This is a genomic window from Chitinophaga sp. Ak27, assembly GCF_012726295.1.
Classification (GTDB): Bacteria; Bacteroidota; Bacteroidia; order Chitinophagales; family Chitinophagaceae; genus Chitinophaga.
The window spans coordinates 115,343-173,013 of sequence record NZ_JABAOB010000010.1 but is presented as its reverse complement, the minus strand read 5'-3'; the positions used below and the strand labels follow the sequence as shown (position 1 = coordinate 173,013).

The 57,671-nt window shown below is 44.3% G+C and carries 46 protein-coding genes and 2 tRNA genes (2 of these 48 running past the window's edge); 29 read left to right on the top strand and 19 right to left on the bottom strand.

Translation table 11 applies throughout. The features are described from left to right. The 3 genes from HGH90_RS27515 to HGH90_RS32025 form a co-directional block, all read right to left on the bottom strand. Positions 1 to 378: the 5' end (the start) of an acyltransferase family protein gene (locus HGH90_RS27515; RefSeq protein ID WP_248277078.1), read on the bottom strand. 819 nt of this gene lie to the left of the window's left edge; 378 of the gene's 1,197 nt are visible here — the first part of the coding sequence; it begins with the start codon at positions 376 to 378; its stop codon lies beyond the left edge, outside the window. 62 nt (positions 379 to 440) lie between these two features. Continuing rightward, entirely contained in the window at positions 441 to 1,178 is a 738-nt protein-coding gene (locus HGH90_RS27510; protein ID WP_169192378.1) for a LytR/AlgR family response regulator transcription factor, read from the bottom strand. 10 nt (positions 1,179 to 1,188) lie between these two features. Then, on the bottom strand, positions 1,189 to 3,099 hold the full coding sequence (locus HGH90_RS32025; RefSeq protein WP_169192377.1) for a histidine kinase: 1,911 nt from the start codon (positions 3,097 to 3,099) through the stop codon (positions 1,189 to 1,191). Between the two features lie 271 nt (positions 3,100 to 3,370). Between HGH90_RS32025 and HGH90_RS27500 the strand changes: the two genes are divergently transcribed. From HGH90_RS27500 to HGH90_RS27470, 7 genes are all read left to right on the top strand, one after another. Continuing rightward, the gene (locus HGH90_RS27500) at positions 3,371 to 3,958 is read left to right on the top strand and encodes an RNA polymerase sigma-70 factor (protein ID WP_168767241.1); all 588 of its coding nucleotides are present in this window, start codon (positions 3,371 to 3,373) and stop codon (positions 3,956 to 3,958) included. An 80-nt stretch (positions 3,959 to 4,038) separates the two neighbouring features. Continuing rightward, positions 4,039 to 5,169, top strand: coding sequence for a FecR family protein (locus HGH90_RS27495; protein WP_169192376.1), 1,131 nt, complete (start codon positions 4,039 to 4,041; stop codon positions 5,167 to 5,169). 112 nt (positions 5,170 to 5,281) lie between these two features. After that, on the top strand, positions 5,282 to 8,611 hold the full coding sequence (locus HGH90_RS27490; RefSeq protein WP_169192375.1) for a SusC/RagA family TonB-linked outer membrane protein: 3,330 nt from the start codon (positions 5,282 to 5,284) through the stop codon (positions 8,609 to 8,611). Between the two features lie 11 nt (positions 8,612 to 8,622). Then, on the top strand, positions 8,623 to 10,050 hold the full coding sequence (locus HGH90_RS27485) for a RagB/SusD family nutrient uptake outer membrane protein (protein WP_169192374.1): 1,428 nt from the start codon (positions 8,623 to 8,625) through the stop codon (positions 10,048 to 10,050). A gap of 25 nt (positions 10,051 to 10,075) precedes the next feature. After that, complete coding sequence (locus HGH90_RS27480) at positions 10,076 to 11,542, top strand: TlpA disulfide reductase family protein (protein ID WP_169192373.1); 1,467 nt, start codon at positions 10,076 to 10,078, stop codon at positions 11,540 to 11,542. A 268-nt stretch (positions 11,543 to 11,810) separates the two neighbouring features. Next, positions 11,811 to 12,392, top strand: coding sequence for a Crp/Fnr family transcriptional regulator (locus HGH90_RS27475; protein ID WP_168767339.1), 582 nt, complete (start codon positions 11,811 to 11,813; stop codon positions 12,390 to 12,392). A 71-nt stretch (positions 12,393 to 12,463) separates the two neighbouring features. After that, entirely contained in the window at positions 12,464 to 13,399 is a 936-nt protein-coding gene (locus tag HGH90_RS27470; protein WP_169192372.1) for an ester cyclase, read from the top strand. 5 nt (positions 13,400 to 13,404) lie between these two features. Here HGH90_RS27470 and HGH90_RS27465 read toward each other — a convergent pair whose 3' ends face one another. Next, on the bottom strand, positions 13,405 to 14,382 hold the full coding sequence (locus HGH90_RS27465) for a GlxA family transcriptional regulator (RefSeq protein ID WP_169192371.1): 978 nt from the start codon (positions 14,380 to 14,382) through the stop codon (positions 13,405 to 13,407). A 114-nt stretch (positions 14,383 to 14,496) separates the two neighbouring features. On the opposite strand from HGH90_RS27465, the gene HGH90_RS27460 reads away from it, so the two are divergent. Continuing rightward, positions 14,497 to 14,928 carry a VOC family protein gene (locus HGH90_RS27460; RefSeq protein ID WP_169192370.1) on the top strand — a complete coding sequence of 144 codons (432 nt, stop codon included), beginning with the start codon at positions 14,497 to 14,499 and terminating at the stop codon, positions 14,926 to 14,928. A 57-nt stretch (positions 14,929 to 14,985) separates the two neighbouring features. On the opposite strand, the gene HGH90_RS27455 is transcribed toward HGH90_RS27460, so the two are convergent. The 6 genes from HGH90_RS27455 to HGH90_RS27430 all read right to left on the bottom strand — a co-directional run bounded on the left by HGH90_RS27455 (position 14,986) and on the right by HGH90_RS27430 (position 20,646). Beyond that, positions 14,986 to 15,936, bottom strand: coding sequence for an amidohydrolase family protein (locus HGH90_RS27455; RefSeq protein ID WP_169192369.1), 951 nt, complete (start codon positions 15,934 to 15,936; stop codon positions 14,986 to 14,988). Between the two features lie 71 nt (positions 15,937 to 16,007). Further along, a complete protein-coding gene (locus HGH90_RS27450; protein ID WP_168767224.1) occupies positions 16,008 to 16,577 on the bottom strand; it encodes a Crp/Fnr family transcriptional regulator in 570 nt (189 codons plus the stop codon). Between the two features lie 383 nt (positions 16,578 to 16,960). Next, the gene (locus HGH90_RS27445; RefSeq protein WP_169192368.1) at positions 16,961 to 17,809 is read right to left on the bottom strand and encodes an SMP-30/gluconolactonase/LRE family protein; all 849 of its coding nucleotides are present in this window, start codon (positions 17,807 to 17,809) and stop codon (positions 16,961 to 16,963) included. A 298-nt stretch (positions 17,810 to 18,107) separates the two neighbouring features. After that, complete coding sequence (locus HGH90_RS27440; RefSeq protein ID WP_169192367.1) at positions 18,108 to 19,109, bottom strand: aldo/keto reductase; 1,002 nt, start codon at positions 19,107 to 19,109, stop codon at positions 18,108 to 18,110. Between the two features lie 81 nt (positions 19,110 to 19,190). Further along, a complete protein-coding gene (locus HGH90_RS27435) occupies positions 19,191 to 20,099 on the bottom strand; it encodes a helix-turn-helix domain-containing protein (protein WP_169192366.1) in 909 nt (302 codons plus the stop codon). An 85-nt stretch (positions 20,100 to 20,184) separates the two neighbouring features. Continuing rightward, positions 20,185 to 20,646 (bottom strand): hypothetical protein, encoded by a 462-nt coding sequence (locus HGH90_RS27430; RefSeq protein ID WP_211172694.1) that lies wholly within the window; start codon positions 20,644 to 20,646, stop codon positions 20,185 to 20,187. A gap of 581 nt (positions 20,647 to 21,227) precedes the next feature. Between HGH90_RS27430 and HGH90_RS27425 the strand changes: the two genes are divergently transcribed. The 12 genes from HGH90_RS27425 (at position 21,228) to HGH90_RS27370 (ending at position 37,083) form a co-directional block, all read left to right on the top strand. After that, a complete protein-coding gene (locus HGH90_RS27425; protein ID WP_169192365.1) occupies positions 21,228 to 21,650 on the top strand; it encodes a DoxX family protein in 423 nt (140 codons plus the stop codon). A 457-nt stretch (positions 21,651 to 22,107) separates the two neighbouring features. Beyond that, a complete protein-coding gene (locus HGH90_RS27420) occupies positions 22,108 to 22,812 on the top strand; it encodes an RNA polymerase sigma factor (RefSeq protein WP_169192364.1) in 705 nt (234 codons plus the stop codon). A gap of 180 nt (positions 22,813 to 22,992) precedes the next feature. Continuing rightward, the gene (locus tag HGH90_RS27415) at positions 22,993 to 24,186 is read left to right on the top strand and encodes a FecR family protein (RefSeq protein WP_169192363.1); all 1,194 of its coding nucleotides are present in this window, start codon (positions 22,993 to 22,995) and stop codon (positions 24,184 to 24,186) included. 126 nt (positions 24,187 to 24,312) lie between these two features. After that, positions 24,313 to 27,960, top strand: coding sequence for a SusC/RagA family TonB-linked outer membrane protein (locus HGH90_RS27410; protein WP_169192362.1), 3,648 nt, complete (start codon positions 24,313 to 24,315; stop codon positions 27,958 to 27,960). Between the two features lie 10 nt (positions 27,961 to 27,970). Beyond that, positions 27,971 to 29,434 (top strand): RagB/SusD family nutrient uptake outer membrane protein, encoded by a 1,464-nt coding sequence (locus HGH90_RS27405; protein WP_169192361.1) that lies wholly within the window; start codon positions 27,971 to 27,973, stop codon positions 29,432 to 29,434. 9 nt (positions 29,435 to 29,443) lie between these two features. After that, on the top strand, positions 29,444 to 30,499 hold the full coding sequence (locus HGH90_RS27400) for a TlpA disulfide reductase family protein (protein ID WP_169192360.1): 1,056 nt from the start codon (positions 29,444 to 29,446) through the stop codon (positions 30,497 to 30,499). Positions 30,500 to 30,555: 56 nt separating this feature from the next. Then, positions 30,556 to 31,695, top strand: a complete 1,140-nt coding sequence (locus tag HGH90_RS27395; RefSeq protein ID WP_169192359.1) for a TlpA family protein disulfide reductase — start codon at positions 30,556 to 30,558, stop codon at positions 31,693 to 31,695. Between the two features lie 157 nt (positions 31,696 to 31,852). Continuing rightward, on the top strand, positions 31,853 to 33,157 hold the full coding sequence (locus HGH90_RS27390) for a TlpA family protein disulfide reductase (protein ID WP_169192358.1): 1,305 nt from the start codon (positions 31,853 to 31,855) through the stop codon (positions 33,155 to 33,157). A gap of 89 nt (positions 33,158 to 33,246) precedes the next feature. After that, positions 33,247 to 34,164, top strand: a complete 918-nt coding sequence (locus HGH90_RS27385) for a TlpA family protein disulfide reductase (RefSeq protein ID WP_169192357.1) — start codon at positions 33,247 to 33,249, stop codon at positions 34,162 to 34,164. A gap of 230 nt (positions 34,165 to 34,394) precedes the next feature. After that, positions 34,395 to 36,065, top strand: a complete 1,671-nt coding sequence (locus HGH90_RS27380; protein WP_169192356.1) for a serine protease — start codon at positions 34,395 to 34,397, stop codon at positions 36,063 to 36,065. Positions 36,066 to 36,166: 101 nt separating this feature from the next. Continuing rightward, positions 36,167 to 36,478 (top strand): DoxX family protein, encoded by a 312-nt coding sequence (locus tag HGH90_RS27375; RefSeq protein ID WP_169192355.1) that lies wholly within the window; start codon positions 36,167 to 36,169, stop codon positions 36,476 to 36,478. Between the two features lie 71 nt (positions 36,479 to 36,549). After that, complete coding sequence (locus HGH90_RS27370; RefSeq protein ID WP_169192354.1) at positions 36,550 to 37,083, top strand: GNAT family N-acetyltransferase; 534 nt, start codon at positions 36,550 to 36,552, stop codon at positions 37,081 to 37,083. 72 nt (positions 37,084 to 37,155) lie between these two features. On the opposite strand, the gene HGH90_RS27365 is transcribed toward HGH90_RS27370, so the two are convergent. Beyond that, on the bottom strand, positions 37,156 to 37,863 hold the full coding sequence (locus tag HGH90_RS27365) for a LytR/AlgR family response regulator transcription factor (RefSeq protein ID WP_169192353.1): 708 nt from the start codon (positions 37,861 to 37,863) through the stop codon (positions 37,156 to 37,158). Beyond that, the gene (locus tag HGH90_RS27360; RefSeq protein ID WP_169192352.1) at positions 37,860 to 38,891 is read right to left on the bottom strand and encodes a sensor histidine kinase; all 1,032 of its coding nucleotides are present in this window, start codon (positions 38,889 to 38,891) and stop codon (positions 37,860 to 37,862) included. Before HGH90_RS27360 ends, HGH90_RS27365 begins: the two co-directional genes overlap by 4 nt. Before the next feature lie 192 nt (positions 38,892 to 39,083). Between HGH90_RS27360 and HGH90_RS27355 the strand changes: the two genes are divergently transcribed. The 3 genes from HGH90_RS27355 (at position 39,084) to HGH90_RS27345 (ending at position 43,458) form a co-directional block, all read left to right on the top strand. Further along, positions 39,084 to 41,519, top strand: a complete 2,436-nt coding sequence (locus HGH90_RS27355) for a TonB-dependent receptor domain-containing protein (RefSeq protein WP_211172693.1) — start codon at positions 39,084 to 39,086, stop codon at positions 41,517 to 41,519. Positions 41,520 to 41,983: 464 nt separating this feature from the next. Continuing rightward, positions 41,984 to 42,301, top strand: a complete 318-nt coding sequence (locus HGH90_RS32320) for a recombinase family protein (RefSeq protein WP_169192351.1) — start codon at positions 41,984 to 41,986, stop codon at positions 42,299 to 42,301. A 470-nt stretch (positions 42,302 to 42,771) separates the two neighbouring features. Then, entirely contained in the window at positions 42,772 to 43,458 is a 687-nt protein-coding gene (locus HGH90_RS27345) for a hypothetical protein (RefSeq protein WP_169192350.1), read from the top strand. Between the two features lie 103 nt (positions 43,459 to 43,561). Here HGH90_RS27345 and HGH90_RS27340 read toward each other — a convergent pair. The 3 genes from HGH90_RS27340 to HGH90_RS27330 all read right to left on the bottom strand — a co-directional run bounded on the left by HGH90_RS27340 (position 43,562) and on the right by HGH90_RS27330 (position 44,728). After that, positions 43,562 to 43,647: transfer RNA gene (locus HGH90_RS27340), tRNA-Leu, on the bottom strand. Between the two features lie 20 nt (positions 43,648 to 43,667). Next, positions 43,668 to 43,740, bottom strand: a tRNA-Gly gene (locus tag HGH90_RS27335). A gap of 139 nt (positions 43,741 to 43,879) precedes the next feature. Then, complete coding sequence (locus tag HGH90_RS27330) at positions 43,880 to 44,728, bottom strand: hypothetical protein (RefSeq protein WP_168767220.1); 849 nt, start codon at positions 44,726 to 44,728, stop codon at positions 43,880 to 43,882. A gap of 137 nt (positions 44,729 to 44,865) precedes the next feature. Between HGH90_RS27330 and HGH90_RS27325 the strand changes: the two genes are divergently transcribed. The 3 genes from HGH90_RS27325 to HGH90_RS27315 all read left to right on the top strand — a co-directional run bounded on the left by HGH90_RS27325 (position 44,866) and on the right by HGH90_RS27315 (position 47,325). After that, the gene (locus HGH90_RS27325; RefSeq protein ID WP_169192349.1) at positions 44,866 to 45,873 is read left to right on the top strand and encodes a DUF3667 domain-containing protein; all 1,008 of its coding nucleotides are present in this window, start codon (positions 44,866 to 44,868) and stop codon (positions 45,871 to 45,873) included. An 8-nt stretch (positions 45,874 to 45,881) separates the two neighbouring features. Then, positions 45,882 to 46,661, top strand: a complete 780-nt coding sequence (locus tag HGH90_RS27320) for an enoyl-CoA hydratase-related protein (RefSeq protein WP_169192348.1) — start codon at positions 45,882 to 45,884, stop codon at positions 46,659 to 46,661. A gap of 139 nt (positions 46,662 to 46,800) precedes the next feature. Then, positions 46,801 to 47,325, top strand: a complete 525-nt coding sequence (locus tag HGH90_RS27315; protein ID WP_169192347.1) for a hypothetical protein — start codon at positions 46,801 to 46,803, stop codon at positions 47,323 to 47,325. Positions 47,326 to 47,449: 124 nt separating this feature from the next. On the opposite strand, the gene HGH90_RS27310 is transcribed toward HGH90_RS27315, so the two are convergent. Then, entirely contained in the window at positions 47,450 to 49,726 is a 2,277-nt protein-coding gene (locus HGH90_RS27310; RefSeq protein WP_168767216.1) for a Tex family protein, read from the bottom strand. Between the two features lie 241 nt (positions 49,727 to 49,967). Between HGH90_RS27310 and mazG the strand changes: the two genes are divergently transcribed. After that, complete coding sequence (mazG, locus tag HGH90_RS27305; protein ID WP_169192346.1) at positions 49,968 to 50,738, top strand: nucleoside triphosphate pyrophosphohydrolase; 771 nt, start codon at positions 49,968 to 49,970, stop codon at positions 50,736 to 50,738. 5 nt (positions 50,739 to 50,743) lie between these two features. Next, the gene (locus tag HGH90_RS27300; RefSeq protein WP_169192345.1) at positions 50,744 to 54,565 is read left to right on the top strand and encodes a sensor histidine kinase; all 3,822 of its coding nucleotides are present in this window, start codon (positions 50,744 to 50,746) and stop codon (positions 54,563 to 54,565) included. Between the two features lie 76 nt (positions 54,566 to 54,641). On the opposite strand, the gene plsX is transcribed toward HGH90_RS27300, so the two are convergent. The 3 genes from plsX to HGH90_RS27285 are packed head-to-tail and all read right to left on the bottom strand — an operon-like array spanning position 54,642 to position 56,393. After that, the gene (plsX, locus tag HGH90_RS27295; RefSeq protein WP_169192344.1) at positions 54,642 to 55,595 is read right to left on the bottom strand and encodes a phosphate acyltransferase PlsX; all 954 of its coding nucleotides are present in this window, start codon (positions 55,593 to 55,595) and stop codon (positions 54,642 to 54,644) included. A 48-nt stretch (positions 55,596 to 55,643) separates the two neighbouring features. Then, positions 55,644 to 55,838, bottom strand: coding sequence for a 50S ribosomal protein L32 (gene rpmF, locus HGH90_RS27290; protein WP_079473289.1), 195 nt, complete (start codon positions 55,836 to 55,838; stop codon positions 55,644 to 55,646). 12 nt (positions 55,839 to 55,850) lie between these two features. Beyond that, on the bottom strand, positions 55,851 to 56,393 hold the full coding sequence (locus HGH90_RS27285) for a YceD family protein (protein WP_168767212.1): 543 nt from the start codon (positions 56,391 to 56,393) through the stop codon (positions 55,851 to 55,853). 243 nt (positions 56,394 to 56,636) lie between these two features. Here HGH90_RS27285 and HGH90_RS27280 point away from each other — a divergent pair, with 243 nt between their 5' ends. After that, positions 56,637 to 57,671: the beginning of a PAS domain S-box protein gene (locus HGH90_RS27280; RefSeq protein ID WP_169192343.1), read on the top strand. It continues 1,401 nt past the right edge of the window; 1,035 of the gene's 2,436 nt are visible here — the first part of the coding sequence; the start codon lies at positions 56,637 to 56,639; its stop codon lies off the right edge, out of view.

Sequence of the window (57,671 nt, the reverse complement as noted above, 5' to 3'; positions counted from 1 at the left end):
GATAAGCCTCGATTTAAAAAATTCTTTTAATCCCATTTTGTCAATGCGGCCATCATAAGCATAGGCGATCACGAAGCCCGAGAGGCAAAAGAAGAAGTCGACTGCCAGGAACCCATGTCCCGCAAAATTCTTACTGTAATCGCTGTATACACATTCAAGGAAATGAAATATCACCACTACCAAAGCGGCTACTCCCCGCAGCCCGTCCAGCACCTGGTAGTGTTGCCTGGTTTTTAATAAATCCGGTTGGATGCTGATTTTAGTCACTGTTCCTGTTTCCATACGATGTCCCGCCCATTGGATATCATCAGGGCAACTGACAAGATAAGCAGTAGGAGGGGGATTTGCAAGGTGGAAGGTCAATTTTTTACGCAGCATGGCAATGGAATAACAATGGTGTGCATATCTTCACGTCTTTGTTACTTTGCTGCCTTACGTGATTACAATCGCTCTATAAACTCCTGTACAATATCCCGCTTACGATCAGATACCGGTACTTTATCGCCGGTCAACATCTCCAGGTAACCGTCTTTAAAGTACTTGCTGATATAATTGCCATTCACCAGGTAAGATTGATGGCAACGGATAAAAGTATCGGTGGGCAGCAAAGGTTCGTAATCCTTCAGGATTTTAGACACCAATACTGAAGTGCCATCCTTTAGCAGGAAGGTGGTGTAACCTTTGTCGCTCTTGCAATAAAGGATATCTTCTATGGGTACTATCTGGGTGAACTTGAAGTTTTTTAACGCAATTTTACGGGGCCTGGTATCTCCCTTGTAATAGTTGGAAGAAAGTTCCATCTGCTGCCGGTTAAATTTATGCTCTTCTGTTTTTTTGAAGCAGCGGTCGACCGTTTCGTTGAAAATATTGGTTTCAATGGGTTTGAGCAGGTAGGCAAATGCGCCCAGGTTCAGTGCCTGGATAGCGTATTGGTCGTAGGCGGTGATGAAAATAATCTGGCTCGCCTCCACGTTAATTTTGTTGAAAAGACTAAAGCTGTTCCCGTCTTTGAGTTGTATGTCGGCCAATATCAACTCGGGTTGCAGCTGGGGAATTTCCGTAGTCGCCTTTGCCACGTCGGCCGAATATCCCACCACCTGGAGATAAGGGATGTTACTCACCAAAGCCATGATATGTTTAAGAATATTCTTTTCGTCTTCGAGGATATATATAGTCATCTGATATCGTTTATGCTATTTGTATGGGAAGGTAAATGACGGTGAAAAAGCCGGTTCCTTCCATTTTGGGTCCTGATTCAAACCACGCCTGGCGACTTTGTTGGTTAAACAGTACATTCAACCGCTCCTGCGTAATGATACGGGAAAGCGATTTTTTGCCGGTAGGGTTTTGTACCACTGCTTTTGCACCGCTCCCATTGTCTTCGATGGTAATCACCAAACGGGTGGGTTCTTCCCGGAAGCGGATTACCAGCCTGCCTTTGTAGTCAATGGCTTTAAATCCATGTTCGATGGAGTTTTCTACGAAAGGCTGAATCAGCATGGGAGGGATCAGTAGTTCTGAGCTATCCAGGTCGCCGTCCTCAATTTCATACTCAAATGCATTTTCATAACGCATTTGCTGGAGTTCAATATAGTTTTTGAGGGAACGTGCTTCATCTTCCAGGGTAACGAGGTCATTCCGGTTCAATTCCAGGATGTCGCGCATGAGTTTGGAGAAGGCCACCAGGTAGGCGTTGGCTTCATATTTTTTGTCATCGCTGATCAGGCCCTGCAGATTGGCGATGGCGTTGTAGATAAAGTGCGGGTTTAACTGCATTTGCCTGGTTTTTTGTTCCAGGATCAGTCGTTTGTTTTCGGTGGCCAGCCTTTCGTTTTTTTCTTTGAGCAACTTCTGACGGTAGGCAACATAACCGTAGGAGGCTACAGCTATCAGTAAGCAACAGATGGTCACAAATATCCAGCGTTGCTGGTTAATAATTTTTCTGTTGAGATTATTGGTAGTTTGGAGGGAGGCAATGGCCTGGTCTTTTTTCTCGGTCTGATATTGTGTATGCAGCTCCTCTATTTTGGCGGCTTCAATGTTTTCTTTATTGGCGCCATAGATATTAAAAGCTTGGTGCAAGGCAGCCAGCGCCTCTTTATAGTCTCCCTTTTTCTTGTATGATTCATGTAATCCTTCGTAGACAGGTTGCAGGTTTACGTTGGAGGTTTGTTGATTAGCCCATTCGATACACAGCTGGTAGTAGTGAATCGCTGAATCGGGCTGGTTATTGCGGGTAAAGGCAGTAGCCAGGTTATTAAAAGCTATTTTATTCAACTGGCCATGTTGTGCCAGGTAGTTAAAATACTTCCGCTGGCTTTCCACGGCTTTATCGGACTCCTGTTCTATGGAATACACCTGGGATTCATAGTCATACGTGCGGGCCAGGGCCAGGCTGTCATTGATCAGGCGGGCAAAGGCGCGGGCGCTGTCGAGGTAGGCCTGCATTTTCCCTGGATTCGCCTGCTGGGCAGCCAGCAAGAAGCAGATATCAAAGTAACGCTGCCGGATGGCCGGATGATCTTTGAAGGGGTGATGCGCATAGTACTTTTGGGTATAGTCGATAGACTTGTTGATATTGGCGTTGTTGTAATAGGCTTTGGCCAGCAGGTCGTATAACCGGTATGCGAATACGCTGTTGTTTTTCTCTGCCCTTTCTACTGCAGTTATAATCTGGCTCACCAGCTCTGCTTTGGCAATGTTGAAATTACTGATGGCATTGTTAAATAGTACATAATCTTTCAGTGCCAACAAGTCCGTTTGCCCGGGGGAGGGGTTCATGAGATGGTAGAACTGCGCGCTGCTGTCCGCACTTTTACGGAGGTCGTACTGGTATGCTTTGAAATAGTTGTACCAGGGATTGCTATCCCGCTGCGGTGTTTGCGGGATACTGGCCAGCATCTGGTTTATTTTCTCCGCCCGCCTTTGCTGGGAAGAGGTATCGAAAGACAGCACCGTGGCTATATAGAGCGAATCATTACCGTATTGCGGGCTAACGGGCGCCGTTTTTTGCTGATCGTTTACCTGGCAGGAGGTAACAAAACAAAACAGGTAAAACAGCCCAAAGGCTTTGATGGTCTGACGGAAGATTGTGCTCACAGTAAGTTTAATTGCGCTTTAGATAACGAAAAATTGTTTCAATATATATTATTTCTGTTTAAATCCCCTTGCAGGTAAATAGAATGACTGCTTTTTCAAAATTAGGGGTACAACCAATATCCGGCTGTAAAGATTAATAACTGCCGGGAATAAACAGATGTCCGGGGAGAGTAGAGGAATATTCGCGGAGCACTTACATGTAGATTATGCTATATGTATGGGGAATTTTGGCGTCTTTCTTTATTTTAGCGGTAGAAATGTAGATAATTTGATGCCGGAAAGTTCCCATAGTGACCTGGAGTTGATAAGCATGCTGAAGAGAGGTGATGTGATAGCATTTGATATGCTATATTCCCGCCACTGGTCGCGTATGTACCAGGCTGCCTTTCATTTGCTACGGGACCAGGATGTATGTATGGACATTGTACAGGACATTTTTGCCTGGTTATGGGAAAAGCGTGAACAACTCGACATCCAGGCCGTTCCGGCCTACCTGCGCAGCGCGGTGCGGTTTAAAGTGGCCAACTATATCCGTTCCGGCAAGGTGCGGGCAGATTTCTATACAGAGCTGGCTGGCTTATCTTTCCCCCAAACGCCCGGCCCACAGGACTACCTGGAATTAAACGACCTGAAAGCTATTATCCAGCAGGTAATTAATCATCTTCCCGAAAAGTGCCGGGAAATATTTCTCCTGAGCAGGGATGGGCAGCTGACCAATCAACAGATAGCAGACTTATTGAATATATCTATCAAAACTGTGGAAGCGCAGAAAACAATTGCGCTAAAACGCATCCGGGCAGCGGTAGATCCTTACCTGCTCGCCATGTTACTCCTTCCTGTGCTAACCCAATACAAGTAAAACTATCATTTCAAAAAAAAATTGAAATGAGTTTAAGGGTATGTCCTTTTACAACTGCCTATGTATAAGAACGGCTACGTATGACAAAAGAGGAAGTAATACTATTGGCGGAAAAAGTGGTATCTGGTACAGCTACTGATGCAGAGCTGTTGCAGTATAACCAATTGTTCAATGCTTTTCAGCAGCAGGGCGATTGGAACGAACAACTGTTGGGTGATCAGCAGCAGCTGGAGGCCGCTATCCGTGAGCGCCTGCAGCCAGTATTACGTCGTCGTTCAGGAAAGATCATCCACTGGAGCCGTTGGGCGGCAGCCGCTGCAGTAGCGTTGGTGCTCGGTACCGGTTATTATTTCTACCAACGCCAGCCGGCGCCATTGGCGCCACAAGCCGAGCGTTTCCGCAACGATATTCCTGCACCAGCCGGCAACCATGCCGTGCTTACGTTGGGTAATGGACAACGTATCCTGCTTGACAGTGCCGGCAACGGTACCCTCGTGGTACAGGGACAGGTCAGCGTTTCAAAAAATGCCAACGGGCAAATCACTTATGCCGGCGCTGATACGGCCAGCAGCCTGAATACCATCCAGGTGCCCAATGGTAGTAAGCCATTGGCCATTGTGCTGGGCGATGGTACCAAAGTATGGATAGATGCAGGTTCTACCCTCACATATCCTGCCTCCTTCCATGGTAACCAAAGAGAAGTGGCGGCTACGGGTCAGGCCTATTTTGAAGTGAAACCAAACGCCCACCAACCCTTCCTGGTTACGTCTGCCAGCCCAAAAACTACTATTGAAGTACTAGGAACCGCTTTCAATTTCCGGGCCTTCGGCGATGAAAGAAAAATGCAGGTAACCCTGGTCAATGGCGCAGTGAAGGTGAATGCACCAAATGCGTCACAGGTGCTGCACCCGGGCGAAGCGGCGGCTACTGCTTCAGGCGGCGCATTGCAGCTGATAAAAAATGTGGATCTGCAACAGGCAACAGCCTGGAAAGACGGACTGTTTTACTTCGATGGCGCTGATATTACCACCATCATGTCAACATTACAACGATATTATAATATAGACGTCGTATATCAAACCGATGTTAAAGACCTTTTTGTCGCTAAAATTCCGAGGGACGTCCCCGTATCTCAATTATTAAATCTGTTGGAGATGACTAATCTCGTGCATTTCAAAATTGAAGGGCGGAAAATTACCGTGATAAAATAAAGCATACACCAGCCAATTTTTCAAATCTGTAAGGATGGCCACTTTACAGACGTGAGAAGGATTGTCACCATGCCGATTGACGTATTTATTCATCAAAAATCAACCAGAAGCTATGCTTGTAAGAAAGCTAACGAGTGCACTATGCCTACCAGGAAGGAAAAATAGTAAATGGAGCGCTAACTACTTCGGGACTTTACTGTTGCTAAGCTGCCTGTTAATAGCCGGTCAAACCTTTGCACAGAAAGTATCTATGAATATTAAATCCGGTTCGCTGGAAAAAGCATTTAAGGAAATAGAAAAACAAACCGGGTACAGTTTTATCTATGGAAAGAATCAAATGAGCCAGGCGGCGCCGGTCAACATTTCCGTAGAAAATGCTGAACTCGATGCCGTGTTAAAATTACTTTTCAATAACCAACCATTTACTTACCACCTGTCGGGCAAGTTTATTGCCATACGGCTGAAAATCACGGGGGGGAATAACCTGGCACCCACACGGGTATCTATTACTATCCAGGGACGAATCACCGATGTACAGGGATCTCCTATTCCCGCAGTATCGGTGGTGATCCCTGGCACCCCCTTTGGTGCTATGACCAACGATAATGGAGATTACGTGCTGAAGGATGTACCTTCCGATGCGGTACTGATCGTCTCTTATCTCTCCTATGAAACACAGCGGATAATGGCCAATGGCCGTACTACCATTAATGTAGTATTGGAGCAACAAACGAGGGCATTGGAAGAAGCGGTGATCATCGGTTATGGTACCACTACTAAAAGAATGAATACCGGCTCTGTAAGCAGTATTACGGCAAAGGAAATCAGCAAACAACCTATTTCCAACCCATTGGCCGCTCTGCCCGGCCGCATTCCCGGTGTGCAAATCACCCAGCAGAATGGCTTGCCAGGTAGTGCCGCCGTTGTACAGATCCGGGGACAAGGTTCTATGAACTCGGGCAATATACCGTTGTACGTGGTGGATGGCGTGCCCTTCACCAACTTCAACGGTTCTTATCCGCCTACAGATAACCTCAACGCGTTGGGTACCTCCGCTACCAATGGCGGTATCAGCCCTTTCAGCATGATTAATCCCGATGATATTGAACGGATGGACATCTTGAAAGATGCAGATGCCACTGCTATATACGGCGCCAGGGGTGCCAACGGCGTCATCCTCATCACCACTAAAAAAGGAAAGTCCGGTAAAACAAGAGTTAACGTAAACGCCTATACGGGATCAGGAAAGGTGGGCCACTTTATTCCAATGATGAATACAAAGGAATATCTCGATCTGAGAAGAGAAGCATTTAAGAACGACGGACTCACTCCTAATACCGCTAATGCCCCAGAGTTAACTGTTTGGGACCAAAATGCGTATACCAACTGGCAAAAACTCCTGGTAGGCGGAACAGCAAGGACCACTGATGCACAGGCATCTATCTCCGGCGGAGATACTAAAACACATTTTATGTTTAGCGGTGGCTATCATAAAGAAACTACCGTGTATCCCGGTAACTTTAACAGCCAGCGCTTCACCGGCCGCCTTTCTGCCGATCATACTTCCTCCAATAACAAGTTTTACGCTGCCTTCACCGCTAACTATTCTAACGATAAAACTGTTTTACCAGGATCAGATGTGATCTCGATGTACAACCTGCCACCTAATATGCCCCTATATGACAGTACCGGGAAATTGGCCTGGGTAAGTGGTTTCACCAACCCCTTGGCCGTGTTGCAACGCCGGAATACTAATTCCACCGGCAACCTGATGACCAACGCCAACCTGCGTTATACCATCATCAAAAACCTAGACTTTAAAGTGAATATGGGTTTTACCAACACTACGCTGGACCAGGCGAATCCAGTGCCGGCATCTACGCAGAACCCAATTAACAATCCGCAGTCATTTGCAACTTTCGCTAACACTAAATCACAGAACTACATTGTAGAACCTACCCTTAATTATACGATAGAAAGAAAACAGGACAGGCTGGGTCTCATGGTGGGCGGTACTTATCAGCGTAGCCTCTCTACAGGCCAGAATTTAAATGCGCAGAACTATAGCAGCGAGGCGTTGATGAGCTCCATTGTAGGGGCTGGTACTGTTACCGGTTCGGCTTCCTATTTCGATTATCGCTTTGCCTCTTTGTTTGGCCGGGTGAATTATGATTACAAACAAAAGTACCTGCTCAATCTCACCTTCCGTCGCGATGCATCTTCCAGGTTCGGTCCGGATAACATCTATGGTGACTTTGGCGCAGTAGGTGCGGCCTGGTTGTTTTCCCAGGAAGACTTTGTACAGGAAGCTATGCCATGGCTCAGCCTGGGTAAGCTGAGAGCCAGCTATGGATCAACAGGTAATGACCAGATCAGCAATTATATTTACCTGCCATTATTATCCTCTGCCGGAAGTTACCAGGGAGCTTCTTCCCTTATCCGGTCTACATTGCCCAACCCTGGTATCAAATGGGAAACTACCCGCAAGATGGAATTTGGCCTGGAGCTAGGTTTCCTGAACGACAGGATTTCATTTACCGGTAATTACTATCGCAACCGTTCTGCCGATCAGCTGCTTTCTGCCGCATTGGCTCTACAATCGGGATACAACAGTTATACGGTTAACATGTCGGCACTGGTGCAAAACAGCGGCGTGGAACTGGAACTGACAAGCCTCAATGTGAAGAGACATGATTTCGGATGGACTTCCTCGCTGAATGTGACTTTCTACCGGAATAAACTGGTAAGCTTCCCCGGTATAGAAAAATCTTTTTATGCCAGCAGCTACCTGGTGGGCCAGCCGATTGACCTGGTGCGGAGATTTATCTATACAGGATACGATCCTAACACAGGTATTCCTCAATACCAGGATCTGAATAAAGATGGGGCGATTGATTTTAACAACGACCGCCAAATCATTAAGCCCGGCCTTCCGTTCTTTGGGGGATTGAATAACACCGTTAATTACAGGAACTGGGATCTCAGCTTCTTCCTGCAATTCAATCACCGTAAAGGTGCTACGAATAATTTCAGCACCCCTATCGGTAGCAGTAGAAGTAACCAGAATACCTCTGTGCTCGACAGGTGGCGGCAACCGGGAGATAACGCTGCCTATCCGGCCGCGACCTCTACTTCCGGCACACCTATCTATCTCGGCTATACGCAGTACGGCAGCTCCACCGCCCTATGGGGAGATGCAAGCTACCTGAAACTGAGATCGGCAGCGATTTCCTACTCTTTCCCGCAGCGATGGCTGACAAACGCCAAAATCAGTGGCCTGAAAGTGTATGCAGAAGGACAAAACCTGTTTACCTGGACAAAGAACAAATACATCTATGATCCTGAAACCAGCGTGCCAGGAGGCCCTCCGGGATTGGGTACCGGCATGATCGCCATGCCGCCGCTGAGAACCATCGTATTGGGTGTTAATTGTTCATTCTAAAATCTAAATTCATGTTTCCTTTCACTATAAATAAAAAAGTAATCGCCTTGGTGTTGTTGGCTGGTACTACATTTTCTTCCTGTAGAAAACTGGTGGAAATAGGGCCGCCTACCACACAAGTGGGGCTCGACCAAGCCTTTGCCTCCGACGCCACTGCTACCAGTGCGGTATTGGGGATTTACAACGCATCAGCTACACGCGATGCCTTATTTCCACTCAGCGAAATGCCGGGACTTTCTGCCAATGAGCTGCAGAACAACGTTTCCAGTCCCGCGTTTGATGAGTTCAAAACCAATAGTATAACCATTACCAATAGTGTTGTGCAACAGGCGCTTTGGGGCTACCCTTATTCCACACTCAACCAGGCCAATACTATGTTGAACGGGATAACCCGGAGTACTACTTTATCATCTTCCGTAAAAAATCAGTTAACGGGAGAAATAAAAGTATGGAGAGCTTTTACGCTTTTCTACCTGGTAAACATGTTCGGGGATGTGCCATTACCTATTACCGACGATCCGATAAAAAATGCTACCCTGGCGCGTGCCCCTGCTACTGAAGTGTGGGTGCAGATCATCAAAGACCTCACAGAAGCACAAACGGTATTAACAGATGCTTACCCGGCGGCGTTGAGGACCCGGATCAACCGGCAAACTGCCAACGCTTTGCTGGCAAGGGTTTATCTCTATCAAAAGCAATGGGCCAATGCGGAAGCTGCGGCTAATGCGGTAATAAATTCAGGTCTTTATAGTTTGAATAAAAATCTAAATACCACCTTCAGCAATTCCAGCAATGAAGTAATATGGCAGCTGGCTACGCTCAACGGCATATCCACCTACATGAACAACCGGGATGCCAACGGAGGAAGTTATACCGCTACGCCTGGCTCTGTGCCGGCAGTAACGTTAACGGATACACTGTATAACTCAATGGAACCGGGCGATCTGCGTAAAGCCAACTGGGTAGCGGCCACCGATATCGGCGGTAAAAATTACAAGGTAATCACCAAGTATAAAATTACTTCGCTGCCAGCGGGGGCTTCTACCGGTAACGAGTTTAACGTCATGCTGCGCCTCGCGGAGCAATACCTCGTAAGGGCCGAGGCCAGGGCACAGCAGGGCAACCTCGCCGGAGCTATCGCCGATGTAGACACCATCCGCTCAAGAGCAGGATTGCCGATGCTCGATAATAGTGTTACCCAGCCTAACCTGCTGCTCGCCGTAGAACAGGAAAGAAAGGCTGAACTGTTTGGCGAGTGGGGCAACCGTTGGTTCGACCTGAAGCGTACACCCAGCACCAGCGGTGGCGGTAAAACACGTGCAGACGATGTAATAGGAGGCATGCGTCCCGCTACCTGGGCCAGCACCGACATTCTGTATCCGATTCCGGATGCACAGCGTGTAGCTAACCCGGCTTTAACACAAAATCAAGGATACTAATTAATCTTAAACCACCATCTGTTATATGAAAAAAGTACTCCCCATCCTGCTCAGTGGCAGCTTACTGGCGGTGGCCGCCAACTCCAACGGGCAGGCCAAAATCAGCCAGGACTCGCTGATGCGGTATTATAATCGCCTCGCCAAAGGCAGCGACGCAGAAAAAGACCTGCTGTCAGATAAAATGTATGCATTAACCAAAAGCAAAAAAGAAACAGACTGGCTTACCGCCGCCCAATACTTCTACCGGCTGAAGAAAAATAATGTGGGTGATTCTATCCAGGCTGCAGCAGAAAAGAAATTCCCTGCTGGTATTGTTGTCAGGAATAAATCGGTAGAGACTATCTATAACGAAAACGACCCGGCAAAGAAAGAAGCTTTATATAAAGCCTGGGTGAAAAAATTTCCCGAAGGAAAGCTGAACGTTGACCGGATTATTTACGACTACGCCCGCAACAGCGTAGGCACCGCCTATGCCATTGCCGACAACCTGCCTAAAGCGCTGGAGTATGCCAACAGCATCGTATCGCCCTTCTGGAAAGGCCAGGGATGGGTGGGAACAGCTGAGCGTATTGCTAAAAATGGGCACACTGCAGAGGCGAAAGTGCTGTTGAAAAAAGCGATCGACAATGCATGGGAGTTTAAGACCACCCGCAAAAATGAAGAAGGGGCCGGATTTGCAGCCATCGGCTATCCCGGCTACCTGAGTAGCTATGCCCAGTTACTGTACAACGATAAAGAATACGATTCCGCCCTGGTATACCTGAAACGCGCCGAGCAGGCCGAAACACCTGTCAGGCCGCAGGTAAACGAGATGTATGCAAAAGTGCTGATGGCAAAGGGTGAGTATCCCGAAGTATTTGCCCGCATGAGCGAGATCGCCGCCCAGGGTAAACTAAACAGCAATAACAAAGATTTACTGGCAGCTGCCTACGCCAAAGTGCGCAACGACAACAAGCTGGAAAGCTATATCGATTCCCTGAAAAGTGGCCTGAACAAAAAAATGCAGGAAGAATTTGCCAAACAGATCATCCAGGAACCGGCGCCCGGCTTTACGTTAAAGGATGTAGACGGCAATACCGTATCTCTTTCAGACTACAAAGGCAAAATCATTGTGCTCGACTTCTGGGCTACCTGGTGCGGCCCTTGCAAGGCCTCTTTTCCCGCGATGAAAAAAGCTATGGAAAAGTATAAGAACGATCCGAATGTAAAATTCCTCTTCGTACATACCTGGGAAAAAGAAGCTGATGCTCCAGCCAACGCCAAGAAATTTATTACCAGCAACAACTATCCGTTCGAAGTGCTGATGGACCTGAAAGATCCGGCTACCGGCGTTAACAAGGTAGTAGACAGCTATAAAGTGCAAGGCATTCCCACTAAGTTTGTGATCGATGGAAAAGGCAATATTCGTTTTCGTTTCACCGGTTTCAGTGGCGGAGATGATGCTGCCGTGGCAGAGGTGTCTGCTATGATTACGCTGGCAAATCAGCAATAGGTAAGCTGATAAGAGTAATGAATAACAGCAATAGCGGCGCGGAATGCGCCGCTATTGCCGCTTAAAGGAATAATACAGCATGTTATTCTTTGAAAAGTCTATATTTTTTATTAAATTAATTACGCCGCTGTTGTCATCAATGCCAGCCGGGATGCCAGCGGATATGGTAACAGTATAACTATCCTAAACGGAATGATGTTATTATCTTCATAAAAGATTAACATTGTTACTTCATAATCAAGATAAAAGCACCAAAGCCAACGGCTATATGAAAGATGACCTAATCCTGGAAAACATCGAACGTTATATTCATCTTGAAAAAGAAGAAGTCAACCTGTTATATTCGCTGTTAACACCCCGTGTCCTCAAAAAGAAATCATTCCTGCTCAGGCAGGGCGAAGTCTGTAAAACGGAGAACTTTATTACCAAAGGTTGCCTGAGAATGTACTCTATCGATGAAAGTGGTTTTGAACACATCGTTATGTTGGGCGTGGAAGGCTGGTGGGTAAGCGATCTTTTTAGCTTCTTTACGGGGGCTGCTTCAGAATATTATATAGATGCGCTGGAAGACACCGAACTATTACAGATTTCAAAGCCGGATCTTGAACGGTTATATGAGCAGGTGCCTAAGTTTGAGCGCTTTTTCAGGATACTGTTGCAGAACGCTTTTGTAGCGCAGCAGCGCCGTATTAATCAAAACCTTTCCTTTACAGCCGAACAGCGCTACCTGGATTTCATAAAAACATATCCCCAGCTGGAACAGCGTATCCCTCAAAAACAGGTGGCGGCTTATTTAGGCTTTACGCCTGTATTTCTCAGTATGCTCAGGAAAAAGCTAAGCCAGCAATAATTTCTTCAACCAGTTTAATTTTTTAGATTTTCCTGCGTCGTTTATTTGGGGTTCTAAATACATACTAATAGATGAAGCAGCAAATTTTTGGTACACGCAATGACTGGACAGGCCTGATCTTGCGTCTCACGCTTGGCCTGATATTATTTCCCCATGGCGCACAGAAAGTCCTCGGGTGGTTTGGCGGCCCCGGGTTCAGTAATGAAATGGCCTTTTTTACAGATACCCTGCATTTACCCTGGCTGATCGCGTTCCTCGTGATCATCATCGAGTTCTTCGGCGCACTTTCCCTGATCATTGGCTTTGCCTCCCGGACATGGTCGGTGGCTATTATTAGCCTGTTTATTGGTATCATTTTCACCGCGCATGTGGAGAACGGCTTTTTTATGAACTGGTTCGGCACACAAAAAGGAGAGGGGTATGAGTATCATCTGTTGATAATAGGCGTGTCGCTTGCCTTGCTGGTAAATGGCAGCGGCAAATATGCGGTCGATAATATTATGGTTAAGCCTGTGAAGGTACCGCTATCTGCCTTGGCAGTATCGGGCGCGTTGCTCCTTTTATTTACGGCTTGTAATCAGGCAGGGCCGGCAGTGGAGCAAAAAAATAAACAGTTGGTGGAACGATATTTCAATGAAGTCTGGAATAAAGGGCATGTGGAAGTACTGGATGAATTATTGAGCCAGGATTATATCAATCATACACCATCTATGCCTAATCCGCCAAAGGGTCCGGGTGGTTTGAAACCCATTGTAAATGCAATCCGGAAAGCTTTTCCGGATTTGCATTATACCCTTAAGGACGTTATTGCCACCAACAATAGGGTGGTGGCCCGGGTGATAATGACCGGTACACAAACGGATACTTTATTTGATATACCACCCACCGGCAAACAAGTGAGTGTTAACCAGATCAATATCGAAGAAATAGTGAATGGTAAAATAGCAGCACACTGGCGGGTTACCGATGAGCTAATGATGATGAAGCAGCTGGGAGTAATAGAATAATTGCTTTAGCCCAGCATCTTCCTCGAGTACTTGTTTTTGTATTCCACCGGAGTCATGCCCGTATTGCGCCTGAAAACATCCCGAAAGGTCTGTGTATCTGTATACCCAACATTGAGCATTACCTCTTGTATAGATTTTCTACCTATTTCCAGTTGTTTTTTAGCCCCTTCAATTTTAACCCGCTGTATATATTCGGCAACGGTGTTCCGGGTAGCTTTTTTAAAGCGTCGCTCAAAAGACCGCCGGCTCATGTTAAAGTGTTTCGCCAGTTCGTCAACGGTGAGTTTGTTTTTGTAATGCTTTTCGATATACAACTGCACATCTTTGATGTTGTCGTCGTGATGATCTTTCAAGCCATGGAACACGATGAAGGGGGATTGTATACTTTTATCGAGATCAATGACAAAGTATTTGGCTGCATAGATGGCAATTTCCCGGCCTGCATATTTTTCTACCAGGTGTAACAGTAAATTCCAATAAGCATTTCCTCCTCCGCAGGAATACAAACCATGCTGGTCGGTGATCATACGTTCATCTGCTACATCGATAGAAGGATGGTAGTACTTCAGCTCATTGGCATAGTTCCAATGGGTAGTGCATTGCCTGCCTTGAAGAAGACCGGAGAAGGCGAGCAGAAAAACGCCGGAACTTAAACAGGCGATTTCCACGCCCTCTTTGTATTGTTCAGCTGCCCATAGCGAATAGGGCGTATTGAGCATAACAGCAGTACTCATATCGCCGGTTAGGGCAGGAATAACAATAAGGTCTGCGGCTTGTATGTCTGCCAGCCGCACATCAGGGGTTACTTTAAAAAGACCGCCATTATATTTTACTTCGTCGGTAATGCCAGCCAGCCGTACATCAAACAATGGCTTTTTCCCCTTATCGGTTAGGAAGGTGTTTACCATGGTAAAAACATGCTGGCAGTCGGCAATCGAAGCCACCGCGGCATTTCTTACGGTGAGGATGAATATCTGGATCATAATCACCAAATATAGATCAAATGAATGACGCAAATACCCACCATAAGTTGCCGTATTTACCATTTATGATAACTGCTTTCTGTCTTTACCTTTGTTTCCATTAAATAAATCATCATGCAAGCAATCACCACCTATTTCAATTTCCTAGGCAATACCGAAGAGGCCATGAATTTCTATAAGTCTGTTTTTGGAGGAGAGTTTACTTCGTTTGCCCGTTTCAAAGACGCACCCGGCAGCGAAAATATGCCACCTCACGAGCGGGATAAGATTATGAATATTATACTGACCACAAAAAGCGGTGCCGTTCTTATGGCGACTGACTTTCTTGAATCCATGGAACAAAAAGTGGTATTAGGGAATAATATACATCTGGTAATTCATGCCGATTCAGAAGAGGAAGTAGATACCCTGTTTAAAACGCTTTCCGCTGGAGGAAAAGTAGAAATGCCGGTGAATAAAACTTTTTGGGGAGCCTATTTCGGCATGTGCGAAGATAAGTTTGGGATTAAGTGGATGCTGAGTTATACATATCCTGCCGCTAGTTAATGAGAGAAATTTCAAAGGATGACGGAGAGGCTGTGTCAACGCAGTCTCTCCATCATCTTACAAGCCTAACAACCTCTCCGCATTTCCGCCTGCTATCCTCGCTACATCTTCGGGAGGCAATGGAATACGCTCCAGCAACTGCTTTCCCACTTCATTTGTGCTAAAGGGGTAATCTACCGAAAACATAACATTATCAATCCCGAAAGTTCCCAATGCAGCCATCAGTGGCGGTAAGGTGAAAATCCCACTCGTGGTAATGTGTACCTGGTCGCGCAGGGTTTGGCTAACTGTACGCTGGTGATACCCTATACCGGAAACACTGAATTTTTCATCCAGCCGCGACATCATCATCGGTATCATTTCGCCCATATGCCCAATGATGATCTTTAATCGGGGATACCGGTCTAATGTTCCGGTAATGATCAAACGGAGTACGTGTAGGGCTGTTTCTGCATGCCAGCCCCAACCGCCGCAAGCCAACATTACACCCGTTGATCCAGGCAGATCGTTGTAATAGGCTTGGGCTACCGCCTCAGGCGGCAGGCCGGGATGCAGATAAAGGGGCATTTCTAATTGTTCTGCTTTTTGCAGTAGTGGCCTGAATTCCGGAAGATCCAGGAATTTACCATTGGTAAGGCCGTTGATCAGGGCTCCGCAAAAACGATGTTCTTCTTTTGCTCTTTCCAGCTCATTCGCCGCGGCCTCGGGAGAACACATAGGCAAATGTGCGAATGCCTTAAATCGGGTGGGATGTGCGGCAATTTTTGCAGCAAGCAGATCATTATATCTCATGGCAAATGACAGGGCTTCCCGGGGAGGTAAACTTTCTGCGCCCCTTCCCACTACAGATAATACCTGCACATCAATGCCATTATCGTCCATTGATTTTAAGCGGGTGTCACTGATATCAGCGAGTTTCTCAACTGCCTGCGGAGGCAAAGGCCATTGCTGTATCTCATGGCTAAATTCAGGTAGGGCAATGTGTTCTTCTAATGTTATAATACGCATAGCTGATTGAATTGGATAAGCTGCAAAAGTCCAGCTCTTCAATAGCTATATTATTGATCCGGATCAAATAATCAGGATCCGGATTTTATCCTGCTGAGTGCTTCCTGGGTGATATTAAGATAATTGGCTATTAACTTGTTAGGTAAACGGAGTACCATTTCCGGGTTTTCCTTCAGTAGCAGTTGATAACGCTCGCGTGGATTTAGCGTAATAAAATCTTCCAGCCTGCTGGTGTTAATAATATAGGCCTGTTCCAGAAAACCACGATAGAATTTTTCCCAACTGGGAATAGTGTTCAACAGGGAATAAAAATCCTCACGGTGGATATAAAGCAATTCCGATGACTCAACAGTCTGTGTATCTTCTTTGAGCAAGGTACCATCGATAAAAGATGTTAAAGACGTAGAAAAAGAATTTTCGAAAGCAAACCGGCGTGTAGCTTCTCTCCCATCTGGCTTTATGTAATATACCCGTAAACACCCTTTGTTGACGAAAAACATTCGTCTCGATAGTTCCCCCGTTCTGCCAATTATCTCATTCTTTTTTGCAATCAGGAGATGAAAACAAGAAAGCACTTGCTGTAAATCAGCTTCACTTAATTGAATCCTGTCTGTAATAAATTTAGTCAGCTGTTCATGCATGCTAATTGATTGTAGTAGCAATAATAAACAAAAGAAGCGGCATCTTAAACTTCGTATCTCGCAACGTTAAAGTCCGCATTTGCTTAGTTAGCGGGGCACAGTGAAAATTTCCTTAATTGGTGGAACCCTGCGGAAGGGTGAATAGAATAAGCGAAGATAGAGAATATCAGATCTATCTCCGGTTAAAGCAGAAGTTTGAAAGTTAGCGACTGAAGCGCTGGAATGAAATGGCATTAATTATAAACCAAAAAGACACCGCTCTCGCGATGCCTTTAAAGCCACTTCAGTCCGCCTGCACAAAGGTTGTTTTTTGATTTTCTAGGTACCAAGGTCAACCTCCAGGTATTGCGAAAAACCGAAGGACTTTTTATCATAAAATGTTTTCATCTCGTTGATTTCGTTTTTAAATTCTTGTAACATGCTATTTTGTTAGTAAGAGAGCTCCCTACCCAAATTTCGTCCCCAACGGCGATTGCCACTGTTCCCCATCCAAAGTCCCGGCTGCCTCCATCAATTAGATAATTAGCAGTAAACGTTACCGGATTAATTTCGGCCACTGAAAATTGATTGCCGCCTACTAAATGTTGAAGCGAATGTGCCTTAAAAAGAATAGCGGGATTTGCTTTTTGACCGGTTAGGAGTAGATTTCCTTTTTCCGTCCAGCGTAAATTGTCGGTGAGAAAATCCAACTGGATATAGGAATCAACAACGGCTTTATTCAGTGAAAACTTCCATAATCGGCGCTTTGCCCATTCGGAAACATACAGAATTTGCCCATCTCTGGATATTTCAATGCCATTGGACCCTGATAGCAATTTGTCATTAAGAGTTTGCCATCCCTGGGTAGAGGTCCATTTCCAAACCTGTCCGGTAGGCTCGCCTTTTTCGAACTCGTCAATGAATTTTTTATCTGCAGGGTCATACATACTGGTTACGAAAACCGTTTCGTCGGGAGATACTACAATTCCATTGGCCCATACAGTTGTTGGAAGCCCTATACTCTTGCTCCAGGTAATCTGTAGGTCCTGGGACCGTAAATCAATATCAAAAACCTCAATTGTCTCTTTGCTTCCATGGTTTATAACAAATAGCCGGTACTGATTGATGCCGGTTTGAAGACAATTTATTCCATGCGGTCTAAACAGTGTATTGAGATTATTGCTTTTTAAAGGTGCCTGGCCTGGGAAAATTACTAGTGGTGGGATACCCTGTTTCTCCAGATCAATAGCCATAAGCTTCCCGGATTTAGCCGTCGATGGACTGTAGCAGCTGACAATGATCCAATGAGATCCTGGTAACTGGAGCAGGTCCTCTGGTCTTTGTACGCCGGTTAGAAATCGCTCTGGTGGATCTTGTGCCATAAGTTTTTGCAAGGAATCCAGCGCTAACAAGAGGGCCGTCACTAGCAGCCCCCTTGTGATATATCTTTTTGTCATTAATTAATGTATTAATTTTCTGGTAGGTCGCCCTGTGCTTTTCAGAATTTAAGAACTGCAAGCCCCGGCTCATTTGCAAAACCAGCTTAGGTTATCAGTGATCAATCATGGCCATAGCACCTTCGCTGTAACGGGCGCCAATATTCGGATATTTCGCAACTATGGTATCAATCAATGCCAGTTCCTGATCGGTCAATTGAATCTCAACTGCACCGGCATTTTCTTCGAGATATTTTCTCCTTTTGGTTCCGGGGATAGGGATCACATCGTTGCCTTGGGCCAGTACCCAGGCTAACGCCAACTGGGCGGGAGTACAGTTCTTATCTTTTGCCAATAGGGCGAAATCGGCAACAAGCCTGGCATTATTTTCAGCATGCTCGCCATGAGAGCGTGGCAATGTTCGTCTGAAATCGTCTTCGGCGAGACTATTAAGATCGAGCCCATTGGAAAATAACCCTCTGGCCAGGGGAGCATAGGGAACCAGGCTGATTTGTAGCTCCCTGATAGTTTTCAGGACGTCGCCTTCCACATCACGGGCCATTAATGAATATTCGCTTTGCAAGGCGGTAATTGGATGGATCTTATTAGCCTTTATGATGGAAGCGGCTGATGCTTCGCTCAAGCCGATATAACGGACCTTGCCTTCTTTCACGAGATCGGCCATCGCGCCGACTGTTTCTTCAATTGGTACATTCGGATCAACCCGGTGAGCATAGTACAAATCTATGGTATCAATTTTCAGGCGTTTCAGGCTTTGCTCCACAGCAATTTTAATCCAGGCAGGGGAACCATCGAAAAAGGTATTTGCAGTTCCGCTAGGCCCTGCAATGCCATCTTTAAACCGGAAGCCAAACTTTGTCGCGATAAATATCTTCTCCCGGTTAGGAACCAACACCTTTGAAATAAGCTCCTCATTCGCTCCATTGCCGTACATGTCAGCCGTATCCCAAAAGTTAATGCCCAGATCTAATGCCTTTTCAAGTGTGGCTATATTTTCCTTCTCATCTGCCGGGCCATAGGCAAAGCTCATACCCATGCAGCCAAGGCCGATAGCTGATAGTCGTTCATTGGTTTTTCCCAGATTTCTATATTGCATAGTCATTAAATTTTATTCTATGCAAAGGTAGAAATGGGGAAAAACGCCTGTTTATAATAATCAAACGGATGCTTATACTATTCAAACAGCTATATTACGAAGCTGGTTGGGCGACATGCCGGTGTGTTTCTTGAAGAAATTGGTAAAATAGGAGGGGTACTCGAACCCAAGACTATATGCAATGTCCGCAATATTCCAGTCTGTATGTTGCAGGAGGGCGCTTGCCTCTTTGGCTATCCGGGCAGCGATCTGTTCAGAAGTCGTTTTTCCCGTGGTTTCCTTTACAGAACGGTTCAAATGATTAACATGCACCGACAGCGCATGAGCATAATCAGCAGGAGTTTTCAGTGACAGACTTGCTAATGGGGAGTCTATGGGAAACTGACGCTCCAGCAGCTCCAGGAATAGCCCCGAAACCCGCGCCGAGGCGTTGACATAAGTTCCAAAACTGTTAGCTGGATTGGATTTCATTGACTCATGGATCAGCAGGTGCAAATAACTACGCAGCACATCATATTTCTGAGCATAGGTGGAAGCCATTTCCACCATCATCTTTTGAAAGATGGCAGAAATTTCCTGCAGCTGTGCTTCTCTGGGAAAGAAAATGGGATTGCTCCCTATTTTAAAGAGTGGGGAATCTTTTAGGCTTTCTACGCGTTCAGTGTGCTGGATAAAGCCTTCAGTAAACAGGCAGTACCATCCGGATTGGTTTTCGGACTCCGGTTCCCAGGAATAAGGGACTACCGGATTGGAAAAAAGCATTGCAGGGCGGTCTATCTGTACCCACTTATCTGCATAATACAGCTTACCCGTCCCTATGATCAGAGATGCCTTATAAAAGTCCCTGCGGCTATAAGGTGAAACAACGGAATAAGACTCCCTGCTGAATACATTAAAATGACCTATCCCCGCATTATTTGTTGACTGCGGCGAAACAACGTCCTTGGGAAGTCGTTTGTAAAAATCCTCAACACTTTCTGTCGTTTTCATAATATGAAATTATAAAAATCAAACATGATTCCAAAGGAAGAAATAACGATACCTGGTAAAACGCATGGAATGGCCCGGAGGATCTTTATTTGCCAGGATTCAGCACGGCCCGACTTAACATCATTACAAAAGGCAATGCTGCACTATAATTTAGCTCATCATATTCTTGTCTAAGTAGTCTTATATTGTTATAATATTCGTGATGATGCAAATAATAATACTTTTCAGATTGTACAAACCATGCCTGGGGTCCTAAATGTTGTGCAAGAAACCATTTTTCCAGTAAAATCGTCAATTTTCTTTGTATAGTCCGGCTGGAATTCAATCCCGAATCTTTATGTTTTATGTAAGAATCCAGCTCAATAGGTTCTCCTTCAATTTTACTGGAATAAACGGATGCTACTGAAGTATAAAAACTGAAATTTTCATTGGATAATGCTGCATCTTCTAATGCAGCAAATTTAGTGGTCAGAACATTTGCATCAACTTTATCCTTGAATTGCCGTAGCAGATCATCTTTTACTATTTGAAGCGGATAAGTGCTCATGATGCAAAGAATGAAATAAATGGCGAAATGTAATGGTAGAAATATAACGATTCTCTTACAAAACAAAAAAGGCACCGTTCACGCGATGCCTTTTTAAAATCTTCAGAACGCCAGTTCTGATTATGTACCGGGAATGAAGACTTGTTAGAACCGCTTTTTCATGCAGCTGATTTTGTTTTACAGCTTTATGAAGAACAAGATATTTTATAGAAGCTTTATTCTAATAAATCCTATGTCTCCGTTACTCTTGCTAAAGACTTGCGAAAATTTCTATTTTCCTGTAAATAAATATTTTATACAAAAATATTTGCAATAATTTATAAATAACTGATCGATAGATAAATGCGGAAAACTTTGCTGTTGACCTGATAAAACATTGGGGGAATTTTTTAACTGGCACATATAGTTATTGTGATGAATAAGCACTCTTTTAATGCGATGAGAGATTATAGATAGCTATACTTCGATGGGCTTTTCGGTCGCTTTAGCAGTAATTTTCTCCGGTTGAATCTGATTTATCGCATCTTCTGGCAGATACCTGTTTACTTTTATGACAATAAACAATCTAAATAATCTAGAATATGACAGCTTATATTAAGCAGCTTAACAATGACCTGGGAATACTGCTTATTCGTATTGCCACAGGGGGACTCCTGGTATTCCATGGTATTGCAAAATTCCAACATGGACACGACTTTGTCCGGGAAATGCTGGCCGAAAGAGGTCTGCCAAAATTCCTGTGGCTTGGGGTACCGCTGGGGGAATGCATCGCACCTTTATTTCTCATTCTCGGTGTGTTTACCCGCCTTTCAGGAATGATGGTGGCCCTGGTCATGCTTTTCGCGCTTATCCTCGCACATGGCGGCTCTACGTTCAACATCGGTGAAACCGGAGGGCTCGAAGGAGAGCTGGCAATGCTGTTTATGCTCTCAGGTATAGCGTTGTTTTTTACTGGTGGGGGAAGTTATGCTCTGCTGAGACCTAAAAACGATTGGTTGAAATAACCCCTGGACTGGCAAGCACGAATTATCAATATTGGACGAGGTATTGCCCGCTTGCAACATAAAACTATTGTTATTCCATTTCTGCTGGTGCCTTTGGCTTATAAATTCTGACTGGCACACCTACTTTTACCTGGATATCTACAACGGCCTGCCTTCGGGATAGGCCGTTTTTGCTTGCCCTCCCCTTATTCCGGCTACCAGGATGCTTAGGAAGGAAATATAGGAGCGGGTTCCCCGTTCCTTACCATTTCAATATCAAATCACCACCCCTCTTGCTGGTGAAGGCTTCACAAAAGTTAATGGCGCTTTGTGAGCGCAGCTTTGCGGTGCCGTTCATGATGGAATTTAGTTTACTTCGTTTTCGTGTGGCCTGACTAATTTGATGGAATTTACTCGTTAGAGCAAACATGAGATAGATAACATAGGTGAATTTCTCTTAACTGAAGCAAAAAAATTATTGAACGATGATATATATTTGAGGGGCGACCAATTAACCAGGACTTTATTTAAAGTTCGGGAAGCACCTGATATCAGCAAGACTACTAAGAATGCATTTAAAATAAATTATATATTGAGTATTGATCCAATATACGAGGACAAGATTCTGCTGTTGAAAATTGCGGAAGGGGATGAAACTGCGTTTCGCCTTTTTTATGACCGCCATTGGAACAGGATTTATACAATGGCATTAATGTATCTCAAAGATGTTCTGGAAGCGCAGGATGCTGTCCAGGAAGTGTTTGGGAAGCTTTGGTCTGTTCGGTATTCTTTAGAAAAGGTTGATAATCCGGCAGCATACTTGTATGTATTAGGGAGAAACTATATTCTTTCCTCCCTACGGAAAAAAACGAATGTTGTAGTTTATGGAGATGCCTTAAATAGCATTGATTCTGAGAGCGACATGCCTGCCGATGGCTTGGTCAGCTTCAAAGAGGTCTCTATATTGTTAAACAGGGCGGTTGAGGAACTTTCTCCCCAACAGAAAAATGTTTACCGGCTGGCTAAAGAGGAGGCTATGCCGCTTAAAGAAGTGGCAGAAAGGCTTGGAATATCCTATTCTACGGCAAGAGAGTATATGAGTTTGGCCTTAAAGTCAATAAGAAAATTCCTGTCAGAACACTTAAAAGAGCTGCCTGTAGTGGTAGCGATTTTCTTTTTATAGAAAAAATTCCTGGAATTTTTTTTTGATCCCCCCACAACGATGATAATTCTGCGTCAATAGTTATATAAACAGGCTTTGATTTAAAATTAGCAGATGAACTCAGAGACTTTCAGCCATTTACAGCACAATTATAAAAATGGGACAGCTACAGATGCTGAGAGGGAGTTGTTTTTCAAATTGTTGAAAGACAATGAACAGAAATTTATTGCCAACCTGGATGCTGATTTTCTGGAACCTAACTCAATACAATTGGGAAGCCCGGAAGTAGGCGAGTTTATTTATCAATGTATTGCTGAAAAAATTGAAAGAGAACCTGTAATGCCGACTATGTCTGAAACTGCGGGTCAGGCCCCCCGGGAAATTTACGCAGCTGGTGAGCAGGTAGTACATCCGTTAGGGCCTGTAAGACATGATGATCAGGGAAAACACCCGACTTTTGTTGATCGCATTCGCGCTATGCGTCGCTGGGTCCAAGCTGCGGCCGTAACATTGATCATACTGGCAGCAGGTAGCTTTTTCTGGTTACAACGGTCTTCAAAGCAGGTCATGGTTCAGGAACATCCGATTACTGATATTGCGCCAGGCTACAACAAGGCTATACTAACCTTGTCAGATGGTTCTACAAAAACACTGGACGCTACCGGCAAACAGGTTATTCAACAAGGGCAAACGGCAGTAAGCCAGAATGGTAAAAGCCTGCAATACAATGTACAGGGTAATACGGCTCCTGTAAGTTATAACACACTAACAACTCCTCGTGGCGGTCAATTCCAGGTACAGCTGCCGGACGGGACTAAAGTCTGGCTGAACGCAGTCAGTTCCATCCGATTCCCTACTGTTTTTCATGGTGCTGAACGTTATGTAGAAATTACAGGCGAAGTTTATTTGGAAGTGGCAAGGAATAAGGACATGCCGTTTCGCGTAAAAGTAAATGGGCACACAGAGGTGTTGGTATTGGGAACCAGTTTTAATATCAACGCCTACCGGGATGAGCAAACCATTAAGACGACTTTGCTTGAAGGTTTGGTTCGGGTTAGAAGTGGCGTTGATTCGCTACAGCTGCGTCCGGGTCATCAAATACAGACACATTGGTCCGGTGGAATCAACAAAGCTTTGGCAATTCAGGATATGGACGATGTGATAGCCTGGAAGAATGGTTTTTTTAGTTTCAACAATGCAGGATTGGAAGAGGTGGCCAGGCAACTACAAAGATGGTATGGTATCGACATAAAATTCGAAGGACCTGTTCCTGAAAAAATATTTAGGGGACAATTGGACCGGGGAGTGAAGTTAAGCGCCGTATTAAGCTGGCTTACGGAGTTGGGGGTAAAGAATAGACTGGATGGTAACGTTTTGATAATTTCCAATAAGTAATTGAAAATATAAATAATGTAGAATCATAATAGGGACAAATAGCCTGCACTGCTTTCTGTAATAAAGAGAATCGATTTTAAATTAAGATTGTTATTTAATCATTAATCAACCAAATACTGCATAAGCATGAAAGAGAATGCTTTCTGCGGCCGGGATGTCATTGCCAACTGCCGCCGCACAGCGAAATCTATAGTTATAAGAAGACTAATTATCCTTATACTGTTTACATACTTGTCTCATGTAGCACAAACTGCATTTGCACAGACAGTCAGTGTAAGTTTATCAGGCAGAAATTTGCCGGCTGAGAAGATATTTTCAGAAGTCAGAAAACAAACTGGGTATGTTTTTACCTACACAGCTGATGTGATTGTACTCATGAAGCCTGTTACCATTGATGCTAAAGCGTTACCCTTATCTGAGTTTCTGAACCTGGTTTTTTCCGGCCAGCCGGTCGGGTACACGGTACAGAACAAGAGTATATTGCTGTCCAAACGGCCCGAGAACGTCCGAAAGAACGAAATGGGTACAAACTTGACAGACATTGTGGGGACCGTAATTGATTCCACAGGGATCTCATTACCCGGTGCTACTGTCTTCATAAAAGGAACGTCCCGGAAAGTAGTGGCAGATGGCAATGGAATATTTGAAATTGAGGCTTCAGAGGGAGAGGTTATTGTTGCTAGCTATGTAGGATATAAGTCCAGGGAACTGAGAATTACAGCTCAACATATTCAAAAGGAGAATATTGGCTTTCTCATGCTAAACCAGGCGCCCAATACAATGGGTGCAGTGGAGATTGTTGTTAATACAGGTTATCAATCTATGTCGAGAGCCAGAAGTGCTGGTTCGGTTGCAAATGTAAATATGAGTACTGTTGCCAACAGATCGAGTAGTACCAATTTGTTGCAAAGGCTTGACGGGTTGGTGCCAGGCCTGGTAGTTAATAATGCTCCATCAGGCGAGCCGTTGTTGATTCGTGGACTGACTTCTCTTAACTCTACAAGGTCGCCTTTGATTGTTGTGGATGGAGTAGAGTTGCCGAGTAACATTACTTCAACTGAGTCTCAGAATAATGTTTTTAATTCTTCTAATCCTATTGCCAATATCAACCCGCAGGATATCGCCGATATCAGCGTTTTAAAAGATGCTTCTGCCGCTTCCATCTGGGGAGCCAAGGCGGCTAATGGCGTAATTGTTATCACGACCAAAAAGGGCAAAAATGGAGAAAAGCTGCGTGTTGAGTATGACGGTTTTTATAATTTCCAGGGAAAGCCTGATAGAACCTATATTCAGAGAATGAATAGCAGCCAGTTTATTACTGCTGCTAAAGAACTCTTTCCTCAATATGTACCATACTACTCATGGGGGGCAGCGCAGACCCTGGCGCCGGTTCCTCCGCATCTTCAAATTCAGTATAATTTGTATCGGGGGTTAATTACGCAGGCGCAGGCTGATAAATCGCTGGATAGTCTTGCTGCAATTGATAATCGTGCCGAAATTCTGGATCTTTATTATAGGAATGCTGCTACTACCAACCATACTGTATCTCTTTCGGGAGGTAATCGTATTTATAGTTTTTACGGTTCCCTTAGTTACACTGGCATACAAAGTACAACGCCGGGCGAAAAGAACAATACTTACAAAGTAAATCTTCGCCAGGACTTCAATGCTAATGAAAGAGTCCAATTTTCCATCATCACAGATTTGACCAACACCGTTACGGGCGCTTCGAATCTCGGCAGCAGTATAACTGATCCCGGGGTGTCGTTTGTTCCCTATCAGCGGTTCCGGGATGCCAGTGGCAACGCTTTACCCGTAAACTTTCTCGGAGCGTACAGCGATTCATTAAGGTTGGACTATGCCGCAAGAAGCCGTGTTAACCTGGATTATGTACCACTGCAAGAGTTTGACCGGGGCTACTCAAAGGGTTCAAATATTGCAGGCCGCGTGGTTGGAAGCGCAAAAATAAAATTGGTGAAGGGACTTCGTTTTGAAGGTACCTATGGTTACCAGACTTTCTCCAGTAATAATAGAGTTGTGCTCGATGAACAAAGTTATATAGTGAGAAACCGTTTGGTTTCTTTTACTCAGGCTCCAATGACAAGCAGCATTCCCAGGTATTGGTTACCTGAAAGAGGTGGAACGTTAACTGTAAATAATGCTTCTCAGAAAAACTGGACAGTAAGAAATCAGTTATTTTTTGATCAGGCCTGGGGGAATCATCAGTTGACGGTCATGGCGGGACAGGAAGCGACCAGCATGACTCCTTTGTTGACTTCCTCGACTTACTACGGCTGGGACGATCAACTACAATTATCTAAGCCCGTTAATGTTGATACCCTTATGAAGGGAATAAATGGTACGGTTCCGGGAAGAACCATGGTATTGGATGTAAACAACGTTAGGGGTGGAGAGGGAGCCATAGCAAGAACGGTGTCTTATTATTCGACAATTGCTTACATGTTTAGGAATAAATATGCATTTAATGCAAGTTGGAGAATTGATCAGAGCAATTTATTTGGCCTAGCCAAATCGGCACAGAACAGGCCTGTATATAGTGTTGGTGGCAAATGGTTGCTGAAGGAGGAGAATTTTATGCAGCAGGTTAATTGGATCGATAGGCTGGATTTTCGTTTAACATATGGTATTGCGGGTAATGCGCCACGACCTGCCCAGGCTGCCTCTTTTGATATCTTAAAGGCGGATGCAAACGTAAATTACGTTACCGGTTCGGGCTTAATTGTTAGTACACCCGGAAATGATAAATTGACGTGGGAGGGAACTACCGTGTACAATACGGGCCTGGATTTTGACATCCTGGGAGGTCGGCTATCGGGAACAATTGATGGTTATCTCAAAAAAACTACCGATCTGATTGGACCACTGGCGACAGCGCCACTTACCGGATACGCAACGGTTACCGGCAACTACGGAGACCTTGAAAACAAGGGAGTAGAGCTGAGTCTGACCTCTTTCAACCTGAAAAATCGGAATTACTATTGGAGCACTACCTTAAACATTGCATACAATAGCAATAAAATTACCAGGTTGGCAACTGAAACTGCCATTACTACAGGAACAGGTATGATCGACGCTATGTTTGAACGACCATACTTTGAAGGTCATCCGGCTTTCGCCAACGTTGCCTTCCGTTATGGTGGACTTAATACCTCCGGAGATCCGCAAATAATACAGGCAGATGGAAAGCTGTTGTCTACCCGAAATGGTTCGAAACCGGAGGATATGCTGTTTATGGCTACTTCTCAGCCAGTATGGACGGGGGGGCTGTTTAATACATTCGAATACAAAGGTTTTCAATTGGGTATTAATATAAGTTTTAATCTGGGGTATAAATTATTCCGGGATGTAAATACATTTTGGACGGAACCATTATTTCAGAATGCGGCACACCCTGAATTTGCAAATCGATGGAAGCAGCCGGGAGATGAGAAACACACGAATATTCCGCGTTATGCTTATAACACCGATATCTCAGAAAGCCGTAACACCATTTACTATCAATATGCAGATATCAACGTGTTTAACGGGGCTTATGCGAAGATCAGGGAAATTACGTTGGCTTACAGCCTGCCCAAAAGTGTAGTGCATCTTATAAATGCCCAGGGACTGACCTTCCGGGCGCAGGTTTCAAATCTTATGCTGTGGAAAGCTAACCATCTGGGTATCGATCCGGAGTTTCATTCAGCTGGTGGCGCCAGATTTATGCGTACCGGACAAGGTTCTCTGACGATTGGCGCACACCTGATTCTTTAATTTAACTAGTATGAAAAGGATGAAAACAAAAAATATATTATTAGTTCCATTCCTGGTTATCTCCGTTATGTTGCAGCCGTCCTGCTCAAAGAGTTTCCTTGAAATTGAACCAAAGGGGGCTGTTATTGCGAAAACGACAGCGGACTATGAAGAGTTGCTCAATGCAATTAGTCTGGGAGGTAGTTATGCTGCTGGTATATACATGGGGGATGAAATGGCGGCGCAGGAGTCATATATAAACACAGCCGCGCTTCGCACGCAACGCCTCTTCAGATATGAGGACAGGGTGTACGATGAAGATGAACTACCGACTGAAACCTGGTACCTCAGCAGTGTCTATGTTTTTAATAAAGTTATTAGTGAAGTAATGGCATCCGCCAATGGTTCCGATCAGAAGAAAAAGACGCTTCTTGCTGAAGCCCGGGTTGGAAGAGCATTATGTCATTTTTATTTCCTGAATGATTATTCAAAACCTTATAATGCTGCAACCGCAAGTACCGACCTGGGCGTGCCCCTGTTAACAGCCGCTGATGTAACCAGGACGCAGTTTGTCCGGGCGACAGTTCAGGAAACTTACGATTTTATCATCAAAGATCTTACAGAAGCGCTTCCAGACCTCGGTCCGCTGAAACATCGCCGCAAATTCTCAAGAGCTGCGGCAGAATTTTTATTGGGGCGTGTGTATTTATTCATGGCCAGATTTGAAGATGCCAGAACTCACATCGATGCTGCCTTCGGAGAGATTGCTAAATCACAAATTCCATTGGCATTATACGATTACAATGTTGTATTGGACCCCGATGCCAGCGCTACCTGGCTTCCCGATTTGGGATATGGTTTGTCCAATTACCCGCTGGCAGCGGTTAATCAAGAGGTAATATATAATGTGAGCATGGGTAACTTTCAATTACAAGAGGCTAATACCTTTGTTTTCTCTCCACAGACTGCTGCGTTGTACAAACCTTCAGATAAGCGGTTGTACATGTTCACAGGATATGAGCTTTTTAATCCGGATGGCGTTTTTCCTCGTGGAATGAGACGCTACTCAGCAAACTTATTTTTTGGGATTGATATTGGTCCGGCGCTCCCCGATTTATACCTGATGAGAGCTGAACTTAAAGCCAGAGCAGGTGATTTGGCCGGAGCCGTACAAGATTTGGAAGCGCTGCGTAAGAAACGAATGCCTGCGGAAGCAGCGTCTGTTCCGTCAGATGTAGCCGGCAATAAAGAAGCCCTTGTCAGATTCATCCTGGAAGAAAGGATTCGTGAGTTCGCGACTTCCGGGAGCCGTTGGATGGATATGCGTCGGCTATCTGTTGATCCCGTTTACAATACTACAGTTAAATACACCCATGAGCTGTACGACGCTCAAGGAAATGTCGTCGCTACCTATAAGCTCAGACCAGAAAGGTTCGCGCTAAAATTCGGAGAAAGAATGTTGGCCCAAAACAAAGGGCTTGTTGAAAATCCATAAAATTGATTTATGCATAAAACAATGTTGGCTGCTGCTATCTTATGTGCTGCAGTTGTGAATGGCCAAACCAAATTTACGATTAATGCGAAGATCGCCGCTGGAAATCCGGTGACACGTGCAGTTTTAGAATATGATAATGGCAAGGTTTTCAAAAGTGATACAGTGAGTATTAAGCTTGGGAAGTTCTCCTTTAGTGATGTCGTTCCGCGGCCGCCACTATTACAGATTACCTTAATTGGCCCTGAATCTTCCAGGTTAGATCGAGACACTGCCGAAAACGACGATCAGGGATCTAAGAATATCGCTCTGTTCTACCCGGAGGGAGAAATGAATGTATCATTTGATTCCGTTGGTATTGCAACAGTAACGGGAGGAGGAAAGGAAAATAAGGCCCATGATGCCTTCCTAGAAATGCTAAAGGAAAACCAGAAGCTGGGGGATCAGGCATTACCTTTTGAACAGATAATCACAGCATTCATTAAGAAATATCCGGATGCTTATATGAGTTTTGATCTGATTGAAACGTTTGCTGGTGCCATTCAACCCTCCATCTTCGAACCGATGCTCACATCATTGAGTGCGCGACTTCGTAATACAGATAAAGCAAAAAAATGGAAAATTGCTTTAGATAGGGCAAAAAAGTTTGATGTTGGACAGCCATCAATCGATTTTGCCCTTAAAGATGTGGAGGGAACGCCTGTTTCGCTTTCTTCCTTTAGAGGACACTATGTACTGCTCGACTTTTGGGCGAGTTGGTGTGGTCCGTGCCGGGCAGCCAATCCCGAACTGCTTGCTGTTTATAATAAATTCAGAGATAGAAAATTCGAGATACTGGCAGTCTCCCTGGATAACAGAAAAGACGCATGGATAAAAGCAATAGCAGAAGACAAGTTACCGTGGAAACAAGTCCGTGATCTTGAAGGAGCCGCAGGTAGTGTTGCGAAAACTTACAATATTTCTCAAATTCCACAGAACCTGTTGATCGACCCCAATGGGATCATAGTCGGTCGTAATCTGGGAGGAAAGGCGCTGGAGGATAAACTTTCAGATCTACTACTTAAATAACAACAGTTTCTCTCCGGGGCATTATTTACTGCTCTCAATGAACCAAACTTTATAGTATGAAACAAATTACATTATTAATTTGCGGATTTGTCATGGCTATTTCCGCCTATAGCCAGGCTTTTAGCGTTAAAGGAAAGATATCCGGCGCAAATATACCCGTAACATTCGTGCTTGCGTACGCTGGCCAGGAGTTAAAGCAGATGTCCAACGATGGAACATTCAGTTTCAGTGGCACACAGTTTCCGGCAAATGCAACTTTAAAACTGATTCCGTATAATCCGCACCTTACATTGGAGGATACATCCTACTGGAGCTGGGTGAAGCCTTACTCGCATTTGCTGGGTGCAAGAACTTTTTTTCTTGAAGGCAATGTTACTATTAACGGCAAATCGATGAATGACGCAACTGTCAATGGAATGAATCAGAAATTGTATGAAACATTCAGACTCAAAGAAGAGGCGCTTACAAAATCTTTGGATTCAATTAGTTCATTGGGTAAAGCTACGGATGAACCTGAAGAAGATGAAAATGATGGACCGGAGCAGCCTGGAAGCGTTCCTTCCGAAGCCACGCAGAAATTATTTGCAAAACTAAGTGCTCTCAGACTCGGCTTTGTTAAAAAATATCCGGATAGTTATTTTAGTCTTAACCTGGCTGATGAGACGAGTTCTTCCGGGGACGTTGCAACGTTTAACAAAATGCTTGATGCATTAAGTGAAAGGATGCGGAAGACCGAGCGGTTTGCCAGTCTCAAAGTGATGGCAAAGGGATTTAACATGAACAAACTGGGAAACGTGGCAAAAGCATTTGAGTTGAATACTGCAACAGGTACGCCTGTGTCATTAACATCTTACAAAGGGAAATACGTTCTGATAGATTTTTGGGCAAGTTGGTGTGCCCCATGCAGAGCAGAAAATCCTAACGTAGTAAAAGCATATAACGAATTCAAGGATAAAAATTTTGACATATTAAGTATATCGCTGGATGCGAAGCGGGAGGAATGGCTGAAGGCGGTGAAGGAGGATCAATTGCCATGGACGCAGGTGATTGACAAAAAAGGTGCTGGTTCAGTAGCATTGGCATACGCGGTGACTGGTATCCCTGATAACGTTTTGTTGGATCCCAATGGCGTTATTATTGGTAAAGGGCTTCGTGGCGCTGCATTGCAGGCGGCTTTGTCGAAAGTATTGAAATAATAGTACTTATGTTTCAGCCGGCGGGATAATGGGAATCGTATATCCTGAACTCCTGTCTTCTGATCAATGAGAATAGCACCGTTGATGATAGAATTGCTGTTCTCCTTCACAGGTGCTACCAGGGTAATAGTAAAAATTTAATCCTAATCGGAGAGTAATGAGAAAAATAATCTTGCTTTTGTTGATTTGTAATTCAGCATGGGCGCAACAGACAACGCAAAAAGAATATAGCTTTGAGGATTTCAGTTTGAAAGTAGGCGTGGAAGAGCAGGAAAAATATTATAATGATATGCTTCAGCATCTATCCCCAGCCAAGGCCACTGATTCGGCTACAAACGATTATCGCGGCGAACTTGCGTTTAGTTGGTTGGCTAAAGGGAATATAGAACGCTACAAATATTACAAGTCCGGTAACCCGAAATTTACGGCCCGTCAGTTCCTTTATCTCTGTAACGCCCTTGAACATCTGTTTGATGATAAAAAACAATATGCAGCTGTTGAACAGATTACAAGTGATATTTTGAATGACATCGAAAAGCATATTCTTGTAGATCCTATTGGTAGAACAGGAGTTTTGATGGAGCTGAATGCAGCGGCAAATGCCAGGTTAGGAAATGTTAATCTGGCAAAAGAAATGATCATGAGACCGTCTGTGGCCAAAGATAATTCCCGGGAATTAAAGTATTTCAGGGACTCAAAATCTAATTATCTCAACCGGTATGCTATTGTGATGTCGGCTGCCGGACAGGATCAGGTCGCATTTGACATATTGACAAAGGCGTTCAAAGAGGCTGATTCAAATCCTAATATGGTTGCGACATTCCGGGAGGTATATACAAAGTTGAAAGGTGCTGATAATGGTTTTGAGGCATATATTAAATCTCTGCAGGATGAAGCATACCGGAAGTATTTCAAGGAGGTAGAGAAAATGTATATTGCATCTGCCAAAACGATGCTTGAAGGATCTCTGCCTGATCCAAACCGTAGTGGTAAAATGGTGACCTTCTTCCGTGCTAAAAAGCCAGTTAAAGATTTGTCGATGTTGAATCTGGATAATAATGCGGTTAATTTGGGCGATTATAAAGGGAAGATTTTGGTGTTAGACTTCTGGACGACACTGTGTACGCCTTGCGTAGCTGCATTTAGAGGATTCGAGCGCGTTGTTGCTGATTATAAGAAAGATTCGCTGCAATTGTTTGTTGTGAATTTATTTGAAGACCAGGCTACCGTGAAGTCTTATGTAGCGAAAAAAGGCATATCCCTGGATGTTTTGCGGGATGAAGACAACGTAGCATACGATGTTCAGGGAACTCCTACCAAAATTGTTTTTGACCCAATGGGTAATATCAGGTTCTACGGTGTCGGATACGCAGGTTCAACAGATAGGGAATATTATAAGCTGAAGTCTATGGTTGAAATCATCAAAGCGCGTGCAGTAATTGCGGCTAATGCGAGGAAGTAAGGCGCAATTGTCACCGTGAGAGTGCCGGATAAAGGAGTCCGGTGACTATTGACACATTGCCATAGACAGAAAATATCAAACATGTACATATGAAGCAAATGATTCTTTTAATATTGTTCAATACACTGACACTTTTGGGATTTGCACAAGATAATCATCCTGTTTCTTGGAAATGTTACAGTGAGAAGATCGCTCCTTTCACCTATAAAGTTCAGTTGCACGCTACTATAGAAGAACCATATCATATCTATCCTCAACAATCTTCCGGCGGTGGCCTGGGTATGCCCACTCAGATCAGGTTTACTGAAAACGCGCATTTAGAATTTGTCGGTGCAATAGAAGAGAAAAGTGATGAGGCTGGTGGAGGAAAAAGCGCCGCGCATTATGCGATAGGCGTAACCTTCTCACAGGTAGTGAGACTTAAGGATGACAGTCCTACCAAATTGTTCTGTACGATTAAATACATGGCCTGTAACGACCAGATGTGTCTTCCTCCATCAATAAGAAAATTCACAGTTGAGCTGAATGGTCAGGCAGGAGGAAATGCTGAAAGCCGTATATCGGAAGCTGCTTTAAAAGACGGGAATGTTTCTTTTGTCTATGAAGATTTCACGATGGCCAATACTGAAGGTAATTCAATCTTATCAAGGGATATTACTATGAAAAGCAAATATACCTTCATTGATTTTTGGGCAAGCTGGTGTGCGCCTTGCAGGGCGCAGGGGCGCGGACTTATCCCGTTGTATAATAAATATAAGTCAAGAGGATTGGATGTTATCGGCGTTTCACTTGATACAGATAGTACCGCCTGGAAAAAAGCTGTAAAGGCCGATGGATATAGCTGGGCTAACCTTAGTGATTTGAAGGGATTTGATTCCGATATAGTTAAGAAGTATAATATTACGGCGATTCCCTGGAATTTTCTGATTGACGATAAGGGTAATATCATTGCAATGGGGCTTCATGGTGAAGAGTTGGAAGCAAAATTATCCGAACTGTTTAAATGATAAGTGAACCACTAACCATTAAATAAAATAGTGTCATACTTGCAGAAGTGTAGTATGGCACTATATTTCAGCTATTGGAACATAGTGAAGACTAATTGCTTTTATAATTTCCACAAACTACTTAATTTTTTAAGTGCTCCCCAAAGTCCGGAAGGATTTTTATGAAATGGCCGGCCGTGGTCTCGCTCCGGCTATTATTTAATCTGAATACACCGCTGTACACTATTTTTATGGATAGAAATACGATTATTTTATGGCTTCTATTTCTTTTGGGAGGCATCACCGAAAATGGATTTGGTCAATTAAATCACAAAGCTAATCCAGTTGAAAAACTGATTAGTGACGTGATAGACAGCTCATTTAATGCTTGTGTATATATTATTGAGTATGATACCTTATCACGTAAAAAAGGAGAAGGAATGGGTTTTAGTGGTGTTGTAGTATCCAAAGATGGACATATTCTTACTGTATCTCATGCCGTCGAACCTCATCAGGTCTACCTGGTTACGTTTCCTGATGGAGACAGTTGTATTGCTTCCGGGCTTGGCCGGATCGGCATCCAAAAAAAAGGACAGGATTTTGATATGGCAATGATTAAAATTCTGCACACTGGAAAATGGCGATACGCGAAAATGGGACGCAGTGCAGATTTGGTCCCAGGACAGCCTGTTGTAAGTATATCGTACCCTGGCTCATTTTACAAGCCGTTACCAAACATCCGCTTGGGTAAAATAAATCATGTTGGTGGTCCAGGTGGCTATATTGAATCCACTTGCAAAATGGAGCCCGGTGATTCAGGCGGACCTCTATTCGATGCTGAAGGCCGTGTGGTCGGACTGCATAGTTGGATTAAAGCTAACGAAAATGAGAATTTTGATGTGCCGATAGACGCATATTTAAAATATTGGTCCGCACTTAGTGTTGCGAAGGACTATGCCTCGTTACCGGTGGCTGATATGTTGCCTTCCATAATGCCCCGTAATAATGGGGATTCCGGCTATATCTCTGTAATCGGTAAGACTAATGCAGCGTCCAATAGAAGTGTAGTACAGATCATAAGCGGCACAGGTGATAAAGGCTCGTTCATTAAGGGTGCTGTCATAAAATTTGGCGGCAAGATTTACATTGTTAGCAAAAGCTCTATGGTAAGGCAGAATCCGAAGCTTTTATATAGAAGTGGAAATATACCCGCTACAATTCTTATAAGGGATAGGGAAAACGACCTGATTCTTTTAACAGCTCGTGTAGATGATAAAGATGCTGTTGATATAGACGCTGCTGCCTCTAATGGGAAGAGTACCTCACTTGGGAGATTACTATTTACACCAGTCAATCATACGAGAACTAAAGTCGGTATATCGAGTAGTTCTTTTATTTCAATGGAACCAAATTACAGTATAGGATTTTTCGGGGCCGATGCAACTTACATAGACCGGAAAGTTACTATAACCAGCATTAGAACGGGTAGTGCGGCGTGTGGTTTTCTTAGAATCAAAGATCAGGTAATCAGTATCAATGATGTGAGCATTGACAAACCGGAATATTATGGACGTGAGTTAGCTAGATGTTATGCCAGTGAAAGTATTCAGGTATCGGTTAGGCGGAATGGTAAGCTGTTACAACTAAAGTTTCCGCTGCCGGCATATCCAACTGGTAAACATGTTTCTTACGATTTTCCTGGAGGAACGAGTATGCGTTCTGATGGTTTTGCAAAGGTGCTTATACAAGATGCCGCTATAAGAGCCGATGAATGTGGCACTCCTGTTTTTAATATTGCTAATGAATTTGTCGGGATTAATATAGCCCGGCATAGCAGAACGTCTACAGTAATCATGCCCGTTGATGTAATTGGAGGTTTTATTGTTAATTCATCGAAAGGCCAACATACTGTTAACAAGTAAACTTTAAATTAAGTTGGCAAATAGGATAACAGGTACCATTCACTGGTCCAAGCTGGAAAGGATTTGCCGTATGGCTGGGAGTATCGCCGGGGTAATGCATCGTGCCTTTATTTCTCATTCTTGGTGTGTTTACCCGCCTTTCAGGAATAATGGTGGCCCTGGTCATGCTTTTTGCGCTTATCCTCGCACATGGCGGCTCTGCGTTCACCATCGGTGAAACCGGAGCTCTCGAAGGAGAGCTGACAATGCTGTTTATGCTCTCAGGTATAACCTTGTTTTTTACTGGCGGGGGAAGGTATGTTCTGCTGAGACCTAAAAATATTGTTCCGCAAGGAAAGTTTTTAGTTTCTTCGCTCAGAAAAATTAATGATCAAGTGACCTGGATGACTTACGAACGCCGTTTATCCAGGTAGAAATCAGAAGAAGTAGCAACATTAATACCTGGCCGATGAATGACGCTATATGAAATTTAATATCAAATGCCATGGAATTTTTTAGAACCGAAAGACTCATTATCCGCAGATTCAAACCCGGCGATGCCGCGGCATTGTTTGACTATTTTGCTGCTCCAAGAGTAAACTGTTTTGTGCAGGAGAGGCTATCGACCATCGAAGACGCGCTGGCCGATGTTCGCAAAAAAAGCAAGGATGGTTCACAGTTTGCCGTCTGTCTGCAGGAAAATGATTCCCTGATAGGAAATCTTTTTGCAATGAAAGAAGAGGATACTTACAACGTTGGATGGAATTTTAATAGCAAGTTTGAAGGAAATGGATATGCCAGTGAAGCAGCAAGGGGATTGTTTAGCTATCTTTTTAAGGTGAAAAATGCAAGAAGGATATATTGCTATGTGGAGGAGGACAACATGCGTTCCCAGAAGCTTTGTCGGCGACTGGGAATGCGTCAGGAAGGTCTGTTTCTTGAATTTATTTCCTTTGTTAATAACCAGGATGGCACGCCCAGGTTTGAAAATACACTTCAATTTGCAATCTTAAAAAAAGAGTGGGACACCCTGGGATAAATTCAACCGGCAGGAGAAGAAAAGAGTGCTTCTGAGGAGTGTATTTAGCGCTCTTATCGAATTCCTTCAGTCTTAATTTTTAAGCATGTCAATAACATTCTTTCTATAGAATTTTCCGATTGGCAGTATAGTACCGTCTTTAAGGGAAAGTTCACCACCAGAAATTTTTGAAATTTCCCGGAGCGCTACCAAATAGGACTTATGTACCCTGATGAAAAGTTTGGGGTTCAGTTTGCTTTCAACCTCCTGGGTGGTGATTTGACTGAGAAGCATTTTTTCACGGGTGTAAAATTTGACATAGTTACCGTAACTCTGCGTATAAAGAATGGAATCGAAAGATAGTTTCACGATGTCATTCTCCACTTTTAAAACGATATGATCAGGCTCTTCCATAGGCTGATCTATATTCCTTTTTCCTGCGCTTAGGCGATTGATTACCTTGTCAATAGCAGAAAGAAAGCTTTTGAAGTCAAAGGGTTTTACCAGATAGTCAACAACATCATATTTGTAGGACTCTAATGCATGTTCTTTATAGGCAGTAGTAAGAATAACGAATGGTTTGTTTGACATCGCTTCCAGCATTTCCATGCCAGTTAGGCCAGGCATATTGATGTCAAGAAACAGAATATCTATTTTATGATGGTACAAATATTCCATGGCCTCAACAGCAGTAAAGAAGGCCCCGTTAAGTTTGAGATGCTTCAGTTGTCCTATAAAATGTTTCAGAACACGGTGTGCTCCTTCTTCATCGTCAATGATGATACAATTAAGTAAGGTCATATTATTTGTTTTTCAAGGGTCAGTATAAGTGTGGTCTGGTAACTGAGCTCCGATTGCTTTTCATTTAAGCTAAAGCCGCTTTTATAGATATAAGACAACCGTTGTTTAAGATTATTCAGGCCAATCTTTGTTGAAGGTTTTAGAAGATTTTTATCAGCCAGGGAATTTTCGATAGTCATATGCAGCTTGTCATTTTGGAGTTCAATGTGGATATGCACAAACCAAAGTTTGAGATTCTGACTATGTTTAAAGCTATTTTCAACCAGAACGATCAGCAGCAGCGGTGATATCTGGTACATTCTCATTTCTTCATCTGAAGGTTTGCATACAAATTGGATATCACATCTTTCACCGATCCGCTCTCTTTCCAAATCAATATAATTCCGGATAAACATCATCTCCTCGGGAAGGGAAATCTTGGAAACGTTGCCATTTTCAATCTGATAACGCATTAGTTTAGATAACTTCACGATAAGATCCGGCGTTCGCCCTGGATCTGTTAAACTCACCCCGTATAGATTATTAAGCATATTGAAAAAGAAGTGGGGATTGAGCTGGGAGTGCAGAGATTTCAGACGCATTTCATTCAGTAAGTTCTGATCGAGGTTACGGCGTTGTAATTCCATGGCGTAACTCTGCATTAAAGAGAGGGCCATGATGGTAACAGTACTGATGATGCAGATCACAAAATGGTACAAAAAGTTTAATGCCAGCTCATTAGGGTCCAAAAAATCAGGCTGGATCCAAAGAAAGTCTGCAAGGTATAGCAAAGATGCTCCCAAAAAAATGACGATTAAAGAATAGAGCGCATAGATGAAATATTTCTTCAATAAATAATATCTGAAAATATAAAACCGGTGAAGTTGGGCTTGCACATAGAGAATAACAAAAAAAACAAAACCTTTTAGAAAGTTTTCAAAAGAATTGATAAACATCCATTCATGGAGCATGGTCAGCACATACATTGCGCAAAATATCATAATCTCCTGGACCCACATTTTACGCATGCCAATTGTGATTTTATTCATTTGTATTTTAATTATAATTAATTAAATTATAATATGTAGTGTATTAGTTGGATGCTGCAAAATTGTCAAATCAAAATTAAAGCGGAAAGTTAAAATGACCAACGACTTTTAACCCTTAATTCAGCTATTTCATCCGTTTTCTTTTCTGAGCTGCTTTACTTGGCCTTGTTTTGTACCATTAAATTTTTACGGATGAAGGAATTATTAAAAAGAATACGGCAGCAGGTTGTTCTCTTCGCAATTACATTGATTTCGATGAATACCTTTGCTCAGACAACAGAAAAACAGGTGGAAGTAAAAGGAAGCGTGGTGAGTGGAACGGAAAATGTTTTGTTGGTGGGCAGTACAGTCATAGTGAAGGATGCTAATGGTAAAGTGGTGAATTCTATGATCACCGGTAACGATGGGTCATTTAAATTCAAGATAAAGCCATCGGTTTCTATAAGCATTGGAATTAATTATATTGGCTTTAATGAATATCAGTCGGGTATTATAGAAGTGAAGACGGACGACTTGGATTTGGGCAGACTGTACCTGGAAGAAAAAAGGACCCTCCTTCAAGGGGTAACCGTATCGGCAAGCAGAAAGAAGCCACTGATTCAAAGTGCGAAGGACCGGATCATTTACAATGCAGCTTCGGATATTAGTAACAAATCAGGGAATGCGGCTGATGTCCTGCGTAAAGCGCCGATGCTGACCGTAGGAGCCAGTGGAGAGCTGAAATTGCGTGGCAGCTCAAATATTAAGGTGCTTATTAACGGAATACCTTCACGTATAATGGCCAAAAACCTTAAGGAGGCATTAAAAATGATTCCTGCAAGCTCCATCGTTTCTGTAGAGGTAATGACCAACCCCTCTTCCAAATATGAGGCAGAAGGTGCGGCCGGAGTGGTCAATATAATTACTAAGAAAAAGCTGAAAGGTACCAGCGGAGCATTAGATCTCACCGGCGGAAATCTGGAGCATACAGGGAATCTTTCCCTGAATATGAGTGCTGGAAAATTCAATTTTACAGCCATGGGGAATTATAGTGAGGAACGTGAGAAAACTGGTTACACCCTCGACAGGATTAATCTCCATAATGGGCAACAGCTAGGTACTCTTTTACAGGAATCAGATATGAGGCAAACCACTAAAGGTGGTTCTGCCAATTTATCGGCACAGTATAAAATCGACTCATCACAAACCCTGGAAGGAAGTTTTTCCTATTGGAATGGGGTTTGGCCACAAAATGGAGGGCTATTTAACAGGTATAGCAACGCAAACCAGGTTCAGGAGTATCGGCAAAAAATTCAGCAAAGAGGGAAATTCAATTTCACTGAATGGGTCTTGAATTACCAGAAAAAATTCAAAAAGAAGGGGCAAGAACTACAGATTATTGGTCAGACATCTTTTTCGTCGGATGTTTCTAATTATATCACAGAGCAGTATAAGTCAGACGGCAATTTGGCCTTTCGCGAGCTGGGACCCAATAAAAGTAAGGAGAAGGAATGGAGTCTTCAGGCCGACTATTCCCATCCCTTCGGCCAGGCAGGGAAAACGACACTGGAAACCGGGGCTAAGTATTTGGTAAATAATTCTAACAGCACATACGAAGTTATAAATAGTTCTTTGCCTGTAGATCCTTCCCGTTCGGGAACGATGAGTTACAGACAGAATGTCTTTTCGGCTTATGCCACTTTGAATTTTGAACTTGGAAACGACTGGACTTTACGTCCAGGGGTCCGTTTCGAAAATACAGATATTAATGCATCATTTCAGAATAATTCCCCTTACTCCCGAAGGTTTTCTAATTTAATTCCCAACTTATTGGTGGTAAAGAAATTTGGAGAGCAGCAGGAAATAAAGCTGGACTATAACGAAAGGATACGACGCCCATGGATCATGGATCTAAACCCCTATAGCAATGCCGGAGATCCACTTAATATTACGCAAGGTAATCCATATCTGAAGCCTGAACTTACCAGGAAGCTGGAGCTTTCACATACTTATACGGGCGAAAAGGGAATGTTATTGATCAGCAGTCTTTACTACAGCGCTAATAAAAATGCAGTCGAACAGATCTCCAGGGTTGATCCAAAGGGAATATCGTATACCATGCCCGATAATATTGGTGAAAGTACGAGGATGGGGCTGAATTTAAATACTGTTTTTAATCCTTTGGAAAAATGGACTCTAAATGCGGGTGCTGAGCTGTTCCATTTAAAGTTTCGCAGTAAGTCTCTTGGGCTAGAAAACAATGGAACATTTTTCAATACGAGTATCAGCAATACCATTACCTTGACAAAGCAACTTCAGTTTAGTGCTTCTGCAGATTATGGAAATGGTTTTATCACCCTGCAGGGCAAAAATTCAGCTAATTACTCCTATCGGTTTGCAATAAAGAAAGACTTTATGAACGATAAAGCAAGCCTTACCCTGACAGCAATCAATCCATTCCAGAATCATTTCCGGGAAACGGTGTACGCTTTTGCTCCTACTTTTCAAAGCACCCAGATCAACAGATTCTATAATAGGGCTGCGACGTTAACGTTTAGCTGGCGGTTTGGTGGCCTGCGTGCAGCAAAGGGAGAAAATCATTTTTCCGATCAGTCGGACGACAAATCTCCGAGAAGGAGAAGAAGATAATGAATAGGATATTACATTCCTGGGATCAGAATTAAATAACATCCCGCGTTTCTTCTATTAAATGAACTATAGAAAAAAGCCTTTATGTGAAACGGTATCGTATTACAATGGTAGTATTTTTTATCTTATCTGCCGGGATTGTTCTAGGTCAAAATAGGATAAAATACTATGATGTTCTTTATAAGAATAAGGTTGTAGGAAGTACTGTGATCAGAAAAGCATGATGGAGTTCTCAGCAGATATCGATCTTTTTATTTAAAAAGTATCCATTATTGGAAAAGAAGAAGCTCGTTTTGAGAACAGTGTTTTGAAATCAGGGTCTGTGTTTAGAAAGGTCAATTAAAAAATACAAACTGACAATTGGATAAGACGTTCGGGCAATAATTATATTGTTTGCAATGGAGAAAGATCGAGTCAACTATCAATAGAGGAAGTGGAAGGCAATATGTTGAGCGTTTTTTTCAGTGAACCGTAGTGATACTTTCGACCGCCCCAACTGGAATGCTTTAGAGGAGTTTCTCCAAAAACGTAGAGATCTGGTCCAATATCTGGTTGTCTTAGAGTTAGACCGCTTCAGCAGGGAGCTGACCAAGGCATTACAGAAGATCGACGAACTATATCAGAAGTACAAAATCCGTGTGGTCAAGGTGAGCGAGCCAATATCACAGGATAGCTCTTCGCCCAGTAGTTTTCTAATGCGTGGAATAAAACTGCTCATTGCGAATCATGAATTAAACCTTATTCGAAGCCGGACTGCTCAGGCTATGCTGCAAGCTAAGTAATCAGGAAGGTTTACAGGGTTACCAGTATTGGAAATTGTACCTAAGGAAGCCGAAATAATCAGGTTTATTTTTCAGCAGTATATAGCTGGCGTTCCGTTTCCCTGATCTTTGAGGAGGCCAGGAGTCAGGGATTCAATCGATCAGGCAATAATAGTATCTAGCATGTCCTGGGTAATTCTTTGTATGCGGGATTTATTAAGATTGCGAAAAGTGCCAGTCAACCGGAAAGACTTGTGAATGGGCTACATCAACCAATTATATTTAATACAGTTGAGGATTTATTGAAGAGAAGGTATAAGCCAATTGCTAGTAAACTTAAGCAGGTTATTCCTTTACGTGGTATGTTAAGATGTCCGTGTGGTGCTGCTATCCCTGGGAGTTATTCTGGTGGCCGCAGCAGAAGGAAATACCTGTATTATTTCTGTGGAAAGGAGCGCTCACATAGCTTCCCAGGGGAAACATTACATCTAATGTTTGATAAAATTCTGAAACAGCTTTCTTTCACACCAGCGGACTCTGATCTGGTTCGGGATAAAGCTGTAATCTGGTTACAGGAATACAGGAAACAACAAAGCACAGAGATAAAAAACTGCGTTGATCAGATAAAGGCAATAAATCAAAAAATTCGCTACCTACAAGTTGCTCTATTAAATGGCGTGATTTCAACTAGTGTATACAATCGCACACATGCCGATTGCAGCCTGCATAAGGCACATTGGGAGGCTGTAGCAAGTATCCTGATGAAAGAACAATTGCCAGTACTGAATATCCTCAATAGGGTGGGAGAGATGTTGATGCATTTGAATGAGGTTTTTACGACATGTGGAGAGGTGGAAAAATTTAAACTAATGAAATTGATTTTTCCGGAGGCACTTGAGTTTGACGGTCCTGCGCAAAAAAGCTCGGATTGTGGCTTCGATAAGGAGGTATCACTGGAAAGCCTAAACGATGAATTGGTCGTTAGTCATTCATGCCATTGTTGTGATAAAAAAGTTGAAAACACCGTAAAGGTGGATTGGACGGACTTTTCACAGATTAAAGTTGAAGACAGAATGAAGTATTGTTATTCATTTGCAGGGCAAAATTTATTCTTTCTCAGTTTATTTCGGCTGGCAGAGGATTTGAGCCAGATGGGAGTTGAACACGTAAGTGGCTAAAAATGAAAATAATGTGTAAAAAATGAGAAGAAAACTCGAAAAGTTGGAGAATGAAAAAACCGCCATAAGATACTGTCTTTCAAGTATTTATGACGGTTTTATGTACCCCAGATGGGAGTTGAACCCACACTCGCATTGCTGCGAACGGGATTTTAAGTCCCGCGTGTCTACCAATTCCACCACCAGGGTCCGTGTTGAATTGAATTCAGAGCGGAAGACCGGGCTCGAACCGGCCACCCCGACCTTGGCAAGGTCGTGCTCTACCAAATGAGCTACTTCCGCTTTTCTAAAGAACTTTCCAACGATTATTGCAGTGGCTTTTTTTCGTTGGGATTGCAAAGATAGGAATCTTTTTGAAGTTGCAAAATTTTTCTCTCGCTGAATTAAAATATTTTATGAATTCTGTTTTTTTTACCTGTGTTTATGGATTCAGATCATAGTCATATTTCACCATACCTAGCAACTCCTTTCCTTTGCCATAGCACGTTTCCTTCAAAGGTAACCCATTTGGCTGATATTCGTATTGCCAGATGGTATAGGTCGACGTTTGGGCGTTCACGGTAGTCATCTTCAACAACTGACCCTGGTCATTATACTCGAAAATATAATCAGGAAGCATCCGTTTCTTGGAAGGCTGATAACGGTATACATCCGTTAACCGCCCCGCTTTATCGTAGTTATAAAACGTCCGCTTCGCCGGCGTACCGCGACGCTGCTCCAGCTCTTCTATCACATGACCACTACTGTCGGTTTTGAAAGATATCAATGCAGAATCCCCACCATTGCCCTTTTTCTGTATCATCTGCTGTAAACGCCCCAGGCTGTCGTAACTATAGCTGCGGGTTTCATCAAAACGCATCTTGCTATCCCTGGCAGTAGAAGTGCTGCTGACATATTGTAAATGCCCGTCGCCCGTGTAACGGTACAGCGTAACGGTGATGCTGGCGGCGGAACTGTCTACTGTTTTCGTCAGCTGCCCCTTGGCGGTAAACGACGATACGGTGGCAGAATAACCGGTAGAAATCGACTGCGTCTGGGAACGCATCTGGTGATAGGTAGGACTCAAACTACGCTCACAGCGGAAGTCCTTGTCCATTTCCATATTGGCATCCAGGGTCTGCACTTTCTGCACTTTTACCTTATTGGCCTTCAATAACGCCATGGTGGCTGTTGTTTGATCGGTATTGTAAATATCCTGGAAGTAATATTGGCTAAACCCCCTGCCTGCAATGGCCAGCATTCCCAATGCCAGTAGTATCGTTTTCTTCATGAACGTAAAAATCGCTGATTTTTAATTGTGACAAAAGTAAAACGCAAAATTCATATTAAAATTTTTTAACCGGAACAGGGACGCCCCGTAATTTTTGATATCTTGTGGCATTTTCAACCAACAACCGATCTAACCGCTTGAAAACGCAACCACTACGTAAGGAAAAGAACTGTCTTAACTGCGGTACGGAAGTGCCGGAACGCTATTGTACCCACTGCGGACAGGAAAATACGGTACAACATGAAACCTTTGGGCACCTGGTAGGCCATTTTGTAGCAGATATCTTTCATTACGACTCTCAGTTCCTGTCTACACTCAAAGCCTTGCTGGTCAAACCAGGATTTCTTACCAGGGAATATATGGCGGGTAGGAGAGTACGCTATGTAAATCCGATTAAACTATACGTATTCATTTCCTTTGTCTTCTTCTTTGGGGTACTGGCCCTGAATTCCAGCCATAAAGAGGAAAATGGGGAAGACGAAGTGACAGAAGAAACACTCATCAATACCGGTATCGGCAAAGATACCATCCGGCTTGCTGCCGGCACCGCCGGACTCAAAAAAGCATTTGAAAACGATAGCTCCGCTACCGGCCGTAGAATAACGGAACTGGCTACTACCATGAATAATGTAAAGTCAACCCGCGAGTTCGACTCCCTGCAACGGACACTGCCCGATTCCCAGCGGATGAACAGCGTAGCCAGAAAATTACTGCGGAGGATGGTAGAGGTGCAACATAAATACGGAAAAGATACGCAGGCAGTCATCGTGGAAATGTTCCAGCATAACCTGCCCAAGTTAATGTTTATACTGCTCCCGCTTTTTGCACTATTCATGAAATGGATGTACGACCGGAAAAAGTGGCTCTATGCAGATCATGCCATTTTCGCTATCCACCTGCATACCTTCGCTTTCATCATCGGATTGCTGGCATCCATACTCACCGCTATTTTTCATAAAGGTATATTTCTTACCATCTGTTATTGGTCTATTTTTATTTACCTGGTGCTGGCCCTCCGGAATAACTATCATCAGTCATTGGTGAAGTCCTTGTTTAAAAGCATTTTCTTGCTGGGCATTTACCTGGTATCCGCTGGTATTGTATTCCTTGGCTTCCTGGTGCTTATATTTGGAATATTTCTTTAAATTTAGAAATGCAACCAGAATATATCATCATACACCAACAAGTAGCGCCCTTTGTGGCTCATATCCAACTGAATCGCCCTAAAGAGCTGAACGCATTAAACCTCCAGTTGATGAGCGAATTGAGAGATGCGCTCAAAATGCTGGATGCCGACGACCAGGTAAGGGCTATTGTACTCAGTGGCAACGAGAAAGCCTTCGCCGCCGGCGCCGATATTAAACAAATGGCCAACAAATCCGCCATCGATATGTATAATATCGACCAGTTCAGTACCTGGGATACCATTAAAAAAATAAAGAAGCCCATCATTGCAGCGGTGAGCGGCTTCGCCCTGGGCGGCGGCTGCGAACTGATGATGCTCTGCGATATGATCGTAGCCAGCGAAACAGCCCGGTTTGGCCAGCCGGAAATAAAGCTGGGCATAATGCCCGGCGCCGGCGGTACCCAACGGCTCACCCGGGCTGTAGGAAAAGCCCTCGCCATGGAAATGGTGCTCACCGGGCGGTTTATTACGGCAACAGAAGCCCTCCAGGCGGGCTTGATAAATCGCGTTGTGCCCGTAGAACTCTTTTTGCAGGAAGCCATTAAACTGGCCGCCGAAACCGCTACAATGAGCCCTGTAGCCCTTAAAATGGCCAAAGAAGCGGTGCTAAAAGCATTTGATACCAGTCTCGAAGAAGGATTACATTTTGAACGTAAAAATTTTTATCTTCTCTTTGCATCCGAAGATCAGCAGGAAGGCATGCAGGCATTTGTAGAAAAAAGATCACCCGTATTCAAAGGGAAATAGCACTATTTATTGAAAACCATTAAACATTTCTATAATCTGACTTGTTAACCTTCCACTGACAAAAATATCGTATATACATTGCGGGAAAGTGGTGCCTGTCAGTGTTTTTGTAACCCCGTCAAAAATTAAAAATTTAACCATGAGTGCGAAACGGATTCCGGTGGCGTCACTGATATCATTTACGCTTTGTATTGTAGCCTGTAGTGGTCCTGCTCAACCTGTAAGAGCGGTTGTACTGGCAGATGAAACCACGTTACCCGCCACAGATACTATGATCGCCGCCGGCGATACTATCCAGACCGACCAGGTAGCTTCCTGGAATGCTTTCCTTTTCTATGATGGTAAATATGCTCTGGAATGCGGCGTATTCGAAAAAGAACCGCTGAAACGCCGCTTCGAAGCCCTGATCAGCAAAGCCAGGAAAACTTTCTTCGAACGGTTTAAAGTAACCCCTCCTATCGAAGTAGAAAGCCAGATCCTCTTCAACGAAGGATATATGCCGGGAAAGTCAGGCTACGATGAGGCCGCATTGGCAATAGATATCGATCGGGATATTATCTACGTAGGTATCACGGTCAATCGCAACCTCCTCCTTTTTAGTGAAAAAGGAGATACCGACTATCCCGAGAAATTCCTGCAATGGATGCAGAAGTTTGAACGTTGATAATAAGCAGGTGAGCTAATGAGCCTAATGCAAAAAGCTATTGTGGAGAAAACCAAAGCGATTTTAAGTATTCGCTAAGATCATTCTCCACAATAGCTTTTTGCTTTAAGCTTTCCGTTCTTTATTAATGGTCAAACTTATTCTTTAACGCGGCCAGCTTAGCCTGGAAATCGTTTAACGGCGCTTCCTTCGCGGCTGGTTTATCCCTGCGCGGCTCGCGGCGTGTATCGTTATTGCGGGCATCCTGGTTTTTACGCTGCCCCTGAGCTCCGCCGGCATTGCTGTCTTTCATCGACAAAGAAATACGCTTACGTGCTACGTCTATTTCCAATACCGTTACCTGCACCTTCTGATTCAGCTTCACTGCCTCATTAGGATTGCTGATAAATTTATTGGAGAGATGGGAAATATGCACCAGTCCATCCTGCTTCACACCTATATCTACGAACGCTCCAAACGCGGTAATGTTGGTTACTACACCCGGTAATACCATACCTGGTTTCACGTCCTCTATCTTATGGATACCCTCGGCATATTCAAAGATGGAGATCTCATCCCTCGGGTCGCGGCTGGGCTTAGCCAGCTCCTTAAGGATATCTTCCAATGTCAGCAAACCTACTTCTTCACTCACATAATCTTTCGGATTGATCTGCTTACGCAGGTCATCTTTACTCATCAGGTCGGGTACCGTGCAATGTTGCTTTTCCGCCATGTTCTTAATGAGATCGTAACGCTCCGGATGCACCGCTGAATTATCCAGTGGATTATCCCCGTTTTCAATACGGAGGAAGCCGGCGCATTGTTCAAATGCTTTATCTCCCAAACGATGTACTTTCTTCAACTGCATACGGTTGCTGAAAGCTCCGTTTTCTTTACGGTATTTTACGATGTTTTCCGCCAGGGAAGGACCCAGGCCGGAAATATAGGCCAGCAAATGCTTGGAAGCGGTATTCAGGTTTACGCCCACGTTATTTACACAGCTCACGACTACACGGTCCAGGCTCTGTTTCAGCGACGACTGGCTTACATCATGCTGGTACTGCCCCACGCCAATAGCTTTAGGATCTATCTTCACCAGCTCAGCCAGCGGATCTATCAAACGACGGCCAATGGAAACAGCCCCCCTCACCGTTACATCGTAGTCAGGGAACTCTTCCCGCGCTACTTCCGAAGCAGAATATACGGAAGCACCGCTTTCATTCACCATAAATACATTGATCTTCTTACCAAAGTCGATCTTCTTCACAAATTCCTCTGTTTCACGACCTGCAGTACCATTACCTACAGCAATGGCAGCGGTATCGTATTTATCAGCCCACTTCTTCAGCAAGGCTTCGGCATCATCCCGTTTGTAATTTTTTTCCAGCGGGAAAATAACGTCGTGCGCCTGCATATTACCCTGGTTGTCCAGCGCTACTATTTTACAACCAGTTCTGTAACCAGGGTCAATGGCAATAACGCCTTTAGGGCCCAACGGCGCTGCGAGCAGCAACTGGCGCAGGTTTTCCGCAAATACTTCTATTGCTTCGGCATCTGCTTTTTCCTTGGCCACCGCCCTGAACTCATTTTCCAGGGAAGGACGCAACAGACGTTTGTACGCGTCGGCAGCAGCTTTGGTTACCTGCTCTGCAGCAGCCCCTTTACCGGTTACAAATTGTTTGTTGATCAGCGCATTCGCATCTTCTTCAACCGGTGCTATAGAGCTAAAAAGGATACCCTCGTTTTCTGCCCGTAATATAGCCAGTACCCGGTGAGAAGGCATTTCCCGCAAATCCTCTGAAAACTCGAAATAGTCTTTATATTTATCACCTTCCGCTTCTTTACCTTCTACTACTTTAGAGGTAAGCTTGGCAGTATTGGCAAACAATTTACGCAGCTTATCGCGGCACTCGGCATTTTCATTGATCCATTCCGCAATAATATCACGGGCGCCTTTCAAAGCCTCTTCAGACGTAGCCACCTGCTCGTTGATAAAGGTTTCAGCAGCGGCAGTATCAGTGTCCTGCTGCTCAAATAACAGCTTGGCCAGCGGCTCCAATCCCTTTTCAATAGCCACCGTTGCACGCGTTTTACGCTTGGGTTTATAAGGCAGATAAATGTCTTCCAGCTCCGCCAATACCCAGGTTTCTTCCAGTTTGGCCAGCAGCTCAGGAGTCATTTTCTCTTGTTCCGTAATCGTTTTGATAATAAACTCACGACGATCATCCACTTCCTTGTAACGCTTCTGCAGGTCCTCTATACGGCCTATCTGTACTTCATCCAGGCTACCCGTTACCTCTTTACGGTAACGACTGATGAAAGGCACCGTAGAACCTTCAGATAACAGGGTCATGGTATTTTCTGCCTGCTTGCCGGAAATACCTAACTCCGATGAAATAAGCGCAATGTGTTTCGGATTCATAACTCAATACTTTTTTGGGATTTTTGATTGTCAGATCTTTCGATTCCATTACAGCAAAAAATCCTTTGCAGCAACAAAATACAGCCATCTCCCAACCATGAAATCACTACAATTTTATAGCTCGCAAATGTAAGTAAAATGGGCTTTTAACCAAGAAAAAGAAATCCCCATTTTTACAGGTTTCCTCCCGCCCGGAGCCTAAATATCAAAATCCCCGAAATGATCCCTATTTTTACAAAATATGGAAAAGACAGCTACTTTTGATCGCCTCCTGCAGATCATGGACGATTTAAGGGAAAAATGCCCCTGGGACCGCAAGCAAACCATCCAAACGCTCCGGCAGCTCACCATCGAGGAAACTTATGAGCTGGCAGACGCCATTACTGAAGAAAACTGGAAGGCTATCAGGGAAGAACTGGGCGATATCCTCCTGCATATCGTGTTTTATGCCAAAATAGGCTCGGAACAACAACAATTTGATATCAACGATGTCATCAACGGCGTATGCGATAAACTCATCCACCGCCACCCACATATCTACGGTGATGTTAAAGCCGAAACAGAAGACCAGGTCAAACAAAACTGGGAAAAACTGAAGCTCAAAGAAGGCAAAAAATCAGTGCTCAGCGGCGTACCACAATCACTGCCTGCACTGGTGAAAGCGATGCGCCTCCAGGAAAAAGCCAAACAAACTGGCTTCGAGTGGGATACCACCAGCCAGGTATGGGATAAAGTGAAGGAAGAAGTGGCAGAACTGGAAGAGGTGGTCCAATCCGGGAATAAAGAACAGATAGAAGATGAATTTGGCGACGTAATGTTCTCCCTCGTCAATTACTCCCGCTTCCTCGATATCGACGCGGAAAACGCATTGGAACGTACCAACAAAAAATTCCAGCGCCGCTTCCAGGCCATGGAAGCCCTGGCCCTGCAACAAGGCCGCACCCTCAATGACATGAACTTAACGGAAATGGATACACTCTGGAACCAGGTGAAAGCCACCGAAAAATTATAAACGCATTGATCGACGCTAAAGAAATAAGACTCTTTTTCCTCCGGCACGGATACCTGTTGATCGTGGCTGCCTGGCTCTTTACCTTCGCCTTCCTGTTCAGCAACTACTGGTCGTACTACTCCTCGCCACAGGGCGTGAAACGCAGCATGGAGAAAAGTATCCACCAGCGCGAAAAAGATTTTCAACGCCTGGTGGCAGATACTTCGCTCGCCAATGCCCTGCTGCATCGCAGCTATGATCAGAAAACACTGGACCAGCTTACCAACCAGCCGGAATACTATCTCTTCGCCTACGACTCCTCCAACTCCGGCGTATGGCTCACCTTCTGGAATACCAGCCAGGTACAGCCAGAGGAGCTGCAAACGATCCTGCAACCGGGCGACCGCTTCATGAAACTGAAAAACGGCTATTATGAAGTGCTTACCCGCCGGCTTAAATCTACTGCCAGCCACCAGCAATTTCTGGTAGGCGCAATACCGGTGCGCATGGAATATGCCATCAAAAACAGTTACCTCGTCAGCCACTTTTACCATAAGGAAGAACTGGGCGATGAATACAGCATCCTGCGGGAAATGCCAGCCCTGCAACTACCGGAACATATTATCCTGCCGGTGAATAACGGAAACGGACAAACGCTTTTTTATCTCGACTACAACGCCGGCATGCACGTGCATCCACCCAATAACCTGAGCGTACTGCTGCGGGTACTGGGCTGTATCTGTGTGCTGATATTCCTGAACCTCTTTGCCACCCTGCTGGCCAAAACCACGAACCCGCTGTATGGCTTCCTGTTCCTGTTTCTCATCGTATTCGGGCTCCGGGTGCTCAGCTATATGTACCCCTTCCCGTTCGACCTGAAAGAGCTCAATATCTTCGACCCCAGGATCTATGCGAAAGATGAGGTGTTTTACTCCCTTGGCGACCTGCTCATCAACGTGCTGCTCGCATTCTGGATGGTCCTCTTTTTCCGGGAACACGTGAAAACGATCAACCCGCCAGTGATCAGGAACCGCTGGCTGCAAAGCGGGGTGATCATCGTTGCCAGCCTCATTCTCTATATCGTAGAGCAATTCATGGCCGACCTGATCCAAAGCCTGGTAATCGATTCCAAGATATCATTTGATGTAACCAACTTTATCAGCCTGCCGGAATACAGTATTATGTACAGTGTCATCGGCTTTGTGGTCCTGGGATTCATCTCGTTCAGCTTTTTATTCTTCTCCCAGATTATTAATTACCTGCTCAATGAGCTCACCAATTTCCAGTACCGCACCAAATACATCTGGCTGGGGGCTGTAGGTATCATCTGGCTGCTGTTCCGGGTGCATAACCCTGAATTGCCCTTCTCCATATCCATGGTAGTCTGGCTGTTGCTGTATATCGTACTACTCGATTTTATTGCCGATCGTTTCGAAAGCAGCCTGGCTACCGTTCCTTTCCTGTTCTGGCTTTTCCTGTTGACTATCACCACTTCCGGCGCACTGGTACACTACAACAATCACAAAGAGTTATATGCCCGGGAGAAACTGGCGGAAGACCTGTCGAAACAGAAAGATCCTTACCTGGAAATGCTGCTGAACGATATCGGGAAAAAGATAGAACAAGATGAAGCCATCCAGTTTTTCTTCCAGGACCACGGCGCCAGGGACCACCGTAAGGCGGCTTTCGATGAACTCTTACAGAAATATTTCCAGGGATACCTGAGCCGGTTTAAGGTAAATATCTATGCCTATGATGAAAACGGCGCCTCCCTGTTTTCTTCGGATACCGTGAGCCTGATGACTTTTAACCGGTTGATGTTTACCAACCCGGAAGCTGCATCCTCTTTGGTTCCAGGCAACGATCTTTACTATTACGAACGCAGTTTCAACGACTATAGCTATATCGCCAAGAAGGAATTTCGTAAAGCCAATAACGACGTAGCCGGTTGGCTGGTATATACCTTATCGCCCAAACCGGTGAGCAGCGACCGCCTTTACCCAGAACTGCTGGTGGAAGGCGACCTCTCCGATCCCGGCCGCGAATACGCCGGCGCCTATTCCTTTGCGGTGTATGATAAAGGGATACTCGTGAGCAACAACAACGACTTTCCTTTCCCCATACGTCTCTATCCACACGATCTTCCCACTACTGATGTAGAGATAAGATCTGTTAAAGGCTATTCAGAACTGATCTACAGAGCGTCGGCTGAAAAAGTGGTAATGGTGGTAAAGGAAAACAGGATGTTCATTGAATTCATTACGCTCTTTGCTTACATGTTCTGCCTGTTTCTGCTCATCATTGTCATCTACAAGGCTTTCGACCTGCTCATTAAAGCCAGGATGCGCCTGGCTAACCTGCGGAGCCTCATCGATGTAAACATCCGTAAGAAAGTACACGGCACCATCATTTTCGTTATCATATTTTCCTTCCTCATCCTCGGCATCACTACTATCAAATTCTTCATCTATCGCTCGGAAGCTCAAAACCGCGAGCGACTGAGTAAAACCATGAGGGAGGTGGCGAAGGATGTGGAGAAAGTATTCGAAAATCAGCGCGATCTCGACCAGGTGGGAGATATATACGACTCTGAACTAATGAAGAAATTATCTGCCTCCCTTTCTGATATCGCCGACGAAAGGGCACTCGACATCAACATCTACGACCGGGATGGCAACCTGCAGCTCACCACGCAGCCACTGATGACCGACAAAGGACTGATTTCTTCAAAAATGGATCCACAGGCCTATTTCCGCCTGTTCCGCCAGGAGCAGATCCAGTTTATTCATACAGAATATATTGGTATCATGCCTTTCCTGTCGGGCTATATGCCCCTGCGCAATCATGATACCCACGAGGTGATCGCTTACCTGAACGTGCCATATTTTGCCACGCAAACAGAGCTGAACCAACAGATATCCAACTTCCTGGTAGCGCTGATTAATTTCAACGCTTTTATCTTCCTCATTGCCGGTATGCTGGCACTGCTGATCACCAACTCAATCACCCGTTCCTTCTCCCTGGTAACAGAAAAGCTCCGTCACGTGAACCTGGGGCAGCGTAACGATGAAATTGAGTGGGATAAAGATGATGAAATTGGCGCGCTGGTAAAAGAGTATAACAAAATGGTGCGTAAACTGGAAGTGAGTGCAGCAAGGCTGGCCAAGAGCGAGCGGGAGGGGGCCTGGCGAGAAATGGCCCGCCAGGTAGCGCACGAAATTAAGAATCCGCTTACCCCCATGAAGTTGAGCATCCAGTACCTGCAACGCGCTATTGCCGGCGATTCGCCTAATGTAAAGGAGCTGTCGCGCAACGTGGCAGGCACGCTGGTAGAGCAGATCGAACACCTGTCCAATATCGCATCCGACTTTTCAGCCTTTGCCCGCATCGGCGAACCAAATAACGAAACCGTGTTGCTGAATGAGGTGGTGCATTCGCTCACTTCCCTGTACCAGGGACATGAAGACTGTGAGGTTACTTATATCATGCCGGAGCAGGACTTTTATGTATTTGCCGATAAAACGCAGATGAACAGGCTCTTTACCAACCTGCTGCTCAACGCCATACAAGCCATTCCCGACGACAGGAAAGGGCAGATCAGGGTGCGTTTGCAGAAATCTGCCGACCAGTACGTGATCGTCAGCGTAGCGGATAATGGACAAGGTATTTCAACAGAGGTACAGTCGCGCATCTTTGTGCCTAATTTTACGACCAAGTCTTCCGGTACCGGCCTGGGGCTGGCCATGTGCAAAAACATTGCGGAACAGGCGCGGGGGGAAATATGGTTCGAAACCATCCTCAATGAAGGCACTACTTTTTACGTGAAACTGCCGCTTATTACCGAATAATAGCTTATCTGAATACCATAAAAAAACCGTTTCGATCATTCGAAACGGTTTTTTTAAATAACTTCTTCGGCAAGGATTATTGTACTTCTTTTGCTACAAAGCTCTCTTTAATTTTCTCCAACAGTTTGCTGTCGATAATTTGTTGTGCCAGTTGTATCATGTTTTTGAAGGCCATTCCTTTGGAAATACCGTGACCGATAATTACAGGTTTGGAAACGCCTAAAACAGGAGTACCGCCGTATGATTCAAAATCCAGTTTGTTAATGTATTCATCATGAATATTGCGTTTTACCGCGATTTCATGGAATGATTCTGCCATTTTCAGCACCACGTTACCAGTAAAACCTTCACAAACAATCACATCTGATTTTTCAGAGAAGATATCTCTACCTTCAATATTACCAACGAAATTGATTTGTTTGTTTTCTTTTAACAGGGGATAGGTGGCTTGTGCGAGCAGATTGCCTTTGCCTTCTTCTTCACCGATATTCAGCAAGCCTACCTTAGGATTGTTGACCTTCAGGATATGCTTGGAGTATAGGGAGCCAAGGAGGGCAAATTGCGCTAGGTTTTCAGGTTTGCAGTCGGCATTGATACCTACATCGAGTAACAGACCGTACGAACCGTTTTCACGGGGTACCAGAGTAGATATAGTAGGACGTTGCACTCCTTCTATGGCCTTAATAGAATAATAGGTGCCTACCATCATGGCGCCGGTGTTACCAGCACTGATGAAAGCATCTACTTTTCCTTCCTTCAATAAATGAAAACCGATTGAGATAGATGAATGTGGCTTCTCTTTCAGCGCCTTAGTAGGATGTTCATCCATCCCAATTACCTGGGATGAATGAACAACTGAATATTTTGATTGGTCCAGCTGTGCAGCTGTTAATAAAGGAGCTAACTGTTGCTCGTCTCCTATCAATACCAGATGCACATCAGATGCAACAGTGTCTAAATATACTTTTACTCCTTTTACTGCTTCTGCGGGGGCGAAGTCGCCTCCCATCATATCAAGCCCGATTCTCATGTAACTCAAGTTTGTTCTTGTTAGCTCGGGTAAAAATAAGTAAAATAATTATTTAGCTGCGCTCTGTTTTTCCAACACTACTTTACCTCTGTAGTACAGTTTGTTTTCCACCCAATGAGCACGGTGTCTCAGGTGCACTTCACCGGTTGCGCTGTCTGTGCTTAAAGTATCCGCTACCGCCTTATAATGCGTTCTTCTCTTTGCTGATCTTTGCTGAGAATGTCTGCGTTTAGGATTTGGCATTTTATTTAATTTTTAATTGTCCTTAAATTTATCCAATCCTTTCCAGATTGGGTTATCGTTTTCTTTTGCCTGCTGGTTCATTTGCTCCAGCATTTCAATCACCTTCGGATTACATCCACTCTTGCCATCGGCATTGTCGGGATGGATCCGCTGCATTGGAATGCTCAAATGGATGAATTCGTAAATATAGGCTGCCACGTTTAAATGGCTTTCCGTTTTCAATATATACGAAACTTCCGGATCCTCTTCATCGTTTGCCAGCTGTTCCGGATTCTCTACCAGTTTTACTACCTGGTTAAAATCATCCCAAAGCTGCATTTCAAAGGGCTCGCCACAACGGTCACATGTAACAGTCACCTTCCCGCCAATCTCAAATTTCAACAAAAAGAAATTGCTCTTTTTGTCCAATAAGAGGTTGACAGTCACCGCACAATTGCTGAAATCCTTCGGCTCTTCGAAATTATCAAAGAAACTATCTCCGATAGCATACTGAAATGAATGAACCCCCGGATTTAATCCGACAAAGGCAATATCAAATTCGCGGAGTGGTTTCATATCAATATCCTCACTTTTAGAGGGATGCAAAGGTAATTAAATATTTGCAATTGCAAAAATTTCATAAATTTGTTCACCAACGATATCTTATTTATATATATATTTATATCATAAAATATCAGCCATATTGATGTTGTGACATCGGGCGTGAGGCGCAAAGGTACGGAATTCACCTTTATCTTATACCTGTTTTTCGCAATTGAACAATTATTGAAAACCCGTAGTACCCTATTCCATCAATAGATGAAGGCCACTGGAAGAAAGAGTAAGAAAACAATTGCTTCTGAGCGCACCGGCATGCCAACAAATGGCGCCCCGGACATCTTTTCTCTGCCCATTACCGCCTGGCTCAACAGCACCAATGCCGGTATCCTGGTAACTAATGAAAAATTCCGCTGCATCTGGGTAAACGACATCTTTGCACAATATATGGGCAAAGAATCTCCCGTAAACCGGACTTATACCGACCTTATCCGGTTCTTTAAGCCCATGGTAGCCGAAAATGTCCCCCTGGAAGTCAAGATGAAATCCCTGCGCCAGGAGAAAAAACCCTGGTTCGGCTGGGAAGTACCCTTCCGGAATGGTCAGATATGGGAAATCACCTATCTCCCCGTTTTCAATGGCCAGGGCTTCAGCGGCAGCATCTGGCAAGCGATCGACGTTACCCGCCGCCATCACACCCAGGAAGCCATCCGGCGCAACGAGGAAAAATTCAGGATTATCCTCAATAACCTCAACGCCGCCATGTGCGAAACCGACGTAAAAGGCAATATCACCCGCGTATATGAAAGCTTTTGCCGCCTCTCCGGCTATCACGAAGAAGAATTAATCGGTAAAAATATCACCGACGTCTTCGTACCGGAACAAAACCGTGCCTTCGCCAGGGCCCTCCGCAGGAAACGCCAGGAGGAAAACGTTCCCCTCGTATACGACATGGAAATAAAGCTGAAAGATGGCTCCCATCGCTGGATATTAGCCAGCTCCACGAATATTTACGACCACAATGGCCGTATTACCGGTGGCGCCGGCATCCACATGGACATCACCGGGCAAAAGAAACTGCAAACCGACCTGGAGGAAGCCCGCAAACAGGCCGACGAAGCCCGCCATGCACAGAAAGACTTCCTTGCCAGTATGAGCCACGAAATAAGAACACCGCTCAACGCCATCATCGGCATGGCCCACCTCCTGGAAGAAACCCAGCTGGATCCGCAACAGAAAGAATATGTCAATATACTCAAACACTCCTCCGGCATACTGCTGGGCATCGTCAGTGAT

What these genes read in the sequence shown, in the direction of transcription:
- HGH90_RS27510 (WP_169192378.1), bottom strand. Translation starts at nt 1,178, where the DNA reads ATGACTATATATATCCTCGAAGACGAAAAGAATATTCTTAAACATATC.
- HGH90_RS27500 (WP_168767241.1), top strand. Translation starts at nt 3,371, where the DNA reads ATGCCGGAAAGTTCCCATAGTGACCTGGAGTTGATAAGCATGCTGAAG.
- HGH90_RS27495 (WP_169192376.1), top strand. Translation starts at nt 4,039, where the DNA reads ATGACAAAAGAGGAAGTAATACTATTGGCGGAAAAAGTGGTATCTGGT.
- HGH90_RS27490 (WP_169192375.1), top strand. Translation starts at nt 5,282, where the DNA reads ATGCTTGTAAGAAAGCTAACGAGTGCACTATGCCTACCAGGAAGGAAA.
- HGH90_RS27485 (WP_169192374.1), top strand. Translation starts at nt 8,623, where the DNA reads ATGTTTCCTTTCACTATAAATAAAAAAGTAATCGCCTTGGTGTTGTTG.
- HGH90_RS27480 (WP_169192373.1), top strand. Translation starts at nt 10,076, where the DNA reads ATGAAAAAAGTACTCCCCATCCTGCTCAGTGGCAGCTTACTGGCGGTG.
- HGH90_RS27475 (WP_168767339.1), top strand. Translation starts at nt 11,811, where the DNA reads ATGAAAGATGACCTAATCCTGGAAAACATCGAACGTTATATTCATCTT.
- HGH90_RS27470 (WP_169192372.1), top strand. Translation starts at nt 12,464, where the DNA reads ATGAAGCAGCAAATTTTTGGTACACGCAATGACTGGACAGGCCTGATC.
- HGH90_RS27465 (WP_169192371.1), bottom strand. Translation starts at nt 14,382, where the DNA reads ATGATCCAGATATTCATCCTCACCGTAAGAAATGCCGCGGTGGCTTCG.
- HGH90_RS27460 (WP_169192370.1), top strand. Translation starts at nt 14,497, where the DNA reads ATGCAAGCAATCACCACCTATTTCAATTTCCTAGGCAATACCGAAGAG.
- HGH90_RS27455 (WP_169192369.1), bottom strand. Translation starts at nt 15,936, where the DNA reads ATGCGTATTATAACATTAGAAGAACACATTGCCCTACCTGAATTTAGC.
- HGH90_RS27450 (WP_168767224.1), bottom strand. Translation starts at nt 16,577, where the DNA reads ATGCATGAACAGCTGACTAAATTTATTACAGACAGGATTCAATTAAGT.
- HGH90_RS27445 (WP_169192368.1), bottom strand. Translation starts at nt 17,809, where the DNA reads ATGGCTATTGATCTGGAGAAACAGGGTATCCCACCACTAGTAATTTTC.
- HGH90_RS27440 (WP_169192367.1), bottom strand. Translation starts at nt 19,109, where the DNA reads ATGCAATATAGAAATCTGGGAAAAACCAATGAACGACTATCAGCTATC.
- HGH90_RS27435 (WP_169192366.1), bottom strand. Translation starts at nt 20,099, where the DNA reads ATGAAAACGACAGAAAGTGTTGAGGATTTTTACAAACGACTTCCCAAG.
- HGH90_RS27430 (WP_211172694.1), bottom strand. Translation starts at nt 20,646, where the DNA reads ATGAGCACTTATCCGCTTCAAATAGTAAAAGATGATCTGCTACGGCAA.
- HGH90_RS27425 (WP_169192365.1), top strand. Translation starts at nt 21,228, where the DNA reads ATGACAGCTTATATTAAGCAGCTTAACAATGACCTGGGAATACTGCTT.
- HGH90_RS27410 (WP_169192362.1), top strand. Translation starts at nt 24,313, where the DNA reads ATGAAAGAGAATGCTTTCTGCGGCCGGGATGTCATTGCCAACTGCCGC.
- HGH90_RS27405 (WP_169192361.1), top strand. Translation starts at nt 27,971, where the DNA reads ATGAAAAGGATGAAAACAAAAAATATATTATTAGTTCCATTCCTGGTT.
- HGH90_RS27400 (WP_169192360.1), top strand. Translation starts at nt 29,444, where the DNA reads ATGCATAAAACAATGTTGGCTGCTGCTATCTTATGTGCTGCAGTTGTG.
- HGH90_RS27395 (WP_169192359.1), top strand. Translation starts at nt 30,556, where the DNA reads ATGAAACAAATTACATTATTAATTTGCGGATTTGTCATGGCTATTTCC.
- HGH90_RS27390 (WP_169192358.1), top strand. Translation starts at nt 31,853, where the DNA reads ATGAGAAAAATAATCTTGCTTTTGTTGATTTGTAATTCAGCATGGGCG.
- HGH90_RS27385 (WP_169192357.1), top strand. Translation starts at nt 33,247, where the DNA reads ATGAAGCAAATGATTCTTTTAATATTGTTCAATACACTGACACTTTTG.
- HGH90_RS27380 (WP_169192356.1), top strand. Translation starts at nt 34,395, where the DNA reads ATGGATAGAAATACGATTATTTTATGGCTTCTATTTCTTTTGGGAGGC.
- HGH90_RS27370 (WP_169192354.1), top strand. Translation starts at nt 36,550, where the DNA reads ATGGAATTTTTTAGAACCGAAAGACTCATTATCCGCAGATTCAAACCC.
- HGH90_RS27365 (WP_169192353.1), bottom strand. Translation starts at nt 37,863, where the DNA reads ATGACCTTACTTAATTGTATCATCATTGACGATGAAGAAGGAGCACAC.
- HGH90_RS27360 (WP_169192352.1), bottom strand. Translation starts at nt 38,891, where the DNA reads ATGAATAAAATCACAATTGGCATGCGTAAAATGTGGGTCCAGGAGATT.
- HGH90_RS27355 (WP_211172693.1), top strand. Translation starts at nt 39,084, where the DNA reads ATGAAGGAATTATTAAAAAGAATACGGCAGCAGGTTGTTCTCTTCGCA.
- HGH90_RS27345 (WP_169192350.1), top strand. Translation starts at nt 42,772, where the DNA reads ATGTTTGATAAAATTCTGAAACAGCTTTCTTTCACACCAGCGGACTCT.
- HGH90_RS27330 (WP_168767220.1), bottom strand. Translation starts at nt 44,728, where the DNA reads ATGAAGAAAACGATACTACTGGCATTGGGAATGCTGGCCATTGCAGGC.
- HGH90_RS27320 (WP_169192348.1), top strand. Translation starts at nt 45,882, where the DNA reads ATGCAACCAGAATATATCATCATACACCAACAAGTAGCGCCCTTTGTG.
- HGH90_RS27315 (WP_169192347.1), top strand. Translation starts at nt 46,801, where the DNA reads ATGAGTGCGAAACGGATTCCGGTGGCGTCACTGATATCATTTACGCTT.
- HGH90_RS27310 (WP_168767216.1), bottom strand. Translation starts at nt 49,726, where the DNA reads ATGAATCCGAAACACATTGCGCTTATTTCATCGGAGTTAGGTATTTCC.
- mazG (WP_169192346.1), top strand. Translation starts at nt 49,968, where the DNA reads ATGGAAAAGACAGCTACTTTTGATCGCCTCCTGCAGATCATGGACGAT.
- plsX (WP_169192344.1), bottom strand. Translation starts at nt 55,595, where the DNA reads ATGAGAATCGGGCTTGATATGATGGGAGGCGACTTCGCCCCCGCAGAA.
- rpmF (WP_079473289.1), bottom strand. Translation starts at nt 55,838, where the DNA reads ATGCCAAATCCTAAACGCAGACATTCTCAGCAAAGATCAGCAAAGAGA.
- HGH90_RS27285 (WP_168767212.1), bottom strand. Translation starts at nt 56,393, where the DNA reads ATGAAACCACTCCGCGAATTTGATATTGCCTTTGTCGGATTAAATCCG.